Below are 57671 nucleotides of genomic sequence, written 5' to 3'. Positions count from 1 at the left end.
GCGAGGGCTGGCATGCCTATGGCGTGCACGCGCTGAACGTCGATCTGGGCAACCCGCTGACCAATTCGGTCATCAACTTCAACTGCCAGGATTCGGGCGGCGCCGGCTTCATGTGCTTCCCGCGCATGACGGAACTGTTCGGCGCCTTCGCCCGCGCGCCCAACGCGGAAGCGCGCCGCGCCATCGCGGGCGAGATCCAGGAGATCGTCTACAGCCAGGGCGTGGCCGTGCCCTGGGGGCAGTTCGCGCAGCCCGCCGCCTATCGCAACACGCTGCGCAACCTGATCCCCTCGGCGATTCCGCTGTTCTGGAACGTCGAGAAGCGGTGATGCATGGGGGCGGCGCCCCCGCCGCCCCACACTCTCATCCAGTCTGAAAGAACGCGCATGTATGATGTGATCGTCGTGGGCGCCGGTTCCGCCGGTGCCGCCCTGGCCGGGCGCCTGTCCGAGGACCCCAAGCGCCGTGTGCTGCTGCTGGAGGCAGGGCGCGACTGGCGCGCCGCCGAGGCCCCCGCCGCCGCGCGCTCGGCCAATATCATCCCCTTCATGCACGACCCGCGCCACCAGGCCGAATGGCAGTGGCCCGGGCTGATGACCCGGCGCACCAAGGCGCAGGAGCCGAAATTCTACTGGCGCGGCAAGGCGCTGGGCGGGTCCTCCCTGGTCAATGCCCAGATCGCCATCTGGGGTGTCGCCGCCGCCTTCGACGGCTGGGCCGAGGCCGGCTGCGAGGGCTGGTCCGCGAAGGAAGTGCTGCCCCTGTTCGCCAAGATGGAGGACGACCCGGAAATGGCCGGCGTGCCCCATCACGGCCAGGGCGGCCCCATCCCCGTCTATCGCGCCCCGCAGGAGACATGGGGCCCGGTGGACAAGGGCCTGCGCGACGCGGCGCTGGCACTCGGCTATCCCTGGAACCCGGATGTGAACGCGGCCGAGGGCGAGGGTGTCGCCTGCTATCCCATCAACAGCCGGGGGCTGCAGCGCGTCACGACCAATGACGGCTATCTGGAACCCGCCCGTGGCCGCGCGAACCTGGAGATCCGGGGCGGCGCGCTGGTGGACAAGGTGCTGGTGAGCCAGGGCCGCGCCACCGGCCTGCGCGTGCGCCTGGATGGCGTCTGGCAGGAGATTTCGGGCCGCGAGATCGTGCTGTGCGCGGGTGCGGTGCATTCGCCGGCCATCCTGCTGCGCTCGGGCCTCGGCCCCGCCGCTGAACTCGCCGCGCTTGGCATTCCGGTGGTGCGGGACATGCCCCATGTGGGCAAGCACTTCATGGACCACCCGGTGCTGCGCGCCACCATCGCGTTGAAGGAGGAGCTGGCCTGCAAGGACCCCTCCGCGCGGCACACCAATTGCTGCGTGACCTATACCTCGGGGCTGGGGGGCGGGGGCGAGCGGGACATGATCCTGATCGGCTTCAACCACCGCAACCTGCCGGCGGGCGACGTGCCCAACCCGGACGGCGCCGTGGCGGCGGGGCTGTACAACGCCTTCTCCCGCGGGGAAATCACCCTGCGCTCCGCCGACCCGGAGATCGACCCGACCGTCGAGGAGAACATGCTGGACGACGCGCGCGACCGGCTGCGCATGCGCGACGCCATCCGCCGCCTGGCCGACCTGGCCGAACAGCCCACCCTGGCCGGCATCGCGCACAGCATCACCTTCGGTGAGACCCAGCTCTCGATGCGGGAGGCCGCCGGCCTGCCGCCGGAGACGCTGGACCAGCTGATGCTGGAGCAGGCCGGCGACATACAGCATGCCGCGGGCACCTGCAAAATGACCGCCTATGAAGACCCGCGCGGCGTGGTGGACCCGGACCTGCGCGTGAAAGGCCTGGAAGGGCTGCGCGTGGCGGACGCCGCGATCATGCCGACCGATTGCCGGGCCAACACGCACTTCACCTGCGTGATGATCGGGGAATGGCTGGCCCGGAAGATGGCGGCGGCATAAGGGGGCTCCGCCCGGCGGGAGGTTTCGGGAGGGGCGACGCCCCTCTCAATCCCTGAACTCCAGCGTCACGCTCGACACCCCGTTCCGGCTGCGCCGGTGGCATTCCACCGCCTCCCGCGCCGCCAGCCACATGGCGAAGCTTTCCTGCGCCGCGGCGCTGCCGGCCAGGTCTTCCGCGCGCGGCCGCATGCTGGGCGTGGGCAGCACCGGGCCTTCGTGCATGATCGTGACCCGCACCAGCCCGTCGGAGAAGCTGGCGCGCAGCGTGGCTTTCTCCAGCCCGCGCGCCATCAGGATCTCGGCCAGTTCCAGCAGCGCGTGGCTGATCGTGTCCGCCGTGGCGCGGCGCAGGGCCCACAGTCCCGCCATCTCCTGCACGAAGGCGTCGAAGGAGCGTGCCTCCAGCGCCACGGTGGCGCTGGTCCGGCGCTTCACCATCGGCAGCGTCAGCAGATGCAGCAGGAAGGCCGTGCAGAAGGACAGCGTGACGGGAGAGACCAGGGCCTGCGGCATGTAGGCCAGGAACAGGTCGGGCCGGGCCAGCGCCATCAGGCCGGCGGCGAGGCCCATCCCCACGCAGCAGGTGCGGCGGGGGTCGAGCACCCGCGCGGTCATCAGCGCCGTGCCGCCCGCCAGCATGAAGCAGCCCACGAAGGCCACCATGGCGGCGGCCACCGGCCCCGGCATCAGCACGAACAGCGCCACCAGCTTCGGCGAGCACGCGAGCAGCAGCAGAATGCCGGAGCCGATGAAGGTGATGACCCGGCTGAGCGAGCGGGTGGACACCGCCAGCCCCACGCAGGCCGAGGACGTGCCCGCCCCGAACCCCCCGAACAGCCCGGACAGCGCCATGGACAACAGGCCCGCCACCACGCCGCGCCGCAAGGGTGCCGGGTCCGGCCGGGTCCAGCCGGCATCCAGCGTGCGCTGGAAGGTCAGCAGATCCCCCAGCCATGACGGCAGGCAGCACAGGCACCCCACCACCGTGACCAGCAGCAGCCCCGGGGTGATGCCCGTGAAATCCGGCAAGACCGGCCGGGGCAGGGCGAACCAGGGGGCGGCGGCGAGGAATTTCTGGCTGCCGTCGCTGCCCTCGGTCAGCGCCAGGGCCAGGCCGCAGCCCACCGCCCCGCCCAGGATCACGGCGAAGCGCGACAGCGGCCAGCGCAGGATCACCGCCACCACCATCAGCCCCACGATGCCGAGCATCAGCAGCAGGGATTGCCCCTGGGGCATGCGGCCGCCGCTGCGCAGCGCCAGGTCCAGCGCGCGCGGCAACAGGCTGACGCCGATCATGAACACGACCACGCCGCTCAGCTCCGCCGGGATCAGCCCCAGCAGGCGCGGCACGGCCAGGAACAGCGCCAGCACCAGCAACGCCGCCACTGTCAGGGTGGCGCCGGCCGCGGCGAAGGAAATCCCGGCCGAGGCCGCCGCCAAATAGCTGCCCAGCATCACCGGCGTGGGCACGTTGGGCAGCGCATAGCCCGAGCCCACCGGCCCCTTCCACAGCCCATGCAGCACCCCGCCCACCGCCGTGGCGACCAGGCACAGACAGATCATGCCCATCGCGCCCTCGGGCCCCAGCCCATAGGCGGTGGCCGCCAGCCCCGGCAGCAGCCAATAGACGGATTGCAGCGCCACCTGTTGCAAGGCCAGGGCCAAGCCTTGCAGGGGTTGCGGCCAGTCCTCCAGCCCATGCAGCAGGTCGGGCGGGCGGCGCGCCGGGCGGTCGCGGGTGCGGTCGGCCCAGGCGGGCAGCCGGAAAAGATCTGACGCCATCACACCCGCCGGGATTTTGTATTCTGCATCAATGGCATGCTGGGGCCATCGGCGCCAGTTTGCCAAGCCCGGCACGCCGCCCCGGCATGGCCCGCCCGGCCATTTTCACGCCCCGCATCCCTCGATCGGGCGATGATTTCGGCGCGGCATCCACCTATCAGGCGGGTCCGCGCGGGCAGCCGGCGCGCCCGTTCATCTCAACATGTGGTGAAAACCCCAGTCCCGCCCCATTCTTTCCATGATCGCCTTTCAGAAGATCGCGGCCTTTCACAGACATCCTGCCCTGTTCTGCTTGGCGTGACTTCGCGGAGCCTGCCTCATGGCAACCACCTATACATTGCCCTTCGGAAAACCCGGGCATATCGGATACGTCGTCCGCTTCAAGACCTCCCACACCGCCCCGGCCGAGGAAGGGGGCGGGCACAGCGACTGCGTCCTGCCTTCGGGCGCGCCGGTCGGGTATTTCGGGGATGGGCTGGTCGGCAATGGCTATGTCTATGCCTACTCAAATTTCGCGGCGCGGCGGCCCCACTACGTCAACATGACGGATGCGCGGGCCTTTCCGTGCCAGTCCACAGTGCTGGTGCTGAATGTGGGCGCGGCCAGGGCCAAGGCGTTCCAGGGCAGCTGGTACGCGATGAAGGCCAAGACCGATGGCTTCCGGATCGCGGGGAACAACTGCTCGACCCATGCCTCGCGGGCCTTCTTCGCGGCGGGCGTGCTGGGCCGGCCGGAGATCGACGGCATCGACACCCCCCAGAACCTGTTCGAGCAGATCATCGCCGAGGGCCGGGCGCCCTGGATCTCCTATAGCGGCTATCTCGATTTCTCGCCGCTGGGCTCGGGCAGCGACGAGATGCTGCTGCCCTTCCAGGTCACCATCGATTCCGCCACGCTGCGGACCTCCAGCGGGCCCGGCGCGCCCTGAAGGGCCTCAGGCGATGGTGTGCGCCCCGTGGTCGGCGAAGGTGACGGAACCCGTCATCGGCATCCCCGCATCGCTGGCCAGGAAGGCCGCCATGGCCCCGATCTCCTCGATGCTGACCAGGCGGTGGGCGGGCGTGCGGTCCCGCGTGCGGTCCAGCAATTCGTCGAAGCGGCCGATGCCGCTGGCCGCGCGCGTCTTCACGGGCCCGGCCGAAATGGCATGGGCATGGATGCGCCGGGGGGCCAGGTCGGCCGCGATGTAGCGCACGCTGGCCTCCAGCGCCGCCTTCACCGGGCCCATCATGTTGTAGTTCTCCACCACCTTGTCCGCGCCATAGAAGCTGACGGTCAGCAGGCTGCCGCCCTCGCTCATCAGCGGCGCCGCCAGCTTCGCCATGCGGATGAAGGAATGGCAGGAGACATCCATGGCCAGCGCGAAGCCCTCGGCGGAGCAATTGGTCACGCTGGTCTGCAGATCCTCCCGCGGGGCGAAGGCGATGGAATGCAGCAGCACGTCCAGCCGGCCCCAGTCGCGGGCGATGCGGTCGAACACCGCCTCCAGCTGGCCGGGGATGCGCACGTCGCAGGGCAGCAGCAGCGGCGCGCCCAGCGTATCGGCCACCGGCTGCACGAAGGGCAGCGCCTTCTCGTTCAGATAGGTCACGGCCAGCTCGGCGCCGGCGGCGCGGAAGGCCTGGGCGCAGCCGGTGGCGATGCTGTGCTCGTTGGCGATGCCCACCACCAGGCAGCGCTTGCCCGCCAGATCCACGATCCCGGTCATCCTAATTCCTTTGATGTGTCAGCGCGGCCGCCTCATCGGCGATCACCTGTTCCTCGTCGGTCGGAATGACAAAGGCGGCCACGCGGCCGCCCGCGTCGATCCGCGCGGCATTGGCCGCATTGGCCGTGGCATCCAGCGACAGGCCGAGCCAGCCCATCCGCTCGGCCACCGCCGCGCGGATGGCCGGCTGGTGCTCGCCCACGCCGGCGGTGAACAGCACGCCGTCCAGCCCGCCCATGCTGGCGGCCAGCCGCGCGACTTCACCGGCGATGCGGAAGGCGAAGACGGCGATGGCCTCGGCGGCCTCGGGCGCCGCGCTCTCCAGCAGGTCGCGGCTGTCGGCGCTGATGCCCGACAGGCCCAGCAGGCCGGAGCGGTGGTAGAGGATGTCCTCCAGCTGCGGCAGGGTGCGCCCACCCGCGCCCAGCAGGTGCAGCAGCACGCCGGGGTCCAGCGCGCCGCAGCGCGTGGCCATGGGAATGCCATCCAGCGTCGAGAAGCCCATGCTGCTGTCGCGGCTGATGCCGCCATCCAGTGCGCAGAGGCTGGCGCCGCTGCCCAGATGCGCCGCCACCACCTTCTTGCCGGCGAAATCCGGGAACCGCCGCGCCAGCGCCCCCGCCACGAACTGATAGGACAGGCCATGGAAGCCGTAGCGCTTGATGCCCTCCTCATGCAGGGCGCGCGGGATGGCGAAGCGCCGCGCCACCTCGGGCTGGGTGCGGTGGAAGGCGGTGTCGAAGGAGGCCGTCTGCACCAGCCCGGGCCGCAGATGCCGAATGGCGCGGATCAGCCGCACCCCCTGCGGCTGATGCAGCGGCGCCAGCGGCGTCAAATCCGCGATGGCCTGCAAGGCCGCGTCGTCGATCACCACCGGCCCCGCGAACACGTCCCCGCCATGCACGATGCGGTGGCCCACCACGCTGGCCCTGGCCGAGAGGTCGAAATGATGCGCGAACCAGCCCAGCGCCTCATCCAGCAGCCCGTGCAGGTCTTCCGTCACCGGGGCCTTCAGCGGGATGTCGATGATGGTGGGGCCTTCGACCAGATGCAGGCTGACCGGCTCCTTGCGCAGGTCGATCACGCCCTTGCCCATGCGGCGCGGCGCGCCGTCGGCCAGGCTGAACAGCCCGATCTTCACGGTGGAGGACCCGGCGTTGAAGGTCAGCAACAGGGGCTCGCTCATGCCTTCACCCCCGCGCGGCGCATCGCCACCAGCTTGGCCAGCGCGGCGGAGGCCACGCGCGTCTTCAGGCTGTCCGCCCGGCTGGTCAGGATGATGGGCACCCGCGCGCCCAGCACCAGCCCGGCCGCGTCCGCGCCCGCGAAATAGATCAACTGCTTGGCCAGCATGTTCCCCGCCTCCAGGTCCGGCACCAGCAGGATGTCCGCGTGCCCCGCGACCGGGGAGGCAATGCCCTTGGTCCGCGCGGCGGCCAGGCTGATGGCGTTGTCGAAGGCAAGGGGCCCATCCACCATGGCCCCCGTGATCTGCCCGCGCGCCGCCATCACGGTCAGCGCGGCGGCATCCAGGGTGGAAGGCATGTGCGGGTTCACCGTCTCCACCGCCGCCAGCACCGCCACCTGGGGCTGCTCGATGCCCATGCTGTGCAGCAGGTCGATCGCGTTCTGGCAGATGTCGCGCTTCTGCTCCAGCGTCGGCGCCAGGTTGATGGCGGCGTCCGTCACCACCAGCGGCTTGGCATAGGCCGGCACGTCCATGACATAGACATGGCTGATCCGCCGTTCCGTGCGCAGGCCGGAACCGCTGGCCACCACCGCGCCCAGCAATTCGTCGCTGTGCAGGCTGCCCTTCATCAGCGCCTGCACCTGGCCGCTGGCGGCCATCTCCACCGCGCGGGCGGCGGCGGCATGGCTGTGCTCCGCGTTCTCGATGCGCAGCCCCTCCAGCGAGGCGCCGGCGGCCTCGGCGGCGGCGCGGATCTTGGCCTCGGGCCCGACCAGAACGGGCTCCACCAGCCCCTCGTCGCGGATCTCCAGCGCGGCCAGGATCGCGGCGGCCGAGCAGGGATGCACGATGGCGGTCAGGATGGGCGCGCCGGCGCGCGCTTCCTCCACGATGGAGCGGAAGCGGCCATGGCGGCGCCGGGGTTCCTCGCCCTCCTCGGCGCAGGGCCATTCGGCGGGCTGGGCGGGGGGCAGCACGGCGGCGGTGCCGCGCAGCACCTCCTCGCCATCCTGGTTCACGCAGATGGTGTCGAACAGCAGCTGGCCTTCCGCCGCCAGCTTCTGCCGCACCGTGACGGTGGCGGTGATGCACTGGCCCGGCTCCACCGGGCGCAGAAAGGCGCATTCCTGCCGCAGCAGGGTGGTGCCGGGGCCGGGCAGTTCGGTGGCCAGCACGGCGGCCACCAGGGCCGCGCTCCACATGGCGTGGGGCGCCAGCTGCCCGGCGGCACCCGCCACCGCCAGCGCCGGGTCGAAATGCACGGGGTCGGCATCGCCGGTGACGGCGGCGAACAGCTCCGTCCCGTCACGGCCCACGATGCGGGACAGGCTGGCGGCATCGCCCAGGGCGATCTGGGCGAAGCTTCGGTTGCTCTGGTTCATCGGGCCCTACCGGCGCAGCACATAGGTGCCGGGGGCGGCTTCCAGCGGCGGATAGCCCTTGGCGGGCGCGCCCATGGCGGGGGGCGCCACGCGCTCGCCGCCCGAATGCTGCGCCAGCCAGCTGACCCAGGCCGGCCACCAGGAGCCGTCCCGTGCCTCGGACTGCACGGCCCATTCATCGGGGCTGAGGCAGATGTCCGCCGTCGCCTTGGTGGCGATGTGGAAATGCCGGTGCGCCCGCCCGGGCTCGCTCACGATGCCCGCATTGTGGCCGCCGCTGGTCAGCACGAAGGTGACATCGGTGTTGGTCAGATCATGGATCTTGTAGACCGAGCGCCAGGGCGCGACATGGTCGCGCTCCGTCCCCACCGCGAAGATGGGGATGCGGATGTTCTGCACCGCCGCCGGCCGGCCATCCACCAGGAAGCGCCCCGCCGCCAGCTCGTTGTCCAGATAGAAGCGCTGCAGGTACTCGGCGTGCATGCGGTAGGGCATGCGGGTGCTGTCGGCGTTCCACGCCATCAGGTCGATCATGGGCGAGCGCTCGCCCATCAGATAGTCATGCACCACGCGCGACCACACCAGGTCGTTGCTGCGCAGCAGCTGGAAGGCGCCGGCCATCTGGTCCGCGGCCAGATAGCCGCGGTTCCACATCATGCTCTCCAGCATGTGCAGCTGGCTGTGGTCGATGAACAGGGCCAGCTCGCCCGGCTCGGTGAAATCGGTCTGGGCGGCGAACATGGTCATGCTGGCCAGCCGGTCGTCGCCCGCGCGCGCCATGGCGGCGGTCGCCAGGGCCAGCAGCGTGCCGCCCAGGCAATAGCCGGTGGCATGCACCTTGCGGTCCGGCAGGATGGCGTTCACCGCCTCCAGCGCCGCCATCACGCCCAGGCGGCGGTAATCGTCCAGCGTCAGGTCGCGGTCATTGGCATCGGGGTTGAGCCAGGAGATGCAGAACACCGTATGCCCCTGCTCCACCAGGTACTTCACCAGCGAGTTCTGCGGGGACAGGTCCAGGATGTAGTATTTCATGATCCAGGCCGGCACGATCAGCACGGGCTCGGGGTGCACCGTCTCCGTCGTGGGGGCGTACTGGATCAGCTCGATCAGCCGGTTGCGGAACACCACGCGGCCGGGGGTCACGGCCACCTCGTGCCCCACCTCGAAATCCTCGGTGCCGACGGGGGGGCGGTTGTTGACCATCCGTCCCACATCCTCGGCCCAGTTGCGGATGCCGTTGACGAAGTTCATCCCCGCCGTCTCGCGGGTCTTGTCCAGCACCTCGGGGTTGGTGAACGGGTTGTTGGAGGGCGAGAACATGTCCAGCAACTGCCGCGCCGCGAAGGAGATCACTTCCTCATGATGCGGGGCCACGCCCGGCACGTCCCGCGTCACGTTGTGCCACCATTGCTGCTGCAGCAGGAAACCCTGGGCCATGGTGTTCCAGGGGAACTGCTTCCAGGCGGGGTGGCTGAAGCGGTTGTCGCCCGGCAGGGGCTCGATGCAACAGGCATCCTTGTCGCCGGCGCACGCCTGCACAAAGCTCCAGAACCGCGAGGATTTGCGGATCGCCTTGGTCGCCAGCTCCCATCGCTTGCCTGGGGAGCGGGCGAGGTGGATGGACCAGTCATACAGCGCGAGCGACAGCGCGGCGGGGGAAATCCCGCCGCTCATCTGCGCGCTCATCGCCTCGATCACGCGGTCGAAGGCGAGGAAGCCTTCCTCCCCCACCGGTTCCTCGCTGCGCGGGGCCGGGGGCAGGTGGGTGTGGAAGGGGATGGCGGGAAGGTCGGACATCAGGCGGTTTCCATCTTATCCGCCTCACCGAGGGCGGCGGTGATAATATCGTGAACAAGCGGGCGCAGGCTCTCGTCGTCCTGCAGGGGGGCCACCCGCAGGACATTCCTGAACAGGCTGATGCCACCCAGGCAGGCGGCGAGCAGCGCCGCGCGCTGCGGCGCGGGCGCGGGCAGCCGGCGACTCAGCGGCTCCACCACCTCCAGCAGCAGGGCCTCACGGATGATGGGGATGGCCTCCCGGCTCAACAGAGAGCGGATGACAATGTCCAGCGGGTCGATCAGGCGCATCTCCCGGTCCAGGCTGGGTTCCAGCAGGCGCTCGACCATGCGCTCGGCCAAGGGGCCGTCCTCCTCCAGCATTTTGCGGGCCTGGAAGGCGCTGCTCAGCACCTGTTGGAACAGCAGCGCCTTGGAGCCGAAGCTGCGGTGCACATGGGCCACATCCACCCCGGCATCGGCCGCGATGTCGCGCAGCCGCGCTTCCTCATACGGGTATTGGGCGAAGCGCAGCATGGCCGCGTGCAGGATGCGCGCCCGCGTCGCGCTCCCATGAGCCAAGGGGGCGGCCGAGGGCGCGGGAACAGGGGCGAGGACGGCTTCGCTGGCCATGGATTGATCCATCTCCGCATTGATCTCGGCAGAGACTGCTTCTAGCCTGCGGCCCGGTCAACGGTCGTTGATTTTGATCAAGGCGCCCCTTGCCGCAGATGATACATCTGCCGCCACCCCGAGACGGAAGTGATGTCCCGATGACGACAGCCCGCGCAACCTCCATACGCCCCCGGCGAGACCTGCCCGGGGCGGGGGCCCGGCCATGAAGGCGCGGCGCTGGCTGCTGGGCGCGCTGCTGGTGGCGGCGGCGGGCGGGGGCACCTATGCCTGGCTGGAACTGCGCCCGCAGGGCCTGCCCGCGGGCTTCGCCAGCGGCAATGGCCGCATCCAGGCGGTGGAGATCGACATCGCCGCCAAGATCCCGGGCCGCATCCGCGACATCCTGGCCAATGAGGGCGATTTCGTCACCGCCGGCCAGGTGATCGCCCATATGGACACCACCCAGCTGGAGGCCCAGCGCCACCAGGCGGAGGCCCAGCGCGAGCGCGCCCGGATCTCGGTGGAAACCGCCAACAGCGTGGTGCGCCAGCGCGAGGCCGAGCGCACCTCCGCCCAGGCCGTGGTCTCCCAGCGGGAGGTGGAGCTGGACGCGGCCAACCGCCGCTACGCCCGCACCGACCAGCTGGCGCGCGGCAACAACCCCGCCGCCTCCCAGCAGACGCTGGACGACGACCGGGCCCGGGTGCAGGGCGCGGTGGCCGCCCTCGGCGCCGCCCGCGCGCAGCTGGCCGCCAGCGAGGCCGGGATCAGCGCCGCGCGGTCCCAGGTGGTGGATGCCCAGGCCGCGATCGTGGCGGCCGAGGCCAGCATCCAGGCCATCACCGCCGACATCAACGACAGCACCCTGGTCTCCCCGCGCGACGGGCGGGTGCAGTACCGCGTGGCCCAGCCGGGGGAAGTGGTGGCCGCCGGCGGGCGGGTGCTGAACATCGTCGACCTGACCGACGTGTACATGACCTTCTTCCTGCCCACCTCCCAGGCCGGGCGCGCGGCCTATGGCGCGGAGGCGCGGATCATCCTGGATGCCGCGCCGCGCTATGTGATCCCGGCCACCATCTCCTTCGTCTCCGATGTCGCGCAGTTCACCCCGCGCAGCGTGGAAACCCAGGCCGAGCGCGAGAAGCTGATGTTCCGCCTGCGGGCGCGCATCGCGCCAGAGCTGCTGCGCCGTTACATCCTGCAGGTGAAGACCGGCCTGCCCGGCATGGCCTATGTCCGTCTGGACGCGCAGGCCGAATGGCCCGCCCATCTCGCGGCCAATGTCAGCCCCAATGGCAGCCCATGACCGCACCGGTCGCCCGGCTTGAAGGGGTCGGCCTCAGCTACGGCCGCACCCGCGCGCTGGAGGGCATCGCCCTGGAGATCCCGGCGGGCGGCATGACCGGGCTGATCGGCCCGGATGGCGTGGGCAAGTCCAGCCTGCTGTCGCTGATCGCGGGCGCGCATGCGATCCGGGAGGGGCATGTGCAGGTGCTGGGCGGGGACATGGCCGACGCCGCCCACCGCGCCACCGCCTGCCCGCGCATCGCCTATATGCCGCAGGGGCTGGGCAAGAACCTCTACCCGACCCTGTCGGTCGCCGAGAACGTGGATTTCTTCGGCCGCCTATTCGGCCACGGCAAGGCCGAGCGCGAGCGCCGCATCGCGGAGCTGCTGGCCAGCACCGGCCTCGCACCCTTCGCGGATCGCCCGGCGGGCAAGCTCTCAGGCGGCATGAAGCAGAAGCTCGGCCTGTGCTGCGCGCTGATCCACGACCCGGACCTGCTGATCCTGGACGAACCCACCACGGGGGTGGACCCGCTCTCCCGCCGGCAGTTCTGGGACCTGATCGGGCAGATCCGCGCCGGTCGCCCGGGCATGAGCGTGCTGGTCGCCACCGCCTATATGGAGGAAGCCGCGCGCTTCGACTGGCTGGTGGCGATGAATGACGGCCGGGTGCTGGCCACCGGCACCCCCGCCGAGCTGCTGGCCCGCACCGGCACCGCCAATCTGGACGAAGCCTTCATCGCCCTGCTGCCGGAGGAAGCCCGCCGCGCGCACCAGCCCGTGGTGATCCCCCCGCCCCTGGCCGCCGATGGCGGCCCGCCCGCCATCGAGGCCGAGGGCCTGACCATGCGCTTCGGCGATTTCACCGCCGTGGACCATGTGAGCTTCAGCATCCCGCGCGGGGAGATCTTCGGCTTCCTCGGTTCCAACGGCTGCGGCAAGACCACCACCATGAAGATGCTGACCGGCCTGCTGCCGGCCAGCGAGGGCAGCGCGCGCCTGTTCGGCCGCGAGGTGAACCCCAACGACCTCGAGACCCGCCGCCATGTCGGCTACATGTCCCAGGCGTTCTCGCTGTATTCCGAGCTGACGGTGCTGCAGAACCTCGATCTGCATGCCCGGCTGTACGATCTGCCGGCCGCCGGCCGCGATGCCCGCGTCGAGGAGATGGTCAGCCGCTTCGGCCTGGCGGAGGTGCGCGACGCCCTGCCGGACGCACTGCCGCTGGGCATCCGCCAGCGCCTGTCCCTGGCGGTGGCCATGATCCACGCGCCCGAGATGCTGATCCTGGACGAACCCACCTCCGGCCTCGACCCCATCGCGCGGGACGGGCTGTGGCGCATCCTGCTGGAGCTGTCGCGGCAGGATAAGGTGACGATCTTCATCTCCACCCATTTCATGAACGAGGCGGAGCGCTGCGACCGCATCTCCCTGATGCATGCGGGGCGCGTGCTCGTCAGCGACACGCCGCGCGCCATCATCCAGGGCCAAGGCACGGCCAAGCTGGAGGACGCCTTCATCGCCCATCTGGAGGCCGTGACGGACAAGGCGCCGGAGGCAGCCCCCATCGCCGCCGCGGCGGCCCCCGTCGCCGCCCGCCACCAGCCCTTCAGCGCCCGGCGCATGTTCAGCTACACCCGGCGGGAGGCGCTGGAACTGCGCCGCGACCCCATCCGCGCCACCATGGCGCTGCTGGGCAGCCTGCTACTGCTGTTCGTCATCGGCTTCGGCATCAGCCTGGATGTGGAGGACCTGCCCTTCGCCGTGCTGGACATGGACCAGACCACGGTCAGCCAGGATTACGCGCTGAACCTGGCGGGTTCGCGCTATTTCGTGCAGCGCCCGCCATTGGCGAGCCACGCGGAGATGGATGAGCGGATGCGCGCCGGCGAGATCAGCCTGGCCATCGAGATCCCGACCGGCTTCGCGCAGAACCTGGCGCGCGGGCGGAATGTGGAGGTGGGCGCCTGGATCGACGGCGCCATGCCCCAGCGCGCGGAGACCCTGCGCGGCTATGCCCAGGGCATCCATGCCGCCTGGGTCAGCGCCAAGGCCAGCCTGCTGCTGGGCAGCGCCGCCGCCTCGCTGGGGTTCCAGATCGAGACCCGCTATCGCTACAACCCCTCGCTGGAAAGCGTGGTGGCCATGGTGCCGGCCGTGATCCCGCTGCTGCTGCTGGTCATCCCGGCCATGCTCGCCAGCCTGTCCGTGGTGCGGGAGAAGGAGCTGGGCTCCATCGTCAACCTCTACGTCACGCCGGTGACGCGGCTGGAATTCCTGCTGGGCAAGCAGATCCCCTATGTGGGGCTGGCCATGGTGAACTTCCTGCTGCTGGCGGCCTGCGGCGTGTTCCTGTTCGGCGTGCCCTTCACCGGCAATTTCCTGGCCTTCATGCTGGGGGCGCTGCTGTATGTCGTGGGTTCCACGGCGCTCGGCCTGCTGATCTCCACCTTCATGAACAGCCAGATCGCCGCGATCTTCGGCACCGCCGTGCTGACCATCATCCCCAGCGTGCATTATTCGGGGCTGATCGACCCCGTCTCCTCGCTGGAGGGTGCGGGCGCCTGGATCGGGCAGGTGTTCCCGGCCACCTTCTTCGTCACCATCTCCCGCGGGGCGTTCTCCAAGGCGCTGAGCTTTTCCGATTTCACGAACGAATACCTGGCGCTGTTGGCGGCGGGGCCCATCCTGGTGGCGCTGGCGGCGCTGCTGCTGAAGAAGCAGGCGCGCTGAACCATGCGGCTGTCCCACATCCTGCACCTGGGCATCAAGGAACTGCGCGGCCTGGCGCGGGACCCCATGCTGATCATGCTGGTGGTCTATGCCTTCACCCTGCAGATCTACAGCGCCTCCAAGGCGCTGCCCGAGACGCTGAACCACGCCCCCATCGCCATCGTGGACGAGGACCGCTCCCCGCTGGCCACCCGCATCACGGAGGCCTTCTACCCCCCCTTCTTCACCATGCCGCAGATGATCGACCAGCTCTCGATGGACCGGCGGATGGATGCGGGGCTGGATGCCTTCGCGCTGGACATCCCGCCCGAATTCCAGCGGGACCTGCTGGCCGGGCGCAACCCGACCGTGCAGCTGAACGTGGACGCCACGCGCATGACCCAGGCCTTCACCGGCAGCGGCTATGTGCAGAACATCCTGACCAACGAGATCACCGGCTTCATCCGCCGCTACAGCAGTTCCGCCCCCTCCACGGTCGAGCTGGTGCTGCGCGCGCGCTTCAACCCGGAACTGAACCAAGTGTGGTTCGGCTCCGTCATGAACGTGATCATGAGCATCACCATGCTGTCGATCGTGCTGACCGGCGCGGCGCTGATCCGCGAGCGCGAGCACGGCACGGTGGAGCACCTGCTGGTGATGCCGGTCACACCCTTCGAGATCATGGTGGCCAAGCTGTGGTCCATGGGGCTGGTGGTGCTGGCGGCCAGCGCGCTGTCGCTGCTGCTGGTGGTGCAGGGGGCGCTGCGCGTGCCGATCGACGGCTCTGTGCCGCTGTTCCTGGTGGGGGCGGCGCTGCAGATCTTCGCCACCACCTCGCTGGGCGTGTTCCTGGCGACCATGGCGGGGTCCATGCCGCAATTCGGGCTGCTGCTGATGCTGGTGCTGCTGCCGCTGCAACTGCTCTCGGGCAGCGTCACCCCGCGGGAAAGCATGCCGGAAGCGGTGCAGATCATCATGCTGGCCGCGCCCAACACGCATTTCGTGATGCTGGCCCAGACCATCCTGTACCGCGCGGGCGGGCTGGAACTGGTCTGGCCGCAATTCATCGCGCTGGGGGGCATCGGCTGCGCGCTGTTCGCGCTGGCACTGTGGCGGTTCCGGGCGTCGCTGAAGTGATGCAGGGGGTTGCCCCACGCCCGCCCCCGACACCCCCGCCCAAACCGTGGGGCGAAGCCCCACACCCCAGGGACCGTAGCGGTCCTGGACCTGGATCGGTTGGTGCCCATCCTGGCAGGCGGGACGCCAATTTCATTTATAAAAATCAAGGGGAACGGCATTCCAAGCTGTAGCGCCAACTCCCCGGGGTCCAGGGCCGCTACGGTCCTGGCGGGTGTCCAGAGGGCAGAGCCCTCTGGTGGGGGTTTACGGGGGCGACGCCCCCGTACCGCGCCGCAGCGCCACCGCCACCACCGCGAACGCCCCGCAGGCGAGTGCCGCGAAGAACGCCAGCCCATGGCGTGTGGCTTCCATCGCCATGCCTGCCGCCAGCGGCCCGGCCAGTGCGCCCGCGCCCCAGGCCAGTCCCATCACGGCATAGATCCCGACCAGTTCGCTGCCCTGGAAGCGGCTGCCCACCACGGCCAGCATCAGCGTGTAGATGCCCACGAACGCCCCGCCCCAGACGAACAGCAGCGCATAGGCCGCCCAGGCCTCGCCCAGCACCCAGGGCCACAGCAGCGCCCCCAGCGCGGCCACAATGGCCAGGGCAATGACCAGCCGGTGCCGGTCCATCTTGTCGCCCAGCCAGCCTATGGGCAGTTGCAGCAGGATGGCGCCGATCATCATGGCGGTGATCAGCCGCGTCGCCTCCTCCTCCGGCCAGCCCAGATGCACGGCGTAGAGCGCCAGGAAGGACAGGCCCGCCGTCTCGATCGCGGCGTTCAGCACCGTGGCGCCCATCGCCAGCGGCGCCAGGCGCAGGTAGTGCCACGGCCCACCCTGGGCCGGCCGGTCGAACACCGGCGCCTGCACATGGCGGGAGGCGACGAGCAGCGTGGCCGCCAGCGCGAGCCCCGCGCCGATGGCATAGGGCAGCATGCCCGCGCGCCCGACCAAGGACAGGATCAGCGGCCCCAGCGCGAAGCCCAGCGCCATGGCGGCGGTATAGGCCGCCATGGCGCGGGCGCGAGTGGCCTCCGTGCTCAGGCTGTTGATCCAGGTCTCGGAGAGGACGAACAGCACCTCGGACGCCGCCCCCAGCAGGAAGCGCAGCGGGAACCACAGCCACAGGAAGGGCAGCAGCGGCAGGCCCAGCAGCACCAGCGCGGCCAGCACCAGGGAAGCCAGCACCAGCCGCCGCACCCCCACCCGCGCCACCAGCCGGGGCAGCACCATGGCGGTGGCCAGCACGCCCACCGCGTGCATGGCGGCATTGGCGCCGATCACCGCCTCGCTCAACTGCCGGGCCGCGAGGTCGAGCGCGATCAGGGCCGCGCTGAGGCTGTAGGTCAGGCCGAACATCGTCGCCATGACGATGACGGCGGCCATGGAGAGCAGGCGGCTCATGCCCCGCGCACCAGCAGCCGCAGCGCCGCGCGCAAGCGCTCGGCGGGGTGGCTTTCATGCGGCTCCGTCACGTTGCGCAGGGCGCGGGCGTAGTCGAGCACGGAGCCCGGGGTCCAGGTGATGGAGGATGCGTGCTTGCGCAGCATGGCGGCGATCCAGATGTCCGGGTTGCAGAACAGGCGCAGGATGCGCAGCCAGGGCCTGGGCGTGGCAAGCCGCCCTTCCAGCGCCGCCTCCAGCGCCGTGACCACGCAGATGGCGCAGTTGCGGTTGGAGACGTTGTAGGTGTCGTCCTGCCGATAGCTGGCCCAATAGGCGCGCAGCCGGCGCTGGTCGTATCGGCGGAAGGTCAGCCGGGCATCAGGCTCGCACCATTCGGCCACCTCGACGGCCAGCGAGGGCTGGAAGCGCCCCCGCACGTCGTTCTCGGCGGTGGCGCGCAGCACATGGGCGAAGCTGCGCTCGTCCAGGCCCACCTCCTCGAACGGGTAGTGGCTGATGTAGAGCGCGCCCGCCTCCAGCGCGATATGGCCGGTGGAGACGACGCCATGGCGGTCCACCGCCGCGGCGTAGCGGTCCACCACCGGGCGGCGGCGGGTGACCTCGGCCGAGCCCACGGGGGTCCAGACATGCAGGGTCAGCGGGTGCTCGGGGATGGCGGGGCCGGGGTCGCCCAGCAGCACCGGGGCGTTGTCCTGCCAGCCGCGCCCGCCGAACAGCGGCAGCAGCAGGATGGCGGCCTCGGGCTCCAGCGCGCGCAGGGAGAGGCTGAGGCGCAGCAGCACCCAGCCGGAATACAGCAGCAGCAGGCTGACCACGAAGGGGATGGCCTGGCCGTGCGGCACGGGCCAGCCCAGCACCAGCAGCACGGCCAGCAGGATCTCCGCCGCGCCCCAGAACACGACGCCGCGCCAGGCCTGGAAGCGGATCAGCAGCCCGCCGAAGATGCGCAGGCCCCCATCCACGGCGAAGCCGCAGGCCAGCAGCAGGGCCGCGGCCAGGCTGCCGCCCACCGGGGCGCCCAGGATCAGCACGGCCAGCACCATCAGCGCCAGCCCGCGCAGCAGGTCGATGCGGCCGGCCTGGGCCAGCCCCCCGCCCATGGCCGCCAGCAGCACCAGCGCGCCATGCAGCAGGAACACCAGGCCGAGCAGAACGGAACAGATGCGCGTCAGCCAGGCCGAGGCATCGGCCAGCACGGCCAGCCCCAGCGCGAGCAGCACCACCGCCAGCCCCGCCGCGACGAACCAGCGCCGCCGCAACGAATCCGAACCCACAAGCAGAAATACCAGCTGTGCCACACCCAACCCTCTGATCCGCAACGCCGTGAAAAGCCGGCGCGGAGTCCGCCATCATCATGCGCCCTGCCCCGCGCAGCCAGATGGCATAGCCAATCCGGCAAGGCGGGACGATGACAAGCTCTCGACATCGGTGGGGGTGGGGGGTAATTTCCGTTCGTATTTGCCTCTTATGTTCATATTTGATCCAACCCATCGCGGAGCGCCCATGCAGCGCCTCACCCTCGCCGAGACCGAGTTGCTGCACCGCCCCGGGAACGGCCCGGCGCTGGCGATGCTGCACGGCATCGGCAGCAACGCCGAAAGCTGGGTGCCGCTGATGCAAGCCCTGCCCGCCGACTGGAACCTGCTGGCCTGGTGGGCGCCGGGCTATGGGGCCTCGGCGCGGGTGGGCACGGCGGTGCCCGCCGCCTATGCCGCGCGGCTGGGCGCGGTGCTGGACGCGCTGGGGATCACGCGGGCGCGCCTGCTGGGCCATTCGCTGGGCTGCCTGTTCGCCGGCGCCTTCGCGGCCGCCGCGCCCGCGCGCGTGGCGGGGCTGGCCTTCCTGTCGCCCGCGCTGGGCTATCGCGTGCCGCCGGGCGCCCCGTTGCCGGAGAAAGTGGCCGCCCGCATCGACGATCTGCGGGCGCTGGGCCCCGCCGAATTCGCCGCCAAGCGCGCCGCCCGCCTGGTGTTCCGCCCCGAGGAGAAGCCCGCCGTGCTGGCCGCCGTGCGCGGGGCGATGGGGGCCGTGAACCTGCCGGGCTATGCCGATGCCGTGCACGCGCTGGGTGCGGGGGACCTGCTGGCCGATGCCGCGCGCCTGGCCATGCCGGCCCTGGTGGCCTCGGGCGCCGAGGATGTGGTGACGCCCCCCGCCAACGCCCAGGCGCTGCATGCCGCCCTGCCCGCAGGCTCCGCCCTGCACCTGATCCCCGGCGCGGGCCATGCCCTGCCGCAGGAATCGCCGGCGGCGGTGGCCGCCCTTCTGCAACACTGGTTCTCCGCCCGGGAAGGAACCCGCCCATGATGCCCACGCGCCGCCACACCCTGGCCCTGCCCGGCCTGCTGCTGGCCAGCCCCGCCTTGGCCCAGACTTCGGGCGCCCCCGCCGACTTCCCGCGCAAGCCGCTGACGCTGATCGCCCCCTTCACTCCGGGCGGGCCGATCGACATCCTGGCCCGCACGCTGGCCCAGGGCTTCCAGGCCCGCGGCGGCCAGACGGCGGCGGTGGACAACCGCGCGGGCGGCGCGGGCAATATCGGCATCGACCTGGTGCGCCGGGCCACGCCGGATGGCACGACCATGCTGGTCATCCCCGCCGGCAACCTGACCATCAACCCCACCCTGCTGCGCGGCCTGACCTTCGAGGTGGAACGCGACTTCGCCCCTGTTTCGATGATGGCCACCACGCCCAACATCATCCTGGCCGGCACGCAGTCGGGCATCCGCTCGGTGGCCGACCTGATCGCGAAGGCCAAGGCGAACCCGGGGGCCATCACCTATGGCTCGCCGGGGGTGGGCAGCCAGCTGCACTTGGCCATGGAACTGCTGCGCAGCCGCGCGGGGATCGACATCCAGCACGTGCCCTATCGCGGCACCACCCAGGCCGTGGCGGACCTGCTGAACGGGCAGATCCAGCTGCTGGCCAGCAACCTGCCCGTGGCCCTGCCGCTGGTGCGCGACAACCGGGCCGTGCCCGTGGCCCTGACCACCGCCGCCCGCACCCCCGCCCTGCCGGATGTGCCGACGCTCGCCGAAAGCGGCTTTCCGGGCATGGACGTGACCAGCTGGTACGGTCTGCTGGTGCCGCGCGCGACACCCGCCCCCGTGGTGCAGGCCATCGCGGAACTGACCGAGACGGTGCTGCGCGCGCCCGAAACCGCGCCGGTGCTGGCCGCCCAGGGCATGGATGTGGTGTGCGAACCCCCGGCCGTCTTCGCGGAGCGCCTGAAGCGGGAAACCGCCATGTGGGCCCAGGTGATCCGCGAACGGGGCATCACCGCCGATTAAACCGCGGCGGCGCCGGCTGGCTGACTAGCCCTCCAGCCGGTTCTGATACACGCGCAGATTGGCGTACACCGCGCCCAGCAGCGGGGTGGCGATGCCCGCGCCGCGCGCGCGCTTCAGCAGGTCGCCCACGATCTGGTCCGCCTCGATGGGCAGGCCGCCCATCAGGTCCCGGTACATCGAGGAGGTGGCGCCCGAGCCCTTGGTCGTCAGCATCTTGCGGGTTTCCTCGACATAGGCGGCCCCCGGTGCCTCGCCGGTCAGGCGCGCGATGGTCAGGATCTCCTCCAGCACCGCGTTCACGAATTCCACGCCGCCGGCGGCCGCCTCGATCTCACCGATCGTGCCGCGCATCAGGCAGGTGACGCAGCCCAGCGTCGCCAGCATGATCCACTTCTCCCACATGTCGCGCATGATGTGAGTGGACAGGGTGGCGGTGAAGGTGGCGCCTTGCAGGAAGGCGTCCAGCGCCTGGATGCGCGGCGTGATGCCGCCGTCGCGCTCGCCATAGATCAGCTGGTGGAAAGGGCCGAGCTGCTTGATGCGCCCCTGGTCGTCCAGCGTGGTGGCGACCTTGCACAGGCTGCCCGGGATGGCGCCGGCGCCGAAGCGTTCCGACAGCACATCCAGGTGCCGCATGCCGTTCAGCACGGGCAGCACCATGGTGCCGGGCCCCACCGCGGGCGCGAGGTCGGCCAGCGCGGCCTCCAGCGCGAAGGCCTTCACTGTCAGCAGGATGGCGTCGTATTCCGGGCGCAGCTGGTCGGCCGTGACCACCTGCGGCTTCACGGTGAATTCGCCCGTGGTGGCCAGGATGGTCAGCCCCTGCTCGCGGATCTGCGCCGCGCGCTTGGGGCGCAGCAGGAAGGTGACATCCTTGCCCGCCTGGGCCAGGCGGCCGCCGAAATACCCGCCGGTCGCACCGGCCCCCACCACCAGCAGCCGCATCCGTCTTCTCCGTCATCGCTATATGGGCATATGCCCCTATTGCGATGAAAGGCCCGCCTCGCCATCCTGTCAATCATGGCACCGGCACCCGTCACCCGCTGCAACGGCACCTCCCTGCGCCGCGCCACGCGCCGCGTCTCCCAGCTCTATGACGCGGTGCTGGCGCCGGTGGGGCTGAAATCCACGCAGCGCAGCATCCTGATCGCCGTGTCGCGGCTGGGCAGCCCAGGCATGGGCGAACTGGCGGCGGCGCTGGTGCTGGACCGCTCGGCGCTGGCGCACAACCTGAAACCGCTGGAACGCGACGGGCTGCTGCGCGTGGCGCCGGACGCCACGGACCGGCGCAGCCGCCGGGTGACACTGACCGAAGCCGGGGAAGAACGGCTGGCACAGTCCAAGGCATTGTGGGAGCAGGCGCAGAAACGCTTCGAGAAAGCCTTCGGGAAGCATGAGGCGGCGGTGTTGCGGGAAACGCTGGCACGGATCGCCAGCCCGGAATTCGCGGAGGCGTTTCTGCGGTGAAGACGGGGGCGTTGCCCCCGCCCCCCCACCAAGGGCCCTGCCCTTGGAACCCGCCAGGAGCCGAAAGGCCCCTGGACCCCAGGAGTTTGGCGCCAATAAATGGGTTCAAAAGGTTGCTACAACCCTTTGCGGGGGTGTCGGGGGCGGAGCCCCTGACGGGACGCCCCCCTCAGATCGGCTCCCCCGCCCCCGTCCCATGATGCGGCGTGGGAAAGGTCCATTCCTCCCCCCGCACGGTCGTCACGTATTCCGGCCAGCGCAGATCCACCGGCGGGTCGAAGTCGGCCGGCAGCAGCGGGCCCACCCATTGGCTGCCGCCCACCCCGCCGCCGGTGCGCTCGCGGAATTCCGCCTGTGCCAGGGCCAGGGCTTCCGGCAGGCTCGCCAGGTCCAGCAGGGTCAGCGCCATGGTCTTGCCGGCCACGAACATGCCCGGGTCCACCACCGCCGGGTGGCCGCCCAGCGCGTTGTAGGCCCAGTTGGGATAGGAGTAGCCCTTCTCCGGCGCGCGCAGCCGGGGGCGCGCGGCCAGCAGCCGCACCGTGGGCGCGTGCCAGGAATATTCCACGTAATCGTCGGCGCTGAGGTGCTTCTGCCAGGCGGGCAGGCCCGCGCGCAGCCGTGCCTCGAATTCCGCGGGCGGGGTCAGGCGGCTGACCTCGGGGATGAAGGGGTCCTCCATCGCCTCCAGGCCCAGGTTCTTCTGGATGGCGCGGCCGAAGTCGCGCGCTTCCTCGGAATAGGCCGGCGCGCCCACGGCCTGCAGGTTCTTCCAGGTCAGGTCGGTCATCGCCTGGTTGGGCAGGCCCACGCGGGTCTTGGTCACCCAGCGCACGTAAGCCTTGCAGCCGGTGATGCCGGCCACATGCCTGGCGTTCTGCGCCAGCACCTTCCAGATCTGCTCCTGGATACCCAGCGAGGAGGCCCGCCAGGAATACTGGATCTGCGCGAAGCGCGGCGTCAGGTTGTCGCTGGTGGCCCCGCCATCGCCCAGGATGAACTCGTTCAGAGTCCAGGACCCGGCATGGGGGAACATCGCCTCCTTGGTGTACTTGGTGGTGGTGTACATCAGGCACAGCGCATCGGTGGCACCCGGGCAGCGGGCGTTGGCGTGGGCACCCTCGATCGGCATCAAAGTGGGGTCGATCCAGGCCTCGGGGTTGTCGGCCTCGAAGGTGATGATGGCGGACCAATAGGCGCCGAAATGGGTTTCCCCGGTGACGGTGTTGTGCGGCCAGGGGTGCCAGACCACGCAGGCGTCCAGATCGTCGAAATAGCCCTTGGCGGCGTGGATGGGCTTGCTGCCGCAGACCTTCTCGGCGGGCTCGCCGAACAGTTTTAGGGTGCCGGGGGTGCCATGCTTTTCCATCGCGGCCTTGGCGGCCAGGAAGGCCGTCAGCGACGCGGTGCCGAGCACCGAATGCGGGTCCGTATGGCCGGCGGTGTAGGGATGCAGCCCTTCGCGCGGGGCCTCATAGGGCACCACCTGCTGGGAGTTGCCGGGCACCGCGTCGTATTCGGAAAAGCCCGCCAGCACGGGGCCTTTGCCCTGCGTCCAGGTGGCGCAGAAGGCCGTGGGCATGCCGCCCGAGCCTTCCTCGACGGAAAACCCCTCGGCGGTCAGGATCTCCACATAGTCGCGGACGGATTTGTATTCGCGCCAGGCGGGTTCGGCGTGGTCCCAAATGCGCTTGTTGAAGGCCGAGAGCCGGGCCTCATTCGCCGCGATCCAGTCGAGCGCGGTCGCACGGAGCGCGGTGTTGGTGTCAGTCATCGGTCGTTTCCCCAAAGGCCTAGGCGCGCTTCACGTTCCAGAAGGTGGCGAAGCCCGGCAGGATGCCCTGGATGTTGCTGCGGAAGGCGGTGGGCTGCAAATACTGGCCCAGCGGGTAATAGGGCACCTCGCGCATCCCCACCTCCTGCATGTCGCGGCAGATGGCGGCCTGAGCGGCCTGGTCGGGCGCGCTGAACCAGGCGGTGCGCAGTTCCTCCAGGCGTGGGATGGTGGCCCAGCCGGCATAGCCGGCCTCACCCGCGCCGCGCAGCGCGATGTGCATGGCCGGGTTCAGCCAGTCCATGCCCGCCCAGTTGGTGACATAGGCGCTCCACCCGCCATCGGAGACAGGGCCCTTGCGGTTGCGCCGCTGGAGCATGGTGTTGAACTCGACGGCATAGACCTCGACGTTGAAACCCGCCTGCTTCAGCGTGTCCTCCGCCACCGTGCCCATCACCGCGAGGCCCGCGGAGGTGGAAGGCACCATCAGCAGCACCGGCTCGCCCTTGTAGCCGGCGTCGATCACGGCCTGCTTCACCTTGGCCATGTCGCGCGGGCCCGTCAGCACATCGAGCCCCACATTGGAGGCCATGGGCGTGCCCGGGCAGAAATAGCCCAGCGGCACATGGAACAGCCCGGGGTCGCTGGTGCCGACGAGCGCCTGCATGGTGGCCGTCTGGTCGATGCCGCCCCACAGCGCGCGGCGGATGGCCGGGTTGTTGAAGGGCGCCTGCAGGTGGTTCACCTGCATCATGCCCACGAAGCCCGTAGGGTCGTTGGTCGCCACCCGCACATTGCGCGCCCGGCGCAGCAGCGTCAGCTGGTCGTGATAGGCATATTCCTGCCAATCCGCCTCACCCGCGATCAGCGCGTTGGTGGCGGTGGAGGGGTCGGGCATCACCCGCCATTCCACGCGGTCGAAATTCACCACCTTGGGGCCCGCGGTCCAGGAGGGCGTGCCGTTCGGGCGCGGCACATAGCCCTCGAACTTCGTATAGACGTTCAGGGAGCCCGGCACGCGCTCATCCGCCTTGTAGCGGAAGGGGCCGCTGCCGATGAGTTCGGTCACCTGGCGAAAGGGGTCGGTGTTGGCCAGGCGCTCCGGCATCATGGCGCAGACGGGCACGGAGGCCTTGCCGAGCGCCATCGGCAGCAGCGGGAAGGGCGCTTTCAGGCGGAAGCGGATGGTGCGGTCGTCGGGGGCCGAGAGCTCGTCGGTGGCCGCCATCAGCAGCCCGCCGAACGGGTCGCGCCGGGCCCAGCGCTTCAGGCTGGCCACGCAATCCTTGGCCAGCACCGGCTCGCCGTCATGGAATTTCAGCCCCGGGCGCAGGGTCAGATTCCACAGCTTGCCGTCATTCTCGATGGTGTGGCCCTCAACCATCTGCGGCGTGGGCTGGAAGTTCGCGTCCATCCCGTACAGCGTGTCGAACACCATGTAGCCATGGTTGCGCGTGGCGTAGCTGGTGGTGGTGACGGGGTCGAGCGTGACCACATCCTGCTGCGGGGTGAAGCGCAGGGTGCTGGCCGATTGCGCCCGCACGGAAGCCGGCCCCGCCAGAGAGGCCGCCAGCCCCGCCCCCGCCGCCTGCATGATGCCGCGTCGTTGCATGTGCCTTCTCCTCTGCTCTGGCCCGTCCGGCGCAAACTCGCGCCCGGGGCAGCAGATGACAAGCAGGACAGGAAAGCGGGATCGGCGCCCCCAGGCCGGGAGTGCCCGCAATGCGGGCAGGCGGCGCCGGGCGCGGTCAGTCGGGCACGATGCCATAGGGCACGGCGTCGCCCCAGGTCATCACCGCGCCGATCCAGCCCATGTAGAAATCCGTGCCCGGCTTGTCGGCGCCGTTGCCCTTGATGAAGTCCTTCTCGAACCGGGTGGCGATGGTCGCTTCCTTCACGCCTTCCCACCAGGGGTCGATGTATTTGATGTCCTTCCGGCTGGCGCCGATCACGACCACATTGTGGGAATAATCGTACCATTTCCCCGCCACCCACACCGGGCTGATGGTGCAGAAGGAGGCGAAGTTGGTGGCCGTCCAGGACCCGCCGCTGCCCCAGGCATGCAGCCCCAGCGCCTTGGCCCCCTTCATGTAGTCGCGCGTCTTGAGGCCGGTCTTGCAGGCGTCCTCCCACAGGATGCCCGCCCCCTCCAGCGCGGGGCGGATCTCGGCGGGGTCGCGGTCCTTCCAGGCGAACATCATCTTCAGGCAGGTCAGCCAGCAGGTGGTGGCGGTGTCCTGCGCCATCGGCGTCATGTTCTTCATGGGAACGGTCACAAGGGCACTCATCGGCATCCCTCCCGGCAACGGCTTGGGCGGAAGCTAGGCCATCGCGGCCCCCGGATGCATCACCCGATCGGGTGAGGGGCGGAACTATGCCCCTGCCGGCTCCACACCCGTGGCCAGGAAGGCCGCCCGGGCCTCCGCGCCCAGCAGATGGGCGATGAAATCCCGCGCCGCCCCGGGCTGCGCGCAGCCCGCGAACACCGCCGCCACGAAGGGCGCGTAGGTGCCCAGCGGCTCGGGGAAGGCGCCCACCATCTCGATGCCGGGCACGGCCATCAGCTCGCTCATCTGCTGCACGGCCAGGGTGGCTTCGCCGGTCAGCAGCTTCTCCGCCGTCAGCCCCTTCGGGATCACCAAGGCCTTGGCCATGATGGCCTCGCGGACGCCCAGCCGCTCGATGAGTTCGCGGAAATAGATACCGCTCGCCCCGGCCTCTGAGATCACGAGGCGCGGCGTGTCCAGCAGGGCCCGGATGAAGGCCTCGGGCGTCGAGATGTCGATGGCCGGGCTGCCGGGGGGCTTGGCCAGGCCGACCGCCGTGCGCGCCACATCCACCCGGGTTTCGGGCAGCAGCACGCCCTCCGCGATCAGCGCGTCCACGGCGCTGTCCATCGCCACCACCACATCGGCGCGCTGCCCGCCGCGCACGCCGGCCAGGATCACGGCGGTGGGCTCGAAGCTGAGGGCCAGCGGCAGGCCGGTGGCGGCCTCGAAGCCCGGGCCGATCCGGTCCCGCAGCGCCGCCATGATGCCGAGCGTGCTCATCACCCTGAGCGTCATGTCCGTTTCTCCCGTTTTTTCCCGGGGCAGCATGCCGGTGGGGCCCTACCCCGTCCATCCGGCGGCGCGGGAGATCTCGTCCGCCGCCGCCGCCAGCCGCGCCACCAGCGGCTTCGCGTCGAAGCCCGGCGGCTCCGGCGCCGAGAGGTTGATCGCCGCCACCACCTGGCCCGAGACATCGCGCACAGGGGCCGCGATGCTGGCCAGCCCGTGCTCGAACTCGCCCCGGTGCAGCACATGGCCCGCCGCCGCGTCGGCGCGCGCGCGGCGTTGCAGGGTGGCCAGGCTGGCGCGCGGGGGCGGGTCGTCCCGGTACAGGGCGGCGAGGTCGCCTGCCTCCAGCCCTGCCAGCAGCACCCGGCCCATGGAGGTGGCATGCGCCGGCAGCCGGCTGCCGACATGCACGATGCTGGCCAGCCCCCGCCGCGTGGGCACGCGCAGCAGATAGACGACCTCCCTGCCCTCCCGCACCGCCAGATGCGCGGACCAGCCGGTGGCGTCGCGCAGGCGCTCCAGCACCGGCAGCGCCAGTTCCAGCACGTCCCGCGCGGCCAGGTAGCCATAGCCCAGCTTCAGCACCGCGGGGCCCAGGGAATAGGCCCGCGTGCGGCCATCCTGCAGCAGGAAGCCCAGCTCCGTCAGCGTGTAGGCGATGCGGAACATGGCCGATCGCGTGGTGCCCAACGCCGCCGCCAGCTCCGACAGGCCCATGCGCGGGCGCGCGGCGGAGAAGGCCTGCAGCACCGCCAGGCCGCGCACCAGCCCGGGCACCAGGTAGCGGTCGTGCTCGGTGTCGGTTTTGCCCATAAAACGAGTTATACGCCGCGGCGCCCGGCCCCGCTATGCCGGGCCATCAGCCGTTACCGAGGATACGCGCCGATGAACGCCATCGCCCCCCTTTCGGCCACCGAGGCCGAATTCCGCCGCCATGTGGTCCGCCACATCTCCAAGCAGTTCGACTGGGATGCCTTCCCGTCCAACCGCGGCTACCCCGACCTGGCCCGCGCCCAGATGCGCTATATCGGCGCCGGCGGCAGCCCGAAGGTGGGCGAACCCGGCACCCTGCCGCCCGACCACTTCACCCTCAGCCTGATCCACAAGCCGGTCGGGAACTACGCCGCCTGCCACGCGCATGAGATTGAGGAGAGCTTCCTCATCATCGACGGTGTGCTGACCGTGGGCTGGGAGCAGGAGGGCGAGGTGGTGGAAGTGCGCCTCGGCCCCAAGGACATGATCCTGAACGCCAAGGATATCGGCCACGGCTTCCGCAATGACGGGATCGAGCCGGTACTGATGTCCATCTCCGTCGATGTCGGCAAGCCGCTGCCGCCGCGCTACCTCTACCACCCCAAGCTCGGCACCGACCCGGCGCTGGCGCGCAGCTTCGGCGCCGCCCCGGGCAAGACCCTGGCCCTGGACCCCGCGGGCAGCCACCCGCTGCAGCCGCTGATGGCCCGCCACGTCATCCGCCACCACGAACAGCCCCGCATCCAGGACCCGGCTGGCTTCTCCCGCCAGGTCTATGTCGGGCCCGGCGGGGTGGAGAACGACACCTGCCGCAAGGAGCTGTGGGAGATCCCGGCCGGCACCGGCGTGCAACCCTTCACCCGCGCGGTCGAGGACGCCTTCCTGGTGCTGGAAGGCCGGCTGACCGTGGGCTGGGAGGAGAACGGCCAGAGCTTCCAGGCCGAACTCGGCCCGCGCGACCTGCTGAAAACCCCGGCCGGAAAGGCGCATTGGTTCCGCAACGACAGCCCGGCGGCCGCCACGGTGTGGAATGTGGTGGGTGAAGCCGGGGCGGAGACGGTGGTGTTCGCCAAGGGGTGACAAGGCGGGGGCTTTGCCCCCGGGCCCCCAGCAAGGGGCGCCGCCCCTTGCATCCCCGCAAAGGGTTGTAGCAACCCTTTAAACCCATGAATTGGCGCCTTACCTTGGCAGGTAGGGCGCCATTTTCATTATGAAAATCAATCAGAAATACCTTCCCAGGACCAGCACCAAACTCCTGGGGTCCAGGGGCCTTTCGGCTCCTGGCGGGGGTCCCAAAAGGAGGACTGGGGGGCGGCGCCCCCTGGTACCACCTCAGGCGAAGATGAAATCCCCCACCACCAACCCGGTCACGCCATACAGGTCGATCCGGTCCGCCCCATGGGCCACCACGGTGGCGTCGCCCACGCTGTAGATGGTCAGGTCCGCGAAGCCCAGCCCGCTGCCGGTGAAGTCCAGCTTGTCGCCCTGGGCGCGGGTGAAGCCGAAGATCTGGTCGTAGCCCCAGCCGCTGGCGTCATAGGCGAAGGTGTCCGCGCCGCCGCCGCCCACGATCTGGTCGTTGCCGGTGCCGCCGATGAAGCGGTCGTTGCCGCCGCTGCCGCGCAGGATGTCATCGCCCGCGCCGCCATTCAGCGTGTCGTTGCCGCCCTGGCTCCAGAGCGTGTCGTTGCCCGCGCCGCCTTGCAGCACGCTGCCGAGCGCGGCGTTGGCCACCAGGTTCGCCCCCGTGGCGCCCGCCGTCAGCGCGGCGGCCGAGCCCGCGAGATAGGCGTACTCGACATTGGCCGACAGGGTGAAGCCGCTGACCACAACGAAGGCGGTATCGGTGCCCTCGCCCGCGTTTTCCTGGATGATGTCGCCCACATCCTCGATCAGATAGACATCGTCGCCGGTACCGCCGGCCAGCGTGTCGTTGCCGGCGCCGCCATACAGCACGTCCTGGCCCGCGCCGCCGTTCAGCGTGTCATCGTCATCCCAGCCATAGAGCTGGTCGGCACCCTCGCCGCCCGCGATCAGGTTGGCCGCGCCATTGCCATGCAGCAGGTCGGCCTGGGCGCTGCCGGTGACGTTCTCGAAGCCCGCGATGCCGCCGGTGCCGGCGGCCAGGCCATCCGTCAGGTTCACCGTCACGCCCGTGCCGGTCCAGTGGCTGAAATCCAGCAGGTCGGTGCCCGCCCCGCCATCGCTGAGGCCGATGATGACGGAGCCGTTGCGGATCACCAGCGTGTCGCCGCCGCCGCCCATCAGGATGGCATGGGTGCCGCCGGTGCTGATGGTGCCGCTGTTGTCGATGGTGTCGTTCTGCAGCCCCACCAGCTTGATGCCCAGCACCTGGGTGCCGGTGATCGTGCCCTCATTGGTGATGGTGGTGGCATAGGGCGCGTTGCCGGTCGAGCTGTCGTCGATCAGGATGCCGCGGCCGAGGCCGATGATGGTGGCGCCCGCATGGTTGTGGATGGTGCCGCCGCCCGCCGCGACACCTTCGGAGGTGTTGGCATAGCCGTCGCTACCGGTGCCGCCGGCGCCCGTGCCCTGGATCAGCCCGTAATTGTGCAGCGTCAGCAGGAAATCGACATCCACGCCGTCGCCGTCGCCGTCATTGATGCCGTCCGGCCCGCCGCCGCTGGCGGCCCCCACGGTGGAGCCGTTGATGTCCGACCCTGCGCTGTTGCTGAACGCGCCGGTAATGGTGCCGTAGTTGGTGACGGTGGCCGAACCGTCCACCCCCACGCCGGAGCCATTGTTGCCCGTGATGCTGGAGCCCACGCCGTTGACGACGGTGATGCTGGTGCCCACCCCGGCATTCACGCCGTGCCGGTCGCCGGTGATGGTGCCGCCGGACTGGTTGGTGACGGTGCCGGTGCCGTTGTCCTCGTACTGGATGCCGTCGGCGCTGACCGTGTAGCCAGCGGCCGAACCGCCATTCACCGCGCCCCCGGTGTTGGTCAGGTCGCCATGGAAAATGCGCACCGCGTCATTGGTCAGGGCATTGATGGTGCCCGTGCTCGTGACGGTGGACACGAAGGTGCCGAGCGCGCCGGCCAAATCCAGCCCCTGCCCGGTGGCGGAGGTGATGAGGCCCGCATTGTTGACGGCCAGCGTGGCGGTGCCGGTGAAGGTGCTGGCCTGCACCTGGATGGCATCGTCATTGGCGGAGATGGTGCCGGTGGCGGTGTTGGTGATAGTGGCGTTGAAATTGGTGGTGCCGACCGAGGTCTCCACCCGGATCGCCCGCCCGCCGGAGGCCGTGTTGGCCAGCGTGCCGGAATTGGTGATCTGCGCATTGCTGGTCGCGCCGTTGAAGCGGACGGTCTGCGCATTGCCTGAAACGCTGAAGGTGCCGCCATTGTCGATGGTCAGGATATCGGTGCCCGAGACATCGAGGCGCGTCGTCCGCGTGATGCCATTGGCAATGGTCGTGGTGGCCATGGATGTTCCTTTGCGGGCGGGTTCGGTCGCCGCGGAACATGCCTGGGAAGACGTCGAGGCAGAAGCAGGTTAACAGACTGTTTTCATGACACTTTCATGGCACCGTGTAACAGGGCGGGAGGGGGCGCGCGCCCCTCCCGCGCCGTGCCCCTACTGCACCCGCGCGCCGGAGGCCCGGATGATCGGCGGCCAGAACTCCCGCTCCTCCCGGATAAAGGCGCCGAAGCGGTCCGGGGTGTAGCCCAGCATGGGCGGCATGCCCGATTGCTCCAGCCGGGCCTTGATGGCGGGCTCGGCCATCGCCTCGTTGATCGCGGCGTTCAGGCGCGTGACCATTTCGGGCGGCAGGCCGGCGGGGCCGAAGAAGCCGAACCAGGCATAGGCCTTCAGGTCCGGCAGGCCGGCCTCGGTGTTGCTGGGCACATCGGGGATCAGCGGCTGGCGGTCGGGCGTGGCCATGATGATGCGGATGCGCCCGTCCCGCGCCTGGGGGCCGTGCAGGGCCGCGATGTCGAAGGCGAACTGCACATCGCCCGCGACCAGCGCGTTGATGGCCTCCGCCCCGCTGCGATAGGGCACGTGCTCCGCCCGGCAGCCGGTCAGGCGCAGCAGGTTGGCGCCGGCCAGGTGGCTGGTGGCCCCGGTGCCGTTGCTGGCGAAGCTGAGCTGGCCGGGGCGGGCCCGCATCTCCTCGATCAGCCCCTGCAGGGAGGTGACGTTGAGGTTCTTCGTGGTCACCGACAGGCACAGCGGCACGAACACGCTGGGGGCGATCGGCGTCAGGTCCGTCTGCGGGTCATAGGGCAGGCGCTCATACAAAAAAGGCGCGATGGCGATGGTGGAGACGGAGGCGTGGATGAAGCTGTAGCCGTCCGGCGCCGATTTCGCGATGTGGTCGGTGCCCACCACCCCGCCGGCGCCCACCCGGTTTTCCACCACGCAGGTGGTGCCCAGGATCTCGCCCAGCTTGGGGGCGATGATGCGCATCACGATGTCCGTGGCGCCGCCCGGGCCCAGCGGCACCACGAAGCGGATCGGCCGGCTGGGCCATGGGCCCTGAGCGCGCGAAAGGCCGGGCATCGAGAGCCCGGCCACGGAGGAAGCCAGCAGTGTCCGGCGCCGTAGCGCCCAAAGGGTGGGATCGGGCATCAGTGTCGCTCCTTTGTCTTGGGTCCCGTGCGGTCAGGACCGGCGGCTTCCTTGTTGTTGGCCGGGCGCCTTGCGTTGCGTGTCCCGCGGGACACGGGGCGCCCTGGCATTACTCGGCGGCCTGTTTCGGCTGCATGTAGGGCAGGCGGCGCAGCAGCGCCTGCCAGGCGGCGCGCACGGCCTCGGCGCCGCCACCCTCCGCGGTCACGCTCTTCATCAGCTCGTGCTTGACGAAGAAGCGCCAATGCACGGGCAGCGCGGCCAGGATGGCCGTCAGCTCGGCATAGGCGGCGGCGTTCCAGACGCGCTCGAAGCTCTCGCGCGCCGGGCCGAAATCGAAATGCGGCGGGGGTTCGCGGGTCGCGCGGCTGGCGCGCAGGGCCTGGGTGGCGGCTTCGTCGATGGTTTCGCCCACCAGCACCACGCCGTAATCCTCCAGCGCGGATTCGGGCGTGACATAGCCGCAGATCACGTCACGCAGCACGCGCTCCGGCTCGCGCTCCAGCGGGTTGCCGCGCCCGCCCCCGCCGGGGGAGACGATCCGCATGATGTCGCCCGGGCTGGCGGTGAAGGTGTCGATGTTGTTCAGCACGCGCTCATTCGGCTGGCCGGGGTTCAGCGTCATGGTCGAGGCGGCGCCCGCCTTGCCGCCCAATATGCCCCAGGGCTGGAAGCGGCAGCGGTCGCGGTTGCGGGCGGTGATGCGCGTGTCCGGCGTGAACATCTGGAATTCCATCCGGGTGGCGAGCCCGCCGCGCCAGCGCCCGGCGCCGCCGGTGCCGGACGCCAGCTTGTAGGCCCGGAAGCGGATGGGCACCTCGGCCTCGGTGATCTCGATGGGCGTGTTCTTGAGGTACGCCGCATCGGCGCCGCAGCCATTGGTGCCGTCGCCATGCGGCATGCCGCCGGCACCGCCCACCACCGGGTTCACGGCGGCGATCACGCTGTCGCCCGTGCGGTCGTCATGCGTCATGACGTTGACGATGGAGCTGGAACCGGCCGGGGCGGCCGGCATGCGTTCCGGCATCGCCTGGCCGAACACGCCGAACATCAGGCTGCGCAGCCGCGCGCAGGACAGGCTGCGCATGCCCACCGCGGCCGGGAAGCTGGGGTTCACCATCGTGCCTTCGGGCAGGATGCAGCGGAACGGCCGCACCAGCCCGCAATTCAGCAGCAGCCCCGGGTTCAGCGAGTAGAGGATGTAATACACCCCCACCAGCAGCAGCGTGTGGTGCGGATTGCCGCCCGTGGGCACGTTCAGCGAGGAGGTCAGCTGCGGGTCGGTGCCGGTGAAATCCAGCTCCGCCGCGTCGCCCTTGATGCGCAGCGTCACCGCCAGCCGCGCCGGATAGCCGTTCGGCCCGTCCTCATCCGCGTAGTCGGCGAAGAAATACTCGCCATCGGGGATGGAGCGCAGGATCTCGCGCGCCTGGTGCTCGGCGTAGTCCTGCAGGTCCGACAGGCCCTGGCGCAGCGTGTCCACGCCGAACTTGGCGATCATCTCGCGGATCTTGCGCTCGCCGGTGTGCATGGCGCCGACGAAGGCCTTCAGGTCGCCCTTGTTGAGTTCGGGCTTGCGGACATTCGTCATCATGATGTCCACCAGCTCCTGGTTCAGCACCCCGGCGCGGTAGAGCTTGGAGGGGCGGAACCGGATGCCTTCCTGGTGCACCTCGGTCAGCGCGCGGGAAAGGCTGGCGGGCACCGCGCCGCCCATATCGGTGTTGTGGATATGGCCGGAGGCGAAGCAGATCAGCTCGCCCTCATGGAACACCGGCTTCCACATCACCAGGTCCGGCGTGTGGGTGGCGAGGTAGCCGGAATACGGGTCGTTGGTGATGCAGATGTCGCCCGGCTCCATCGGCCCCACCATCGGCATGGCGCGGCTGTAGTCCAGGCCGGGATACCAGGTGGCGCCCAGATCCATCGGCACGGCGCAGGTCTTGCCGTGCGCGTCCAGGATCTGGATGGTGAAGTCCTCCGTCTCCTTCACGAAGGCGGAATGGGCGGTGCGGTACAGGGTATAGGCCATGTTCTCGGCCGCCGCCCGGGTGTGGTTCGCCAGGATTTCCAGCGTGATCTTGTCCAGCGCCATGGGCTTACTCCGCGCGCATAGAGAGATGTTTGGCCGCATGTTCCGAACCGCCGGGCGTGGCCGCCTGGCTGGAACCGGCTCCGAGGATGATGTTACCCGTCGCATCCACCCGCGCCGTGAAGCCGGGCGGGATGCAGCAGGTCGTGTCCTCCTGCGCCACCACGCAGGGGCTGCTGAAGGTCTGGCCGCTTTTCAGCGTGGACCGGTCGTATAGCGGGATCCGGTGCCAGCCATCGTCGAAGAAGACGCGCAGCTCGCGCTCCGGCACGGCGGGGGCGGCGGCACCCTCGGGCAGGGGCCGCAGGCGCGGCTTGCCATAACTGCCGGACATGACCAGGCGCAGGTTCATGATCTGCACCGGCGCCGTCCGGTCGCAGAAGTCGTAGATGCCCTCATGCGCCAGGTGGAAGGCCTCGGCGATCGCGGCCATGTCGGCGGCCTCGACATCCTGGGCGTCCAGCGGCACCTCGATCTCGAAGGACTGGCCGCGATAGTGCATGTCGGCCTGCCAGCGTGGCGTGGCCTCGCCGGAAAACCCCTGTTCGTCGCGCAGCCAGGCAGTGGCCTGGGCGATCAGGGAGGCCGCCTCGCGCTTCAACGCGGGCGCGTTGGCGGCATCGGCGGTGATGAAGGGGGTGCGGATGAAGTCGTTCTTCACATCCGCCACCAGCCCGCCCAGCGCGCTGACCACCCCGGGGCGGGAGGGGATGAGCACCCGGCGCATCCCCAGCTCCCGCGCCAGGAAGCAGCCCATCATGGGCCCGGCGCCGCCGAAGGTCAGCAGCGCGTAGTCGCGCGGGTCCACGCCATGGCGGGCGACCAGCTTGTTCACCTCCGCGAACATGGATGAGACGGAGATGCGGATGATGGATTCCGCCGTCTTTTCCAGCGACATGCCGAGCTTTTCGGCCAGCCCCCCGATGGCCTGGCGCGCCAGCTCCGGGTCGGGCCGGAAGGCGCCATAGGCGATGTCGTGCTGGCCCAGGAAGCCGCAGACCACGAAGGCGTCGGTGATGGTGGGCCGGGTGCCGCCGCGCCCGTAGCAGGCGGGGCCGGGGGTGGAGCCGGCGCTCTCCGGCCCCACCTTCAGCACGCCGAAGCCGTCGATCCAGGCGATGGACCCGCCGCCATCGCCGATCGACGTGACAGCCACGCTGGGGATATACAGCGGCAGGTCGCCGATCTTCTCACCCGAGCCGAATTGCGGCTGGCCGTCGATCACCAGCGCCACATCCGCGCTGGTGCCGCCGATATCCAGGGTGATGGCGTTGGGCTCGCCCGCTTCCCGCGCGACCCAGGCCGCGCCCATGACGCCGGAGGCCGTGCCCGACAGCACCATGGAGACGCAGTTCTGCTTGCCCAGCGCCGCCGACATCACCCCGCCATTGGACTTGGTGATCAGCGGATCGACCGTGACACCCTTGCCCCGCAGCCCGCCGATCAGGTTGTCCAGGTAATCCCTTATCTTGGGGTGGACATAGCCGTTGATGAGGGCCGTCGTCGTGCGCTCATACTCGCGGATCACGGGCCACACCTCGCTGGCGCGGAACACGAACAGCTCGGGCGCCAGGCGGCGCACGATGGCCACCGCCGCTTCCTCATGCGCCGGGTTGCGATAGGCATTGAGGAAGGAGACGATGATGCCCGCCACCCCCTTGGCCTGGGCGCGGGCGACGGCGGCGGCCACGCCGGCTTCGTCCAGCGGGGTTTCCTCCTCGCCGCTCGCCAGCATGCGCTCGCGGATGCCATAGATGCGGTCGCGGGGCACCAGGGGCTCCCCCCGGCGGGAGAACAGGGAATAGGCCTCCGGCATGCGCAGCCGGGCCAGTTCGATCACGTCCTCGAAATTCTCGGTGGTCAGCAGCGCCATGGCCGCGCCCTTGCGCTGGATGACGGTGTTGATGCCCACCGTGGTGCCGTGGACGAAGCGGGTGATGTCCTCGGGTTTGACGCCGTGGCGCTCCTGCAGGATCTCGAGGCCGCGCAGCAGCTCGGCGCCCGGGGTGTCGGGGGTGGTCAGCACCTTCAGGCTGTGCAGCTCCTCCCGGTCCTCGTCCCACAGGCAGAAATCGATGAAGGTTCCGCCGATATCCACGCCCACGCGGTGACCCATACGCCCCAATCCTCATCTGCTTCAGTGGCGGGGAACCTAACTGCGGGCGAAAGTGCCGGTCGACAGAAGAGGTGAAGGAAGGGCATGACTGCGGGTTATGGCTCGGAGGGCACGATGAACCCCAGGCAGTTGCAGATCTTCCACGCCGTGATGCGCTGCGGCACCATCACCGCCGCCGCGGATTTCCTGGGTATCACCCAGCCCGCCGTCAGCAAGGCGATGCAGGCGATGGAGCGCGGGCTGGGCTTCAAGCTGCTGCGCCCCCTGCGCGGCCGCCTGTACCCGACGCCGGAGGCCGAGCGCCTGCTGCCCGACGCCGACCGCATCATGAACGAGCTTTCCGCTTTCCAGCGCCTGACCGGAGAGGTGCGGGCGGGTGGCGCGGGGCTGATCCGGGTGGCGGCGTCCTCGGCCAGCGCCACGGCGCTGCTGCCCATGGCCACCGCCCTGTTCCGCAAGGCGCACCCGGAGATCCGCGTCTCCTCCCACCTCGCCCCCGCGCGGGACGTGGCGGCGGCGGTGGCCGATGGCCAGGCGGATTTCGGCATCAGCCTGTCCCCCGCCACCGTGCCCGGGGTGGCGGTGCGCACGCTGGGCGCCGCGCGCATGGTGGTGCTGGCCCCGCACGGCCACCCGCTGCTGAAACACCCCGTCGCCACCCCTGCCCTGGTGGCGCCCTACCCGCTGATCTCCTTCGGCTCCGACACCTATTTCGGCCAGTTGCTGGACGAGGCCTTCGACAGCGCCGGCGTGCGGCGGGACGTCTGCCTGCAGGTGACGATGAGCATCACCGCCGCCTGCCACGTGCGGCAGGGGCTGGGCGTGGCGCTGGCGGACCATTTCACCCTGGAGCTAGGGCTGGCCGGCATCGGCTGGCGCCCCTTCGAGCCCACCGTGCTGCTGCCCGTGACGCTGATGACGGACGCGAAGGCCCCGCTCTCCCGCCACGCGGCGGGGTTCATCCGGGCCATCGAGAAGGTGGTGCGGGAGAAGGCGCGCTAGCGCGCCTGGTGGCCTGCCGATCCGCTTCGTTCGCGAGAGAGCGCGCGAACTTCGCGGGCAGGACACTATCGCAGAATCTCGAAATACCCGGTCTCTTCCTCCAGCCGGCTGTGTTCCATCGCCCGGAAATCGTACCGCGAGACGATGCCCACCACCCTGCCCTCCTTCACCACGGGCAGGTGCCGCACGCCGGCGTCGTTCAGCATGCGCAGGGCCTCCATCGCATCCGCCTCCGGGCCGATGGTGAAGGGGTTGCGGGTCATCACCTCCGCCAGGGTTTTCGGCGGGTGCGCCTGGGCCAGGCAGCGCAGGGCGTCACGGCCGGTGAAGATGCCCAGCAGGGCACCTTCGGGCGATGTCACCAGCACGGCGCCCACGCGGCGCTGATGCATGGCCGCGCAGGCTTCGCGCAAGGTGGTGTCTGGCGGCATGACCAATGGCTTCTGGTCACGCACCAATTCCGACATGTGCCGCTGGTGCATGGTTTTCCTCCCCCGTCATACAACTGTCGCAGCATGACGGGGAAAGAGTCCAGCAACCTTGACGTGACGCAAATCAGCCCAGATCGGCCCCGGCCGCGGCCAGGATGGTCAACAGGCTGGCGCCCATGCCGCGCAGGCTCTCCTCGCGCTCCACATCGATCCATTCATCCAGGCTATGGGCCCGCCCGCCGCGCCCGCCGCTGCCGATGCGGATGGCCGGGATGCCCAGGCTCATCGGGATGTTGGCGTCGGTGCTGCTGTCCTCATAGCTGGCGGTGTAGCCGAAATGGGCCACCGCCGCCGCCGCCGCCGCCACGATGGGGCTGTCATGCGCCGTGCCGCCGGCCGGGCGGTCGCCGATCGGGATGATCTCGGCCGTCACCGGCCCGTCGCGGGTGTCGCGGGTGGTGTTCTCGGCCGTCACGGCGCGGGCGACGATGGCGCGGAACTCCGCGTCGATGCGCGCCAGCTCCTTCGGGTCGCGGCTGCGCAGGTCCACCTCGATGCGCACCTCATTGGGAATGGCGTTCACCGAGGTGCCGCCCGACACGATGGAGACGCAATGCGTGGTCTGCGGCACGCGCGGCACCTGGATGGCGCCGATGCCGCTGGTGGCCTGCGCCATCGCGTACATCGGGTTCACCAGGCCGAAGGCGCCGAAGCTGTGCCCGCCCGGCCCCCGGAACACCACCCGATACCGCTTGGACCCCACCCCGCCGGTGACCAGGCGGTCCACCTCCGGGCTGTCCACGGTCAGGAAGGCGTCGATCTTGCCAGCGTGGCGGCCCTTGGTGAACAGGTGGCGCACGCCACGCAGGTCGCCCAGCCCTTCCTCTCCCACATCGCCCACGAACAGGATGTCCGCCCGGGTGCGGATGCCCGCCGCGTCCATCGCGCGCAGGAAGGCCAGGTTCACCGCCAGGCTGCGCGTGTCGTCCCCCACACCCGGGGCGAACAGCTTCGTGCCCTCGCGCCGCACCTTCACATCCGTGCCGGCGGGGAAGACCGTGTCCAGATGCGCCGCGACCACCAGCGTCTCGCCATTGCCGAAGCCCCGGCGGCGGCCCATCACATTGCCCACCTCGTCCTGCTCCACCTCCTCCAGCCCGTGCTCCTTCAACATGGCCAGATAGGCGGCGGCCCGGACTTCCTCGGCGAAAGGCGGCGCGGGGATTTCCGTCAGGCGGATGATGTCCTCCACCGTGCGGTCGTGCTCGGCACGCATGGTGTCGCAGGCGGCACGGAAACGCGGATGAGCCGCGATGGCGGCAATGCTGTCTTTCACGGCGGATAACCCCACTGGAACCGGTCATGGGTTCGCATGAGGGGGCGGGGGAGTCGAGAGGGGGGAGGGCGCTGCCGGGGGAAAGGAATTTCCCCCGGGCCCCCATTCTTTTCTTTTTGGGAGTTTGGGGACAGCGAGGAACCGGCGAAGGGTTTTCCGACGAAATGATATAATAATATCAATTATATCTGCGCCGACCCCAAACTTTCCGCAGGGGCCTGGGGAGATCTTATCTCCCCAGCGGAGGGGTTTGGGGAGGCAGCGCCTCCCCAGCTCACGCCTCGCCCAATCTCCTCCCCGCGATCCGCAGCTTCCGCTCATGGAACTGCGCCAGCGATTCCCGGTGTGCCACGCTGATCACGGTGGTCCCGGGCAGTTCCTCCAGCAGCAGCCGGTACAGGCGGCCTTCGCTCTCCGGGTCCAGGCTGGCGGTGGCTTCGTCCAGGAACAGCCAATCCGGCTTCTGGATCAGCGCGCGCGCCATGGCCACGCGCTGCTGCTCGCCGCCCGACAGGCGCCGCGCCCAGGCGTCTTCCTCATCCAGCCGGGCGCGCAGATGGCCCAGCCCCACGGCTTCCAGCACGCGCAGCAGCTCGGCTTCCGCGCAGCCTTCATCGGCGGTGGGGTAGCACAGGGCGTGGCGCAGCGTGCCCAGCGGCAGATAGGGGCGCTGGGGCAGGAACATGGGCCGGCAGGCTGCCGGCAGCACCGCGCTGCCGGAGCCAAAGGGCCAGATGCCCGCGATGGCCCGCAGCAGCGTGGATTTGCCGCTGCCCGAGGCACCGGAGAGCAGCACCCGCTCCCCGGGCCGGATGGTCAGGTCGGTGGGGTCCAGCAGCACCTGGCCGTCGGGCAGGGCGATGGACAGGTCCTGCAATTCCAGCGCCGGGCCGCCGGTGCGGCGGGCGTGCACGCCGGTCTCGGCGGCGGCGGCCGCCGCCTCCACCGCGCGGCGGAACCCCGTGAGGCGCTCGACCGTGGCCCCCCATTCCGTCAGCCCCGCGTAATTGTCCACGATCCAGGACAGCGCGCCCTGCACCTCTCCGAAGGCGCCGGAGGTCTGGGTCAGCTCGCCCAGCTGTGTGCGGCCGGCGAAATAGCCGGGCGAGGCCACCACGATCGGGAACACCACCGCGGCCTGGGTGTAGCCGGCGGTGAAGAAGGTCAGGCGCTTGGTGGCCACCATGATGTCCCACCAGTTCGCCATCAGCGCGCGGAAGCGCCGCACCAGGGAGGCCTGCTCGTCCGCCTCGCCGGCCGACAGCGCCACGGCCTCCACATTCTCGCGCAGGCGCATCAGGGCGAAGCGGAAATCGGCCTCCACCTTCTGCTGCACGAAGTTCAGCCGCACCAGCGGCCGGCCGATGAGATGCGCGAGCCAGGTGCCCGCCACGGCATAGAGCAGCGCCACCCACACCATATAGCCGGGGATGGAGACGCCCCAGACCTCCAGCGGCCCGGACAGCGCCCAGAGCACGACGATGAAGCTCATCAGCGACACGACCGAGCGCATCAGCCCCAGCCCCAGGGCCAGGGTGTTGTCCACGAACAGGCGGATGTCCTCGGCGATGCGCTGGTCCGGGTTGTCGGTGCCGGGCATGGTCAGGGCGATGCGGTAATAGGCGCGGTCGGCCAGCCATTGCGCCAGCTGCCGTTCCGTCACCCAGGCGCGCCAGCGGATCTGCAGCGCCTGGCGCAGATACAGCTGATAGACCGCGACCAGGATATACAGCGCGGCCACCGCCACGAAGCCCGGCATCAGCCCGCTATCGGTCCGGCGCCAGCTGAACAGCAGCTGCCAGAAGGCCTCCGCGTCGCGCGCCTGCAGCGCGTTGAAGAATTCGCGGTTCCAGTAGGAGAGCAGGACGCTCATCCCCACCAGGGTCAGGTTCAGCACCACCACCGCGATCAGCAGCAGCCAGCCCCTGGCCTTGTCGTCGCCCCGGAAATACGGGGCGGCGAGGGCCATGGCATCCTTCAGGACCTGGATCACGCTTGCAGAAGCTCCTCGATCATGCGGTCGAACCGCGCGGGGGCGTAGAGGTCATGCACCAGGGCCCGGCCGGCACGAGCCATGGTCATGGCGCGTTCGCGCTGGCTGGCCACCTGGCGCATCAGTTCGGCCAGGTGGGGCACCCGCACATCGGCCCAGTTGCCGCGCGTGCCGGGCAGGAACTCGCCCTCACCCACCGGCACCATGTCGTGCTCGATCAGCCAGGTGTTCTCGGGGTTGCAGAAATCCATGTTGCCGGAATAGCCGGTGGCGATCAGCGGCGTGCGGTAATGGTGCGCCTGCGCGCAGAGATAGCCGAACCCCTCGCTGCGATGGGCCGAGACCACGCAATCGGCATGCGCGATATAGCCGAGGTAGTCCTGGAAGGTCGCATGCTCCTCCCGCAATATGATGCGCGGGTCGCGCGCCACCGCGTCCTCGATCAGCGCCCATTCACCGAAGGGGTCGCCCGGGTGGTTCAGCGCCATGCCGGGCACCTTCACCACCAGCGCCACATCCTGTTCCTGCGGCGGGAAGGCCTGCAGGAATGCCGCGACCACGGCGGTGGGGTTCTTGCGCCGCAGCCAGGAATTGGGGTCGAAGCTGGTCAGGAAGACGAAGCGGTTGCGCCGGCCGGGCATGAAATGCTGATACGGGTCGGGCGCGTGGTCCGGCCATTGCAGTGCCTTGCCCACGCAGCGCACCGGGCGGCTGGTATGGGCGGCGTAGATGTCCCGCACGAAGCTGGAGGGCGTCCAGATCTCGTCCATCGTGTCGCACACCGCCACCTGGGCGGGCAGCAGGGATTGCGCCTCGCTCAGGAAGAAGCCGATGCGGCGCTGCGCCATGGCCGTGTTGAACACCGGGTTGGCGGCGATGGCGCCGATATTCTCCGGGTTGACCATGAACAGGGTGGTGGGTTCGCGCGGGAAGCGCCGCAGGGCCGGCCCGCCCTCCTTGGGCATGTGAGACAGGGCGACCAGGCTCTGCCGCGCATCCAGCGCCACCGCGCCGCCCCCCACATCGAACAGGCGGGAGGCCATGCCGGCGCGCGCCAGGGCATTGGCCATCATGCGGAAATTCTCGCCCACGCCCGAGGAATTGTGATGGCCCACCACCGTCAGCGGCTCCGGCAGCACGGGCGGGCTGGGCAGCAGGGCGGCGAGCGGCGGCAGCTCGGCGGCGATCAGGCGCCCGGCCTGGCGCAGCGCCAGGGGAAAGCCCCCCTGCTCCGGCGCCAGGCCCCGGCCCTGGGTGGCGCCGGCCAGCGCCACCATGGCCTGGAACATGCTGAAGATCTCGCCATCCACCGTCAGCCGCGCTTCCAGCACGGAGAGCGATTCGCGCCCGGTCAGGGCCATGGCGCGCGGGTCCAGCCCGTCATGCAGCACATGGCGGTACAGCAGCGCCAGGCGGCCCGGATCGTCGTCCTGCCGGGCCTCCTCCTCCTTCGAGATCAGGCGGCGTTCCCGGTCGCGGGCCAGGGCAAAACGGCTGACGGGCAGGCGGCCGGCATCCTCCACCGGCTGCTGCCACCAGTGCAGGTCCTCACGCGGGATGGCGGCCAGGGGCAGGCCGCGCGGCAGCACCACCTCGAACAGCCACCAGCGGCGCAGCTCCTCGCGGCTGGTCAGCAGGGCGGGCAGCAGCTTGGGCGCCACGCAGCTCAGCGCATCCTGCATCGCGGCCGTCAGCGGCGCGCCGGTTCCGGGGTGGCGCAGGCGGACGCGCTGGAAATAGGGGGTATCGCGCTCGGGCACATGGTCCCACCGCGCCAGCCCCGCCATGACGCGGGCCATGCGCTGGCCCGGCTCACGCCCGCCGGGCGTCAGGTTGGGGGGCGCGGAGCCCCCGGCCAGCCGTTGCAGCGCGATCAGCGGGTCCTCGGCGGCCTCCACCGCGCTGATGGGGCTGAGGCGGGCGGGGCGGGGCGCGCGGCCGGTGGCGGGGTGGGCCAGCGGCGGGGTCAGCGCCGCGCGCTCCCGCGCCGCGGCCAGGGGGGCGGCCAGGTTCAGCCACCGGGCCTCCCACAACAGGGCCGCCAGGTGGCGGGGCTGGGCCAGTTCCAGCCAGGCGGCGAAATCCGGGGCGGGGCCGGCGAGGTCGAGCCGCAGCGGCAGCCCCTCACGCTGGTGGAACCAGAACTGGCCTTCCTGCAGCAGGTCCAGCCACAGCCAGGCCGGGCGCGGGGCCGCCTGCCGCGCCAGGGCGCCGAGCGGCAGGGAAAAGCCGAACCGGCCCTCGCCGGCCGGTTCCAGCTCCAGCCGGCCCTCGGCCAGGCGTTCGGCCAGATGGTCCTCGGCGGCGGTGATGAACCAGCCCAGCGACAGGCCGGGCAGCGCGCTCCAATCCGCGCCGGTGGGGCCCACCGCGCATTCGAGCGTCAGCTCCGCCTCCGGCCAGGGGGCGGAGAGGGGCATCTCGGGCAGTGTCCATCGCCGGCCGAACTGGGGCTGCGGCTGGGTCTCGCGGCCGCGACGGCCGAGAAGGCGAAACATCCGGTCCCTGTCTCCTTCGCCGGGGGCAGCCTATCCCCGGCCACGCCGGACCGCCAGGGTCAGGGTTGCCCCTCACGCGGGAGCGACAGCCGGATCACGCCGCGCACCTGGTCGGGCGGCACGGGCTTGCCCTTGCGCAGGATGGCGATGCGCCCCTGCTCGGCCAGCTTCACGGCGGCCTGGCGCACCGGGGTCATCAGCCGCTGCCAGGTGTCGGGTTCCGCGCGCGGGTTCAGGGCGCGGGCGATGTCGCTGGGGCACAGGCTGCGGCCCGGGGCGAGGGCCGCGGTCTGGCGCAGGATCTCGTCGGTGATGGCTTCAGGGGTGGGGGTCGTGGTCATGACCGCATGGCCTGTGCCAGGGCCTCGCCGGAAAGGAAAGCGGATTCGGCCCGCCCCGCCAGGCAGAAATCCCCCGCGACGCCCAGCTTCAGCCCCGCATCCCACAGGCAGGGCCGGCCCAGCGCCCGCTCCACCAGGGAAAAGCGCCAGCGATGGGCGGCCTGCACCAGGGGCTCCGGCGCGCGCAGCACGGCGCGCAAAGCGGCCGAGACCTGTTCGGGCGAGGATTCCAGATGCTCACGCGACCATTGCGGGGCGGTCTGCACCACCCAGGCCTCCGGCCCTTCGCGGCCGGGCTTGGCGTTGTTGCGCGCGGCCCAGCCGATCGGGCCCAGATCGGGGCGCAGCGTGTCCGGCAGGGGCAGGGGCTCGGCGAAGGCGGCCATCCAGCTCCAGCACGGGGCGTATTCCACCACCTCCAGCGCCTCGGCCAGGTCGGGGGCGGGCACGGCCAGCAGGGCGGCGGATTGCGGCGCGGGGGCGGTCAGCGCCACGGCGTCGAACGGGCCTTCCCAGACGGGTTCCAGCCCCGGTGGAGCGATGGGCCCCTTCACCACGGCCGCGGGCACATGGCCCAGCATCCAGCCCTCCTCCTGGCGGCGCAGGGCGGCGACATGCACGCCGGTCGTCAGGTCCAGCCCCTGGGCCAGGGCGCGCGGCAGGGCGGACATGGCGGGCACCGGCACCAGGCGCGGGCCATCCTCGCCATCCTCCGACCGGGGCCAGGGCTGGCAGCCCTGTTCGGCCAGCAGCCTGCCGAACCCCGCATGCCGCACGCGCAGATACTGCGCGCCGTGGTCGAAGCGGATGGTCTGGCCATCATGCTCCAGCCGCCGGGTGGCCAGCCGGCCCCCGGCCGCGCGGCCCTTGTCGAACAGCCGCACCTGATGGCCCGACGCCGCCAGGGCCCGGGCACAGGCAAGCCCGGCCAGCCCCGCCCCGATAATCGCGATCTTCATGAGGGCGGAGGTGGCCGCGAATCAGCGATTGCGCAACCCCACCGCCCCATCACGGCCCGCCGCGTCAGGCGAAGAGGAAATCCTCCGCCCGCAGGTCGGTCACGCCATAGACGCCCATCTGGCCGAAGGCGGTGTGGATCAGCGTGCCGCCCGCCAGCACCTGCAGCACATCCGGCCCCAGCATGCCGGCGGAGGTCAGCCCCAGCCCGCGCGCGTCGATCCGGTCGCCCTCGATGCGGGAGAAGTCGAACAGCTCATCCGTGCCCGGCCCCGCCACGAAGATGTCCGCGCCCGCGCCGCCCACCAGCTGGTCGTCCCCGGCGCCGCCTTCCAGCACGTCGTTGCCGGCACCGCCGCGCAGCGTGTCCCGGCCCTCGCCGCCCAGCAGCCGGTCGTCGCCCGCCTGGCCCCACAGCGTGTCGTCGCCGCCCGCGCCCATCAGCAGGGAGCCGAGCGTGGCGTTGGCCACGATCTGCTCGCCGCCCGCGCCGCCGGTCACGCCGGTGGCCAGGGCGAACAGGCGCAGCACCTCGATGTTCGGCCCGGCCGTCCAGCCATTCACCGCGACGAAGACCGTGTCCTCGCCGGCGGCCTCCTGCTCCCGTGCCACATCACCGGCGTCCTCGACCAGATAGGTGTCGTCGCCCGCGCCGCCGGCCATCAGGTCGCTGCCGGCGCCGCCCAGCAGCAGGTCCTGGCCGTCATTGCCGAACAGCTCGTCGTCGCCTTCCTCGCCGAACAGCGTGTCGTTGCCGCCGCCGCCCAGGATGCTGTCGTCGCCACCCTTGCCGGCCAGGGTGTTGTCGCCGTCATTGCCCGCCAGGGTGTTGGCCAGGGCATTGCCCACCGCATCCACATGGCCGCCGCCGGAAAAGCCCAGCCGTTGCAGCGTGTCCGCCAGGATGAAGAAGCCATCGGCCGCGTTGCCGGTGTTCACCGTCAGCCCGTCGGAGTGGATGCCCGCATTGCCCAGGTCGCTGGTGGCGGCCTTGCGGATCACCAGCTCGCTGCCCGCGGCCAGGCCCATGCTGGCCTCGGCGATGGTGTGGGCCGAGACCTGGCGCACGCCGCCGGTGAAGGCCTGCACCTCCGCATCCAGCAGCAGGTTCACGATCAGCGGGTCATGGTCCGAATAGCGGTTCGGCAGGCTGGCGTCGAAGATCGCGGTGGGGCGGCCGAAATCGGTGTTGTAGTCGAGCGCGTCGGCCTCGGCCGCGTTCAGGTGCCATTCGTGCACCCCCACCACCAGCCCCGCGAAATCGGCGGTGGACAGGGCATTGTCGAGATACCCCTTCTGCCCGTCGAACACGTAGGAGGAGGCGGTGGCATTGCCGATCCGGCTTTCCACCAGGCTGTCATAGCCCGCGGCGTCCAGGTGCTGGATGGAGCTTTCCATCGCATAGGCGTTGAAATCGCCCATGATCACCACATCCTGGTCGGCCAGGCCGGTCGGATGGGTCTTGAGGAAGGCCTCCAGCGCCTGGGCGGCCAGCAGGCGCTGGTTGGCCCAGTTGCCCGCGCCGTCCAGCGCATCGGCATCCAGCCCCGTGCCGGTGCCGGATTTGGACTTGCTGTGCACGCCCGCCAGGGTGAACACCTCCCCGCCGCCGATCTGCTCGAAGCTGGTCAGCAGCACGGAGCGGCTGGTGTTGGCGCCGTTGAACACGCCCCCCACCGAGGAACGCGACAGGAAATCGGCCGGCAGCAGCCCGGCGGAGATCAGGCCCGGGATGTCCGTGTCGTCCAGCACGGCGGGGGCGGTGCCGGCGGCCACCGCCAGCCTGTCCGTGCGGTACAGGATGGAGACCTTGATCGCGTCCCCGCCCAGGAAGTCCTGGCCCGGGTTCACGAAGGACCAGCGGCCGGGCGTGCCCTGGGCGGCGTTGAATTCGTCCACCAGGGTCTGGATGGCGCTGCCGGGGCCGAAGCCGTCATTCTCCAGCTCATTCACCACGATCGCGTCGGCATCCAGCTGCGCCAGGGCGGTGAACAGCTTGGCCTTCTGGCGGGCCAGCTCCTCGGCCGTGTTGGCGCCGCGCGGCTGGAAGGCATCGCCCGGGCCGGTCATGGCGCCATTGTCCAGCGTGGTGAAGAAGTTCAGCAGGTTGGCGCTGGCTAGGCGGATATCCCCGCCATCCCGCCCCGGGGCCGCCGCGCGCGGCGCGGTATCGATGATCGCGGGGTTGTTCGCGGTCTGCAGCCGGTACTCGTTGAAGCCATAGCCCAGATTGCCCACCAGCCCCTGGAAGCTGTCGCCGATCTGCGGCGCGGCGGCGCTGGTGATCACATTGTCGAACACCCGGATGGCCGAGGGGTTCTGCACATTCAGCCCATCGTCGATCAGCAGGGACCGCGCGCCGAGATCCTGCAGGTATTGGGCATAGCCAGCCGCGTCCGGCGCGTTGGTCTGGGCGTATTGCACCTGCTGGCCGCCCTCGGCCACCCGGATCTCGCCATAGCGGTCCAGGTTGAACATCTCGGTGATGGTCATGGTCTGGGGCAGGCGCACCAGCATGCCCTCGGCGAATTCCAGGTCCGGCAGCACGCGGCCGGCGGCGGTGACGGTGCCCGCCGCGGGCAGGGAGATGTCGAGCGCGAACTGTTCGATCACCTCCGCCTGGGTATAGGCGCCGGCGCGGATGATCTGGATCGCGGTGGTGGAATCCGCCACGCTCAGCTGGGTCTCGTTGAAGTTCTCCCGCACCAGCCCCGTCACGCGGATGATGTCGCCCACCCGCACATCCAGCCTGGGCAGGGCGGAACCATCCGCCTGGTGGATGAAGATGCCCTCGGAGGTCGCGGCATCGGCATCCGCCAGCAGCTCCTGCAGGTAGAAGCCCTGCAGGTCGCGGTTCCCGTCGGCGTCGCCGTTCTGGTAGTCGCCGGTGACCACGCCCTCGATCGTGACGGTGCGGCCCGCCAGCGCGGAGGCCGCCCCGCCGCCCTGCACGTCATGGATGCGCGTGATCTCGAAATCATCGTTGCGCACGGTGGCGGCGGCGCTGGCATTGCCCAGCGCATAGCCCGCGCCGGGGGCGGCGATGGTCAGGGTGAAGCCCTCATCGGCCTCGATGGCCGTGTCGGCCACCACTTGCACCACCACCTGCGCGGCGGTGGCCGCCCCCGAGAGCGCGACGGAAAAGGCGGTGCCGAAGGCGAAATCGGCCACCGGCACGCCATCCACCGTGACGGAGGCGATCTCCGCCGCCGACAACCCGCTGGAGGCGATCACCGCCTGCACGCTGGTGTCGCCCGGGGTGGTTTCGGCGCGGGTGATGGTGAAGGCGAAGGCGGTGGTGCCGGTGTCGCCCTCGGCCTGGTTCAGCGTGGCGGGGCTGAGGGCGATGGCCGGGGCGGAGGCCGCGGGCAGGGTGACGCTGATATTGTCGAAGCCCACCTCGTCCCGGCTGCCGCTGCCGGGGTTGGCGGCGTTGTCGCCGATGGTCCAGCGGATGAAGATGAAGTCGCCCGTGTGCAGGGTGGTGTTCAGCGTCTGCGCCGCGAGATCCACCGCCGTGAAGCCCGCCCCGGCATCCGCCGCGACCGGGGTGGTGAAGCCCAGCGCCGAGACGGCGGTGAAGCTGGCCGGCTGCGCGGCGGCCGGGGCCACGGCATAGGACAGGTCCACCGCGACCGAGCGCCCGGCATTGTTGCGGTACACCCCGTCGTAATCCAGCACGAAGCCGCCGACGGTCTCGGCGCCGGTGTATTGCAGGCGCAGCGTGATGCTGCCCGGGGTGGTGCCGAATTCCGCCCCCGTGGACTGGATGACGAAGGCGGTGCCCAGCGCCGCGAGCCCGGTGGCGGCGGCATAGACCCCCGCGATGGTGGGGTCGCCGCTGAGCACGCCGCGCGCGTAGTCGCCCGTGCTGGTGGCGGTCGCGCCGTAATCCAGCAGGCCCGACGTGTCGCTGAAGCCCTGGATGCGCCAGAAGTCGGAATCGAGCTGGCCGGCGGCGGGGCTGGGCGCGAAGCCCGCACCCGTGAAGCCGGTGAAGGTGAGCGGCGAAGACAGGCTGAACGACATGCTGGCAGGACCCCGGTGAATGGTAGGGCCTGTTAACAAATGCTCATGAAACGCCCATGAGAATGGCGTGACGGGGCCGGGATGTTCTGATGACAACCGGGCACGAAAAAGGGCGGGCGCCTCTCGGCACCCGCCCCTCGTGATGGTCGAAGCGGCTGCTTCAGGCCATCTTCTTCTTCAGGTTCTCGTCCAGCTTGTCGAGGAAGGCCTGGGTGTTCAGGTAGGGCTGCTTCTTGTCGATCAGCAGCGCCAGGTCCTTGGTCATGTCGCCGGCTTCCACCGTCTCCACGCACACGGCTTCCAGGGCGTTGGCGAAATCCACCACATCCTGCGTGCCGTCGAACTTGCCGCGATAGGCCAGGCCGCGCGTCCAGGCGAAGATCGACGCGATCGGGTTGGTCGAGGTCTCGCGGCCCTTCTGGTGCTCACGGTAATGGCGGGTCACAGTGCCGTGGGCGGCCTCGGACTCGACCGTGGAACCATCGGGGGAGAGCAGCACGGAGGTCATCAGGCCGAGCGAGCCGAAGCCCTGCGCCACGATGTCGGACTGCACGTCGCCGTCGTAGTTCTTGCAGGCCCAGACATAGCCGCCTTCCCACTTCAGGGCGCTGGCCACCATGTCGTCGATCAGGCGGTCCTCATAGGTCAGGCCACGCTTCTCGAACTCCGCCTTGAACTCGGCGTCGTAGATGGCGCGGAAGATGTCCTTGAAGCTGCCGTCATAGGCCTTCAGGATGGTGTTCTTGTGGCTGAAGTACACCGAGTAGTTGCGCGACAGGCCATAGTTCAGGCTGGCGCGGGCAAAGCCCTCGATCGAGGCGTTGATGTTGTGCTGCATCATCGCGACGCCGGCGCCCTTGAAGGCGAACTCGCCGATTTCCTGGGCCTCGCCGCCCTCGGGCGTGTAGACCATCTTCACGGTACCGGCACCCGGCACCTTCATCTCCACCGAGCGGTAGATGTCGCCGAAGGCATGGCGGCCGACCACGATCGGCTTGGACCAGTGCGGCACCAGACGGGGCACGTTCTTGCAGATGATCGGCTCACGGAAGATCGTGCCGTCGAGGATGTTGCGGATGGTCCCGTTGGGGGACTTCCACATCTTCTTCAGGCCGAATTCCTTCACCCGCGCCTCGTCCGGGGTGATGGTGGCGCACTTCACGCCCACGCCGTACTTCTTGATGGCCAGGGCGCTGTCCACCGTCACCTGGTCGTCGGTCTGGTCACGGTATTCGATGCCGAGATCGTAATACTTCAGGTCGATGTCCAGGTACGGGAGAATCAGCTTCTCCTTGATGAAGCCCCAGATGATGCGCGTCATCTCATCGCCGTCGAGCTCGACGACCGGGGTCTTGACCTTGATCTTCGCCATTGCGTCTTCCTTGCGCCCGTGCGGGGGCGGCTGCGTATCCCGTAGGCCCGGCCCCGCGCCAAGCCTTCTGAGGTTCCTGGAGCGGGGCGGAACATCGCAGAGCCTCAAGGGTTGGGCAAGCGCCGCCCACCGGGGAATGCGCGCGCGGCGGGGCGGGATGGCGCCGTTTCACCCCCGAAAAACTGAAAATGAATACAATCTTAACGGGAACGCCGTTGCCAGCGGCTGCATCCAGGTACAGACCTCCCGCCATGGTTGTGGGGCATGCCGCTCACGGGAGTGTGTTTTCCCTCCACACGGGGATGTGAGGCAGAACTAGCCGCATGATCGATACCGCATCTCATCGCCAAGGCATGCAAGGGAAGCGCCCCATGGGGACGGCCCCGGCCGCTTTCGCCATTCCGCCCTCGGTGGCGCGGCTGTGCGGTGAGGAATTGCTGGCCCGCGCGCCCCAGCTGCGCGCCGCCATCGCCCTGCGCCAGCGCGAACTGGCACGTGAGCACGCCCATGCGCTGAAGGGCATGGCCGCGAATTTCGGCCTGAAGCCCCTGGCGGCCGCCCTGGCCGGGCTGGAGAACGCGGCGAAGCAGTCCAACGCGCCGCTGGAAGCCCCGATGCAGGTGGTCGAGCAGGAAATTCCCCCGGCGCTGGCCGCGCTGGGGATGGCCTAACCGGGCCGGCGCAGGCGGCGCAGCAGCAGCACGCCCGCGCCCCAGCACAAGTTCGCCAGCACCCCCAGCCCCAGCGCCGGCAGGGTGCCCATCGGGCCCGCCAGCCCGGCCAGCACCGCCATGAAGGCCACGAAGCCCAGCATACCCCGGGTGGCCCCGGCCAGCAGCCTGGCGGTGCCCACCGCGCCCATGCGCGGCACGGTGGCGACGGTCAGCGCCGTCAGCGCCACCGGGAACATGGTGCCCAGCCCCGTCAGCAGCGCGCCCAAATGCCCCGCCAGCGACACCACGCTGGCCACCATCAGCCCCAGCAGGCTGGCGCGCAGCGGCAATTCCCACCAGCGCGCCGGGCGCAGCGCCACGGGCGGGCCCTCGGCCAGGGCGGGCGCGGTGCCCCGGATCGCCAGCCCATAGGCCAGCGCGTTCAGCCCCAGCGCCAGGCCATAGCCCGGGGCCAGCCACAGCAGCAGCGCCGCCAGCCCCGCCCAGGCCGGGATGGCCAGCGCCATGCCGCGCAGCAGCCCCAGCCGGGGCAGCCCGCGCACCAGCAGGAACAGATACAGCGCGGTCGCCACATTGCTGGCCAGCGCCGCCTGGGCCACGCCCGCCACGAAGGCCGGCGGGTGCTCCAGCGCCAGCAGCGCGAAGGCGGGCCCGGCGGAGACCGGCAGCGTGGCGATCAGCCCGCCCCAGACCGGCCCCATGCGCCCCGCCGCCACGGCCGCCACCGCCACGATGCCGCCGGTCAGCAGCGCCTTCAGCAGCAGCGCGGCGAGCATGGCGGCCTAGCCGCCGACGCCCTTGCTCGTGCTGTATTCGAAATGCAGCGCCTGGCCGGGGAACACGCGCGGGTGGATGGCATGGGCCGCCATCGCGCCCTCCGAGAAGCCCTGCAGGATCAGCTTCAGCTTGCCCGGATAGGTCGCCACATCGCCGATCGCATACACGCCGGGCAAAGAGGTCTCGCAGGTCGCGGCTTCCACCGCGATGTGGCTGCGCTCCAGCCCCAGCCCCCATTCGGCGACGGGGCCGAGCTCGGTGGACAGGCCGAAGAAGGCCAGCAGGTGGTCGGCCTCCACGCGGCGGATCTCGCCCTTCAGCGTGGCCAGGGTCACGGCTTCCAGGCGGCCGTTCTCGCCTTCGAGGCCATGCAGCTGATAGGGGATGGCCAGCTCGATCTCGCCGCGGGCCGCGGCTTCCTCCAGCTGGGCGGCGGTTTCGGGGGCGGCGCGGAATTTCGGGCGGCGGTGCACCACCACCACCTGGGCGGCCACGTCCTTCAGGCTCAGCGCCCAGTCCACCGCGCTGTCGCCGCCGCCGGCGATGACGATGCGCTTACCGCGGAATTCCTCGCGCCGGGCCACCATGTAGCGCACGGAACCCGTGGCCTCGAATTCCGGCAAGCGTTCCAGCGGCGGGCGGTTGGGGCCGAAGGCGCCGGCGCCGGCCGCGATGATGACCGCCTTGGCCCGCACCGTGTTGCCGGCGCTGGTGCCCAGCACGAAGCCCTCGCCCTCCGGCGCCAGGGTCTCGACCCGCTGGGCCAGCAGCTCCACCGGCTTGAAGGGGGCGGCCTGGGCCTTGAGGTTCTCGATCAGATCGCCCGCCTGCACGGCCGGAAAGCCCGGCACGTCATAGATGGGCTTTTCTGGATACAGTGCACTGCACTGGCCGCCGACAGCCTCGAGCGTGTCGATCAAGGCGGTGCGCATCTTGAGCATGCCGCACTCGAACACCGCGAACAGCCCGGCCGGGCCCGCCCCGATGATGGCGACATCCGTTTCGACGATCTGGGTCATGGGGGCATGACGTGCCCCAGATGGCGCGCGCCGTAAAGCGGGCGGGATACTGAATCCGGCGCCCTACCCCAGCAGCAGCATCAGCGTGCCCGCCGCCAGCAGCGCCGCCATGCTGGGCAGCAGCAGCCGCCACACCGGCCCGGGCCGGGTGCCATCGGCCAGCAGCCCGCACAGCATGGCCAGCCCCGCCGCACTCATCCCCGCCCCGCCGCCGCCGGCGAAGCTCTGCAACCCCGCGACCAGCGCGGGCGGCATGCCGAAGGCCGCCCCCAGCGCCGCCTGCACCGGCATCAGCGCGGCGTTGCTGCCCACATTGCTGCCGGTGATGATGCCCGACAGCAGCGCCATGGGCGTGATGGCGAAGGGCGCGGCCTGCCCCAGCCCGCTGGCCAGGGCCTGGGCCAGCTCGGCCGCCACCCCGCCCCCGGCCAGCCAGCGGCCCAGGATCACATACAGCAGCATGGCCAGCGCCGGCCGGCGGGCCCGGGCCAGCGCGCCCACCCCTTGGGCGAGCCGCCCGCGCGCCAGCAGCAGCCCGCCCGCCACCAGGGCCAGCACCACGGCCACATGGGTCAGCGGAAAGCCCGGATAGGCCGCGAAGGGGTGCCAGGCCGGCGCGTCCTGCACCAGCCGCGCACCCAGCAGCGCCGCCACCAGCAGCAGATAGGGCGCGGCCAGCCGCAGCGCCGCCCCCAGCCGGGCGGGCGGCCCCGCGCGCCACAGGGCGGGAATGGCCGTCAGCCCGGTGGCGACCACGCCCGCGATCTCATACGGCAGCACCCAGTTGGCCAGCAGCAACAGGCCCAGCATCAGGGTCATCAGCGCGGATTGGGCCAGCCTCTCCCGCAGGTCCGGCGGGGCGCCGGCCAGGGATTGCAGGTGCCAGATCAGCGGCAGGTTCAGCAGCATCCACAGCACGGTGGGCAGGGCCGCGACCTGCGCCGTGGCCTGGGCCGGCACCCCCGCCAGCGCGCTGCCCAGCGCGGTGCCAGGCCCCAGCCCGCCCCAGGGCACCAGCGTCAGCGACTGCACGGCCAGCGCCGCCGCCACCGCGCCCCGCACCCCCATCGCCCGCAGCGAGGACAGCGCGAACACCGCCCCCACCGCGAAACCCGTGACGCATTCCAGGAAGGCCCCCAGCGGCACCACGGCGGCGAAGATGCGCGCGGGGTCGGGGGTGTGGCGCTCCTCGGTGCCCGGCGCGGCGGCGACGGCGGCATGGAAGGCGAGCCCGCCCGCCACGATCGCCATCGGCGCGATGGCCAGGAAGCCGCCCAGCACCGTCTCCTCCAGCAGCAGGGCCGGCAGGCCCGCGCCATGCTTCAGCGCCAGCGCCGGCAGGCTGGCGGCCAGGGCCAGCAGGCAAGCCATCACCGGGTTGGCGCGCCCGGTGGCCAGTAGCCCCAGCAGCAACAGCAATGGCAGGGCTTCGAGAAGGATCATTACCCCGCACCATGCAATGGCCCCGGGGCGGGCGCACCCCGCCGCCGCCGCATGGCGCGGATGCGCCGCGATTCTGGCTTGCTCCGCCGGCCCATGACCAGGAAACTACCCCCAAGCGCGCGGAGCAACCGCGCGCATCGAGGAGGAAACGAGCATGTCCCCATTCATGGGGCGCCGTGCGCTGCTGGCGCTTGCCGGCACGTCGGCGCTGGCCACCCCCGCATTGGCGCAACCGGGCTTTCCCAACCGCTCCATCCGCATGATCGTGCCATGGCCCGCCGGCGGGTCCTCCGACGGGCAGATGCGCTCGCTGGCCGATGTCGCCTCCCGCATCCTGGGGCAGACGGTGGTGATCGAGAACCGGGGCGGGGTCAGCGGCACGCTGGGCGCGCAGATGATGGCGGCGGAGCCGCGCGGCGACGGCTATCTGGTGGGCCAACTGCCCATCACCGCCTTCCGCCTGCCGGTGATGACCAGCCGCCCGACCTGGGATGTGACGAAGGACTTCACCTATATCATCCACCTGACCGGCTATCTGTTCGGGGTGGTGGTGAAGGCCGACGCGCCCTGGCGGACGTGGCAGGAATTCCTGGCCCATGCCAAGGCGAACCCGGGCCGGGTGTCCTATGGCTCGCCGGGGGTGGGCACCACGCTGCACATCACCATGGAACGCATCGCGGCCGAGCAGGGCATCGAGTTCCTGCATGTGCCGTTCCGCGGTGGCTCGGACAACGCGCAGGCGCTGCTGAGCGGGCAGACCAGCGCCATGGCCGACAGCACCAGCTGGGGCCCGCTGGTGGATGCCGGGCAGTTCCGGCTGCTGTGCACCTGGGGCGCCGAGCGCGCCGCGCGCTATCCGGATGCGCCGACCTTGAGGGAGACGGGGACGGACATCGTCTCCACCTCTCCCTATGGGCTGGCGGGGCCCAAGGGAATGGACCCGGGCGTGGTGCGGGTGCTGCACGATGCCTTCAAGACCGCGCTGTACGACCCCGCCCATGTGGCGACGCTGAACCGCTTCGACATGCCGCTGATCTACATGAACAGCGACGACTACCGCACGGCGGCGCTGCGCACGATGGAGGAGGAGGCGGCGGTGATCCGCCGGCTTGGCCTGCGCATGAGTTGATGCCCTCAGACGCCGGGCGCGAACCTCCGGTTCGCTTGGCTTCGCCGGACTGCCGGCGGGCCGCGTTCGCGGCCTTGGCCATCAGCCATCGCCGGGTGCCGTCGGCATGATCACGCCACCCGTGCCCGGGGCCTGCCTGGCCAGGCCCCGGAAAACCCGATCTGCGCCAGCCCGGCGCACAGCCCCATGCCCACGCCCAGCTGCACCGCCAGCGTGTAGTCGCCCAGCCAGTCGAACAGCAGCCCGCCGCCGAACGCGCCCAAGAAGCTGCCGATCTGGTGCGACATGAAGGCCACGCCCTGCAGCATGGGCTGCCAGCGCAGGCCATACATCTCGCCCACCGCGCCCGCCATCAGCGGGGCCACGCCCAGCCACAGGAAGCCCATCATCGCCGCGAAGACCAGGGTGGAGGCGGGGCTGGGTGGGGTGGCGAAATACCACAGCAGCGTCAGCGAGCGCGCCGTATAGATACAGCCCAGCAGCAGCGGCTTGGACGCCCGCTGCCCCGCCCAGCCCGCCGCCAGGCTGCCCAACACGTTGAAGGCGCCGATGGTGGCCAGCGCCTGCGCGCCCAGCATCGGGTCCAGGCCGCACAGCGTCAGATAGCTGGGCAGATGCGTCGTCAGGAACACCAGCTGCAGGCCGCAGACGGAATAGGCGAAGACCATGACCATGTAGCGCGGGCTGCGCAGGGCCTGGGCCATCACGGCGCGGCCGTTCTGCTCCGCCCCGCGCTGGGGGGTGGGCAGCGCCACGCGGTCCACCCGCGCGGCCAGGAAGGCCGAGGGGATCATCAGCGCCGCCAGCGCCGCGAACCCCCACACGCCCGCCCGCCAGCCATAGCCCTGCAACAGCGCCTGCCCGATGGGGGCGGCGATCATCGCCCCCATCGACCCCGCGGCCGAGACCACCCCCAGCACCGTGCTGCGCACCGCCAGCGGCACGGGGCGTGAGGCCACGGCCATCGCCATGGCCGAGGCCGTGCCCGCCAGCGACAGCCCCATCAGAATGCCCGCCCCCAGCATCACGCCCAATTGCCCCTGGGCCAGCGCGAAGCAGGCCATGCCCAGCACATACAGCCCCGCCGTGCCCACCAGGATCGGCCGGAAGCCGATGCGCGGCACCAGCGCGCCCACCACCGGCTGCCCCAGCCCCCAGGCCAGGTTCTGCATCGCGATGGCCAGCGTGAAGTCGGAAACGGAAATACCCAGCTCCCGCGTCACCTCGGGCATGAACAGCCCGATGGATTGGCGCAGCCCCATGGCGATGGACAGGGTGATGGCGGTGCCGGCCAGTATGAGTCTGGCTTGCGGTTCTATCTTGGACATGCCCCGCATGCTGCGGATGCGAAGGGCCGCTGTCCAGCGCTCAAGCCATGCCCGCTTCGGCCAGCGCCCATGCGGTGAAGGCGGCGATCGCGGGCTCCCGCGCGCGGGCGGAGGGCACGGCCAGCACGAAGGCATGGCGGGACAGCCGGGCCTGGGCGAAAGGCGCCACCAACCGGTCGGCCGCGAGATCCTCGGCCAGCAGGGCGCGGATGCCCATGGCCAGGCCCAGCCCCTGGGCGGCGGCCTCGGCGGCCAGGGTGATGCTCTCGAACACCGGGCCCGCCAGCGCGTCCACCCCCGTTACCCCGGCCTCCGCCAGCCAGCGCGGCCAGTCCCGCGGGCGGGGGCGGGCGTGCAGCAGCCGGGCGCGCGGCCATTCCGGCACCGGCCCCGGCGCGCAGACGGGCGTGGTCTCGATGGGCAGCAGCCGGTGCAGGGTGTGGCCGGGCCACTGCGTGCGGTCCGTCACCAATATCGTGGCGTCGAAACGCTCCGGCCGCAGGTCGGCGGGGGCGTGGGTGGTGGTCAGGGCCAGTTCCACATCCGGATGCGCATCGGCGAAGCGCGCCCAGCGCGGGATCAGCCATTTCTGCGCGAAAGCCGAATAGGCCCCGATGGACAGCCGCCGATGACCGGCCCGCACCGCCTCCAGCCCCGCGCGGATGGCGGAAAGCCCGCGCCCCGTGGCCTCGGCCAGCAGGGCGCCGGCGGGGGTGGGGTGCAGGCCGTCGGGGCGGCGGTCCAGCAGGGAAGCACCCAGGGCGGCCTCCAGCTCCTTCACCTGGCGGCTGACGGCGCCGGGGGTGACGGACAATTCCTCGGCCGCGCGGGTGATGGAGCGGTGGCGGGCGGCGGCCTCGAAGGCGCGGAGGGCGTTGAGGGACGGCATGGCGTGTTGAGGATAGCACAGGTGAATTGGGGAGGGCGCCGCCCTCCCCAAACCCCGCCCGCCGGGGACACGCGTGTCCCCGGACCCCAGCAAGGCGCCGCTCTGCGACGCCCTCAGCGGCACTCGTTTTTTTGTTTATATTATTGATATATATATCAAATAATTCAGGAAGCCGAAAACTTCAAAAAAGAAAAGAATGGGGGCTCCGGGGGAAATTCCTTTCCCCCCGAGCGGGGGTCCGGGGGGGTACAAACCGGCTAGGTTGGTGACAGTTTGGACCGGCGACCTGGGTGACAGTCTTTGTTATCGACTGGGAGGACCGGTCGATGCCCTGGACGGAGATATCCACGATGGATGCGCGGCTGTGCTTTG

At 70.3% G+C, this 57671-nt stretch carries 44 protein-coding genes (1 of these 44 running past the window's edge); 13 read left to right on the top strand and 31 right to left on the bottom strand.

Translation table 11 applies throughout. The features are described from left to right. A protein-coding gene (locus tag GT007_RS10745; protein WP_236571600.1) for an ABC transporter substrate-binding protein crosses the window boundary here: on the top strand, positions 1–329 show its end. It extends 1240 nt beyond the left edge of the window; the window shows 329 of its 1569 coding nt (coding positions 1241–1569); the start codon falls outside the window, past its left edge; its stop codon occupies positions 327–329. 57 nt (positions 330–386) lie between these two features. Beyond that, complete coding sequence (locus GT007_RS10740) at positions 387–1952, top strand: GMC family oxidoreductase (protein WP_160121612.1); 1566 nt, start codon at positions 387–389, stop codon at positions 1950–1952. A 45-nt stretch (positions 1953–1997) separates the two neighbouring features. Here GT007_RS10740 and GT007_RS10735 read toward each other — a convergent pair whose 3' ends face one another. Next, entirely contained in the window at positions 1998–3734 is a 1737-nt protein-coding gene (locus GT007_RS10735) for a solute carrier family 23 protein (protein WP_160121611.1), read from the bottom strand. Positions 3735–4053: 319 nt separating this feature from the next. Between GT007_RS10735 and GT007_RS10730 the strand changes: the two genes are divergently transcribed. Next, positions 4054–4662 (top strand): hypothetical protein, encoded by a 609-nt coding sequence (locus tag GT007_RS10730; RefSeq protein ID WP_160121610.1) that lies wholly within the window; start codon positions 4054–4056, stop codon positions 4660–4662. Positions 4663–4668: 6 nt separating this feature from the next. Here GT007_RS10730 and fabI read toward each other — a convergent pair whose 3' ends face one another. The 5 genes from fabI to GT007_RS10705 are packed head-to-tail and all read right to left on the bottom strand — an operon-like array spanning position 4669 to position 10421. Next, positions 4669–5442, bottom strand: coding sequence for an enoyl-ACP reductase FabI (gene fabI, locus GT007_RS10725; protein WP_160121609.1), 774 nt, complete (start codon positions 5440–5442; stop codon positions 4669–4671). 1 nt (position 5443) lies between these two features. Further along, the gene (locus GT007_RS10720; RefSeq protein ID WP_160121608.1) at positions 5444–6628 is read right to left on the bottom strand and encodes an acetate/propionate family kinase; all 1185 of its coding nucleotides are present in this window, start codon (positions 6626–6628) and stop codon (positions 5444–5446) included. Next, positions 6625–8013: a bifunctional enoyl-CoA hydratase/phosphate acetyltransferase gene (locus tag GT007_RS10715; RefSeq protein WP_160121607.1), complete on the bottom strand. Its 1389-nt coding sequence runs from the start codon at positions 8011–8013 to the stop codon at positions 6625–6627. The genes GT007_RS10720 and GT007_RS10715 overlap by 4 nt, the downstream gene beginning before the upstream one ends. Positions 8014–8019: 6 nt before the next feature. Further along, entirely contained in the window at positions 8020–9810 is a 1791-nt protein-coding gene (locus GT007_RS10710) for a PHA/PHB synthase family protein (protein WP_160121606.1), read from the bottom strand. Next, positions 9810–10421 (bottom strand): TetR/AcrR family transcriptional regulator, encoded by a 612-nt coding sequence (locus GT007_RS10705; protein ID WP_160121605.1) that lies wholly within the window; start codon positions 10419–10421, stop codon positions 9810–9812. Before GT007_RS10705 ends, GT007_RS10710 begins: the two co-directional genes overlap by 1 nt. 205 nt (positions 10422–10626) lie before the next feature. On the opposite strand from GT007_RS10705, the gene GT007_RS10700 reads away from it, so the two are divergent. Genes GT007_RS10700 through GT007_RS10690 form a run of 3 tightly spaced genes read left to right on the top strand, consistent with a single transcriptional unit; the run spans position 10627 to position 15539 of the window. Further along, positions 10627–11709 carry an HlyD family secretion protein gene (locus tag GT007_RS10700; protein WP_160121604.1) on the top strand — a complete coding sequence of 361 codons (1083 nt, stop codon included), beginning with the start codon at positions 10627–10629 and terminating at the stop codon, positions 11707–11709. Beyond that, complete coding sequence (gene rbbA / locus GT007_RS10695; RefSeq protein ID WP_160121603.1) at positions 11706–14423, top strand: ribosome-associated ATPase/putative transporter RbbA; 2718 nt, start codon at positions 11706–11708, stop codon at positions 14421–14423. The genes GT007_RS10700 and rbbA overlap by 4 nt, the downstream gene beginning before the upstream one ends. 3 nt (positions 14424–14426) lie before the next feature. After that, on the top strand, positions 14427–15539 hold the full coding sequence (locus tag GT007_RS10690; RefSeq protein ID WP_160121602.1) for an ABC transporter permease: 1113 nt from the start codon (positions 14427–14429) through the stop codon (positions 15537–15539). Positions 15540–15785: 246 nt separating this feature from the next. Here the strand turns inward: GT007_RS10690 and GT007_RS10685 are convergent, their stop codons facing one another. Beyond that, positions 15786–16928: an MFS transporter gene (locus tag GT007_RS10685; protein ID WP_160121601.1), complete on the bottom strand. Its 1143-nt coding sequence runs from the start codon at positions 16926–16928 to the stop codon at positions 15786–15788. Continuing rightward, complete coding sequence (locus GT007_RS10680) at positions 16925–18190, bottom strand: protease (protein ID WP_160121600.1); 1266 nt, start codon at positions 18188–18190, stop codon at positions 16925–16927. Before GT007_RS10680 ends, GT007_RS10685 begins: the two co-directional genes overlap by 4 nt. Positions 18191–18434: 244 nt before the next feature. Between GT007_RS10680 and GT007_RS10675 the strand changes: the two genes are divergently transcribed. Next, positions 18435–19238, top strand: coding sequence for an alpha/beta fold hydrolase (locus GT007_RS10675; RefSeq protein WP_160121599.1), 804 nt, complete (start codon positions 18435–18437; stop codon positions 19236–19238). Then, complete coding sequence (locus tag GT007_RS10670; RefSeq protein WP_160121598.1) at positions 19235–20221, top strand: Bug family tripartite tricarboxylate transporter substrate binding protein; 987 nt, start codon at positions 19235–19237, stop codon at positions 20219–20221. Before GT007_RS10675 ends, GT007_RS10670 begins: the two co-directional genes overlap by 4 nt. Positions 20222–20245: 24 nt before the next feature. Here GT007_RS10670 and GT007_RS10665 read toward each other — a convergent pair whose 3' ends face one another. Further along, on the bottom strand, positions 20246–21166 hold the full coding sequence (locus GT007_RS10665; protein WP_160121596.1) for a ketopantoate reductase family protein: 921 nt from the start codon (positions 21164–21166) through the stop codon (positions 20246–20248). Positions 21167–21241: 75 nt separating this feature from the next. On the opposite strand from GT007_RS10665, the gene GT007_RS10660 reads away from it, so the two are divergent. Next, the gene (locus GT007_RS10660; protein ID WP_160121595.1) at positions 21242–21688 is read left to right on the top strand and encodes a MarR family winged helix-turn-helix transcriptional regulator; all 447 of its coding nucleotides are present in this window, start codon (positions 21242–21244) and stop codon (positions 21686–21688) included. A gap of 169 nt (positions 21689–21857) precedes the next feature. Here GT007_RS10660 and GT007_RS10655 read toward each other — a convergent pair whose 3' ends face one another. From GT007_RS10655 to GT007_RS10635, 5 genes are all read right to left on the bottom strand, one after another. Continuing rightward, the gene (locus tag GT007_RS10655; protein ID WP_160121594.1) at positions 21858–23462 is read right to left on the bottom strand and encodes a zinc-binding metallopeptidase family protein; all 1605 of its coding nucleotides are present in this window, start codon (positions 23460–23462) and stop codon (positions 21858–21860) included. Between the two features lie 19 nt (positions 23463–23481). Then, on the bottom strand, positions 23482–25074 hold the full coding sequence (locus tag GT007_RS10650; protein WP_160121592.1) for an ABC transporter substrate-binding protein: 1593 nt from the start codon (positions 25072–25074) through the stop codon (positions 23482–23484). Positions 25075–25210: 136 nt separating this feature from the next. Next, positions 25211–25750, bottom strand: coding sequence for a papain-like cysteine protease family protein (locus GT007_RS10645; RefSeq protein WP_160121591.1), 540 nt, complete (start codon positions 25748–25750; stop codon positions 25211–25213). 84 nt (positions 25751–25834) lie between these two features. After that, positions 25835–26527 carry a molybdate ABC transporter substrate-binding protein gene (locus GT007_RS10640; protein ID WP_160121589.1) on the bottom strand — a complete coding sequence of 231 codons (693 nt, stop codon included), beginning with the start codon at positions 26525–26527 and terminating at the stop codon, positions 25835–25837. A 45-nt stretch (positions 26528–26572) separates the two neighbouring features. Next, positions 26573–27334 (bottom strand): IclR family transcriptional regulator, encoded by a 762-nt coding sequence (locus GT007_RS10635; RefSeq protein ID WP_160121588.1) that lies wholly within the window; start codon positions 27332–27334, stop codon positions 26573–26575. 72 nt (positions 27335–27406) lie between these two features. On the opposite strand from GT007_RS10635, the gene GT007_RS22795 reads away from it, so the two are divergent. Then, positions 27407–28354 carry a cupin domain-containing protein gene (locus tag GT007_RS22795; RefSeq protein ID WP_160121587.1) on the top strand — a complete coding sequence of 316 codons (948 nt, stop codon included), beginning with the start codon at positions 27407–27409 and terminating at the stop codon, positions 28352–28354. A 252-nt stretch (positions 28355–28606) separates the two neighbouring features. Here the strand turns inward: GT007_RS22795 and GT007_RS10625 are convergent, their stop codons facing one another. The 4 genes from GT007_RS10625 to GT007_RS10610 form a co-directional block, all read right to left on the bottom strand. Next, the gene (locus GT007_RS10625) at positions 28607–30724 is read right to left on the bottom strand and encodes a beta strand repeat-containing protein (protein WP_160121586.1); all 2118 of its coding nucleotides are present in this window, start codon (positions 30722–30724) and stop codon (positions 28607–28609) included. Between the two features lie 150 nt (positions 30725–30874). Continuing rightward, the gene (locus tag GT007_RS10620; RefSeq protein WP_160121585.1) at positions 30875–31873 is read right to left on the bottom strand and encodes a Bug family tripartite tricarboxylate transporter substrate binding protein; all 999 of its coding nucleotides are present in this window, start codon (positions 31871–31873) and stop codon (positions 30875–30877) included. 109 nt (positions 31874–31982) lie between these two features. Next, a complete protein-coding gene (locus GT007_RS10615) occupies positions 31983–33968 on the bottom strand; it encodes a hydantoinase B/oxoprolinase family protein (RefSeq protein ID WP_160121583.1) in 1986 nt (661 codons plus the stop codon). A 4-nt stretch (positions 33969–33972) separates the two neighbouring features. Further along, positions 33973–36081, bottom strand: a complete 2109-nt coding sequence (locus GT007_RS10610; protein WP_160121582.1) for a hydantoinase/oxoprolinase family protein — start codon at positions 36079–36081, stop codon at positions 33973–33975. A gap of 114 nt (positions 36082–36195) precedes the next feature. Here GT007_RS10610 and GT007_RS10605 point away from each other — a divergent pair, with 114 nt between their 5' ends. Beyond that, positions 36196–37083, top strand: coding sequence for a LysR family transcriptional regulator (locus tag GT007_RS10605; protein ID WP_160121581.1), 888 nt, complete (start codon positions 36196–36198; stop codon positions 37081–37083). A gap of 65 nt (positions 37084–37148) precedes the next feature. Here GT007_RS10605 and GT007_RS10600 read toward each other — a convergent pair whose 3' ends face one another. The 8 genes from GT007_RS10600 to GT007_RS10565 form a co-directional block, all read right to left on the bottom strand. Then, positions 37149–37550, bottom strand: a complete 402-nt coding sequence (locus tag GT007_RS10600; RefSeq protein ID WP_408015542.1) for a CBS domain-containing protein — start codon at positions 37548–37550, stop codon at positions 37149–37151. 88 nt (positions 37551–37638) lie between these two features. Then, positions 37639–38850: a M20/M25/M40 family metallo-hydrolase gene (locus tag GT007_RS10595; protein WP_201451877.1), complete on the bottom strand. Its 1212-nt coding sequence runs from the start codon at positions 38848–38850 to the stop codon at positions 37639–37641. 274 nt (positions 38851–39124) lie between these two features. After that, entirely contained in the window at positions 39125–40843 is a 1719-nt protein-coding gene (locus GT007_RS10590; RefSeq protein ID WP_236571598.1) for an ABC transporter ATP-binding protein/permease, read from the bottom strand. Beyond that, on the bottom strand, positions 40840–43341 hold the full coding sequence (locus GT007_RS10585; protein WP_160121579.1) for a glycosyltransferase: 2502 nt from the start codon (positions 43339–43341) through the stop codon (positions 40840–40842). Before GT007_RS10585 ends, GT007_RS10590 begins: the two co-directional genes overlap by 4 nt. A 59-nt stretch (positions 43342–43400) precedes the next feature. Continuing rightward, a complete protein-coding gene (locus GT007_RS10580) occupies positions 43401–43682 on the bottom strand; it encodes a DUF3253 domain-containing protein (RefSeq protein ID WP_160121578.1) in 282 nt (93 codons plus the stop codon). Further along, positions 43679–44641, bottom strand: a complete 963-nt coding sequence (locus GT007_RS10575; protein ID WP_160121577.1) for an NAD(P)/FAD-dependent oxidoreductase — start codon at positions 44639–44641, stop codon at positions 43679–43681. Before GT007_RS10575 ends, GT007_RS10580 begins: the two co-directional genes overlap by 4 nt. A 64-nt stretch (positions 44642–44705) precedes the next feature. Further along, positions 44706–48668 (bottom strand): ExeM/NucH family extracellular endonuclease, encoded by a 3963-nt coding sequence (locus tag GT007_RS10570; RefSeq protein ID WP_160121576.1) that lies wholly within the window; start codon positions 48666–48668, stop codon positions 44706–44708. 160 nt (positions 48669–48828) lie between these two features. Continuing rightward, positions 48829–50040: an NADP-dependent isocitrate dehydrogenase gene (locus GT007_RS10565; protein WP_160121575.1), complete on the bottom strand. Its 1212-nt coding sequence runs from the start codon at positions 50038–50040 to the stop codon at positions 48829–48831. A 371-nt stretch (positions 50041–50411) separates the two neighbouring features. On the opposite strand from GT007_RS10565, the gene GT007_RS10560 reads away from it, so the two are divergent. Next, entirely contained in the window at positions 50412–50711 is a 300-nt protein-coding gene (locus GT007_RS10560; protein ID WP_160121574.1) for an Hpt domain-containing protein, read from the top strand. Here the strand turns inward: GT007_RS10560 and GT007_RS10555 are convergent. From GT007_RS10555 to GT007_RS10545, 3 genes are all read right to left on the bottom strand, one after another. Next, positions 50708–51490, bottom strand: coding sequence for a hypothetical protein (locus GT007_RS10555; RefSeq protein ID WP_160121573.1), 783 nt, complete (start codon positions 51488–51490; stop codon positions 50708–50710). The two genes, GT007_RS10560 and GT007_RS10555, sit on opposite strands and share 4 nt — an antisense overlap. 6 nt (positions 51491–51496) lie before the next feature. Next, positions 51497–52510 carry an NAD(P)/FAD-dependent oxidoreductase gene (locus tag GT007_RS10550; RefSeq protein WP_160121572.1) on the bottom strand — a complete coding sequence of 338 codons (1014 nt, stop codon included), beginning with the start codon at positions 52508–52510 and terminating at the stop codon, positions 51497–51499. 63 nt (positions 52511–52573) lie between these two features. After that, entirely contained in the window at positions 52574–53953 is a 1380-nt protein-coding gene (locus GT007_RS10545) for an L-lactate permease (RefSeq protein WP_160121571.1), read from the bottom strand. Positions 53954–54107: 154 nt separating this feature from the next. Here GT007_RS10545 and GT007_RS10540 point away from each other — a divergent pair, with 154 nt between their 5' ends. Further along, positions 54108–55082, top strand: a complete 975-nt coding sequence (locus GT007_RS10540) for a tripartite tricarboxylate transporter substrate binding protein (RefSeq protein WP_160121570.1) — start codon at positions 54108–54110, stop codon at positions 55080–55082. 110 nt (positions 55083–55192) lie between these two features. On the opposite strand, the gene GT007_RS10535 is transcribed toward GT007_RS10540, so the two are convergent. Together GT007_RS10535 and GT007_RS10530 are read right to left on the bottom strand one after the other, a co-directional pair. Then, positions 55193–56410, bottom strand: a complete 1218-nt coding sequence (locus GT007_RS10535; RefSeq protein WP_201451876.1) for an MFS transporter — start codon at positions 56408–56410, stop codon at positions 55193–55195. A gap of 40 nt (positions 56411–56450) precedes the next feature. Further along, positions 56451–57299 carry a LysR substrate-binding domain-containing protein gene (locus GT007_RS10530; protein WP_160121568.1) on the bottom strand — a complete coding sequence of 283 codons (849 nt, stop codon included), beginning with the start codon at positions 57297–57299 and terminating at the stop codon, positions 56451–56453. Between the last annotated feature and the right edge of the window lie 372 nt (positions 57300–57671).

Source organism: Rhodovarius lipocyclicus, assembly GCF_009900765.1.
Lineage (GTDB): Bacteria > Pseudomonadota > Alphaproteobacteria > Acetobacterales > Acetobacteraceae > Rhodovarius > Rhodovarius lipocyclicus.
This window is presented reverse-complemented; position numbering and strand designations above follow the sequence as displayed.

Coding starts and splice junctions, on each gene's coding strand:
- GT007_RS10740 (WP_160121612.1), top strand. CDS start 387: ATGTATGATGTGATCGTCGTGGGCGCCGGTTCCGCCGGTGCCGCCCTG.
- GT007_RS10735 (WP_160121611.1), bottom strand. CDS start 3,734: ATGGCGTCAGATCTTTTCCGGCTGCCCGCCTGGGCCGACCGCACCCGC.
- GT007_RS10730 (WP_160121610.1), top strand. CDS start 4,054: ATGGCAACCACCTATACATTGCCCTTCGGAAAACCCGGGCATATCGGA.
- fabI (WP_160121609.1), bottom strand. CDS start 5,442: ATGACCGGGATCGTGGATCTGGCGGGCAAGCGCTGCCTGGTGGTGGGC.
- GT007_RS10720 (WP_160121608.1), bottom strand. CDS start 6,628: ATGAGCGAGCCCCTGTTGCTGACCTTCAACGCCGGGTCCTCCACCGTG.
- GT007_RS10715 (WP_160121607.1), bottom strand. CDS start 8,013: ATGAACCAGAGCAACCGAAGCTTCGCCCAGATCGCCCTGGGCGATGCC.
- GT007_RS10710 (WP_160121606.1), bottom strand. CDS start 9,810: ATGTCCGACCTTCCCGCCATCCCCTTCCACACCCACCTGCCCCCGGCC.
- GT007_RS10705 (WP_160121605.1), bottom strand. CDS start 10,421: ATGGCCAGCGAAGCCGTCCTCGCCCCTGTTCCCGCGCCCTCGGCCGCC.
- GT007_RS10700 (WP_160121604.1), top strand. CDS start 10,627: ATGAAGGCGCGGCGCTGGCTGCTGGGCGCGCTGCTGGTGGCGGCGGCG.
- rbbA (WP_160121603.1), top strand. CDS start 11,706: ATGACCGCACCGGTCGCCCGGCTTGAAGGGGTCGGCCTCAGCTACGGC.
- GT007_RS10690 (WP_160121602.1), top strand. CDS start 14,427: ATGCGGCTGTCCCACATCCTGCACCTGGGCATCAAGGAACTGCGCGGC.
- GT007_RS10685 (WP_160121601.1), bottom strand. CDS start 16,928: ATGAGCCGCCTGCTCTCCATGGCCGCCGTCATCGTCATGGCGACGATG.
- GT007_RS10675 (WP_160121599.1), top strand. CDS start 18,435: ATGCAGCGCCTCACCCTCGCCGAGACCGAGTTGCTGCACCGCCCCGGG.
- GT007_RS10670 (WP_160121598.1), top strand. CDS start 19,235: ATGATGCCCACGCGCCGCCACACCCTGGCCCTGCCCGGCCTGCTGCTG.
- GT007_RS10665 (WP_160121596.1), bottom strand. CDS start 21,166: ATGCGGCTGCTGGTGGTGGGGGCCGGTGCGACCGGCGGGTATTTCGGC.
- GT007_RS10660 (WP_160121595.1), top strand. CDS start 21,242: ATGGCACCGGCACCCGTCACCCGCTGCAACGGCACCTCCCTGCGCCGC.
- GT007_RS10655 (WP_160121594.1), bottom strand. CDS start 23,462: ATGACTGACACCAACACCGCGCTCCGTGCGACCGCGCTCGACTGGATC.
- GT007_RS10650 (WP_160121592.1), bottom strand. CDS start 25,074: ATGCAACGACGCGGCATCATGCAGGCGGCGGGGGCGGGGCTGGCGGCC.
- GT007_RS10645 (WP_160121591.1), bottom strand. CDS start 25,750: ATGAGTGCCCTTGTGACCGTTCCCATGAAGAACATGACGCCGATGGCG.
- GT007_RS10640 (WP_160121589.1), bottom strand. CDS start 26,527: ATGACGCTCAGGGTGATGAGCACGCTCGGCATCATGGCGGCGCTGCGG.
- GT007_RS10635 (WP_160121588.1), bottom strand. CDS start 27,334: ATGGGCAAAACCGACACCGAGCACGACCGCTACCTGGTGCCCGGGCTG.
- GT007_RS22795 (WP_160121587.1), top strand. CDS start 27,407: ATGAACGCCATCGCCCCCCTTTCGGCCACCGAGGCCGAATTCCGCCGC.
- GT007_RS10625 (WP_160121586.1), bottom strand. CDS start 30,724: ATGGCCACCACGACCATTGCCAATGGCATCACGCGGACGACGCGCCTC.
- GT007_RS10620 (WP_160121585.1), bottom strand. CDS start 31,873: ATGCCCGATCCCACCCTTTGGGCGCTACGGCGCCGGACACTGCTGGCT.
- GT007_RS10615 (WP_160121583.1), bottom strand. CDS start 33,968: ATGGCGCTGGACAAGATCACGCTGGAAATCCTGGCGAACCACACCCGG.
- GT007_RS10610 (WP_160121582.1), bottom strand. CDS start 36,081: ATGGGTCACCGCGTGGGCGTGGATATCGGCGGAACCTTCATCGATTTC.
- GT007_RS10605 (WP_160121581.1), top strand. CDS start 36,196: ATGAACCCCAGGCAGTTGCAGATCTTCCACGCCGTGATGCGCTGCGGC.
- GT007_RS10600 (WP_408015542.1), bottom strand. CDS start 37,550: ATGTCGGAATTGGTGCGTGACCAGAAGCCATTGGTCATGCCGCCAGAC.
- GT007_RS10585 (WP_160121579.1), bottom strand. CDS start 43,341: ATGTTTCGCCTTCTCGGCCGTCGCGGCCGCGAGACCCAGCCGCAGCCC.
- GT007_RS10580 (WP_160121578.1), bottom strand. CDS start 43,682: ATGACCACGACCCCCACCCCTGAAGCCATCACCGACGAGATCCTGCGC.
- GT007_RS10575 (WP_160121577.1), bottom strand. CDS start 44,641: ATGAAGATCGCGATTATCGGGGCGGGGCTGGCCGGGCTTGCCTGTGCC.
- GT007_RS10570 (WP_160121576.1), bottom strand. CDS start 48,668: ATGTCGTTCAGCCTGTCTTCGCCGCTCACCTTCACCGGCTTCACGGGT.
- GT007_RS10565 (WP_160121575.1), bottom strand. CDS start 50,040: ATGGCGAAGATCAAGGTCAAGACCCCGGTCGTCGAGCTCGACGGCGAT.
- GT007_RS10560 (WP_160121574.1), top strand. CDS start 50,412: ATGGGGACGGCCCCGGCCGCTTTCGCCATTCCGCCCTCGGTGGCGCGG.
- GT007_RS10555 (WP_160121573.1), bottom strand. CDS start 51,490: ATGCTCGCCGCGCTGCTGCTGAAGGCGCTGCTGACCGGCGGCATCGTG.
- GT007_RS10550 (WP_160121572.1), bottom strand. CDS start 52,510: ATGACCCAGATCGTCGAAACGGATGTCGCCATCATCGGGGCGGGCCCG.
- GT007_RS10545 (WP_160121571.1), bottom strand. CDS start 53,953: ATGATCCTTCTCGAAGCCCTGCCATTGCTGTTGCTGCTGGGGCTACTG.
- GT007_RS10540 (WP_160121570.1), top strand. CDS start 54,108: ATGTCCCCATTCATGGGGCGCCGTGCGCTGCTGGCGCTTGCCGGCACG.
- GT007_RS10535 (WP_201451876.1), bottom strand. CDS start 56,410: ATGTCCAAGATAGAACCGCAAGCCAGACTCATACTGGCCGGCACCGCC.
- GT007_RS10530 (WP_160121568.1), bottom strand. CDS start 57,299: ATGCCGTCCCTCAACGCCCTCCGCGCCTTCGAGGCCGCCGCCCGCCAC.